We start from the raw sequence: 57,671 nt of genomic DNA, 5'->3' as shown, positions 1-57,671 counted from the left end.
CTCGTCCTCCGGCGCGTCGAGCACCTTCAGGTCCACGAACGAGTACGGGTGCAGCCAGGAGCCGTGCCAGGGGTCGAGCCGGTTGGCGACGACGTCCTGCGGCTCACACGTGCCGAGGCCCGTGTAGACGGCCGAGACCGCCGTCGCGGCGGGCGGGCGCGGGGGGATCCCGGGGCGCCCGGTCGGGGTCTCTCCGCCGGCCGTGTCAAGCCGCACCCAGACCAGCACGCCGTCGTCGTACGCGGGCCGGGGCTCCCAGCCCGCGAAGGGGGTGCCCTCCAGGGCCAGGCCGTGCCAGTGGCAGATCAGGGTGCCGCAGCGCACCACCGCGTCCTTGAGCGGCGCCCCCAGGTGCGGGCAGGCGCCCGGCCCCGCGCGCACCTGCCCTTCCTCGTCGCGCCAGAGCACGAGTTCGAGGCCCGCGACGGTCCGTCCGGTGGGCCGGTCGCGGCGGATGTCGCGGCTCGCGCCGACGACGTACCAGTTGCCCGAGGGCCGGGACATCGCCCGCTCGAGCGAGGCCGCGATCGCCGCGGGGCGTGCCTGCTGCCAGGTGGGCTGCTGGCGTTCCCAGGGCACCGCCCCGGTCCGTACCCTCAAGGGCACGCGGCCTCGCCCCGGCTGTCGGCGGCTTCCTCTCATGGGGCGTCGCCTCTCGTGCGCTCAGGGGCCCGTGCGGCCGCGGTGGGCGCGGAGGTCTCTCCGGGCAGCGGGGGTTCGCCGCCCGGAGCTCGCTTCCGCAAGAGGGTCCGTGTCCTGCTGCGCGCGGCCCACGCCCGCGCGAGACCGGGAAGCGCGACGGCCGCTCGGCGGCGTCCGCCGACGACGGCCCGCCGGTGCACGACGGCGAAGCCCTCCTCCTCGATCACGTCGAGGATGTCCCGGTACAGCACGAAGGCCGTCCGCACGCAGGGCGCGGACACCGGGTCGAGGAGGTCGAGGCCGGGCTCGGCCCGTCGGTACGCGTCGTGGGTGAGTGCCGCGGCCGCTCTCAGCGCGGCGGTGATCCGCCGGTCCCGGCAGCCGGTCAGGCGGCTCCATTGCAGCATGTCCCGGTCCGTCCCGGACTCGGCGAGCAGGTCCGCCGGAAGGTAGACCCGGCCGCGGTCCAGGTCTTCGCCCACATCGCGGAGGAAGTTCGTGAGCTGGAAGGCGATCCCGAGGGCCGCGGCGTACGGTTCCGCCTCCTCGCGCGGTACGACGGTCCCGAGGATCGGCGTCATCTGGAGCCCGATGACGGCGGCCGAGCCGTACATGTAGCCGCACAGGTCGTCGTACGTCGCGTAGTCGCGTACGAAGAGGTCACTGCGCATGGAGGCGAGGAAGTCGTCGAAGTGGCGTGCGGAGATGTCGTACCGGGCCCGGGTGTCGGCGGCGGCGACGACGGCCGGTTCCCGCACCCTTTCGCCGCGTACGGCCCGGTGCCACTGCTCTTCGAGGGCGTCGAGCGTGCTCGACCGTTCGGCCGGGGACGAGGCGGTGGCCATGTCGTCGACGATGTCGTCCGCGTGCCGGGCGAAGCCGTACAGGGCGTGGACCGCGCTGCGCCGGTCGAGGGGAAGGAGCCGGGTCGCGAGGAAGTACGTCTTGCCGTGGCGTGCGTTGAGCAGGCGGCACGCGGTGTAGGCCTGCCGCAGCCGGGGGTCGGTCACGCCCGCGGCGTCGAGCTCGCGGGCCGTCATCGCCCGTCCCGTCGCGCGGAGGCCGGCCGTGCACCGGGGGCGTCCCGGCCGGGGGCACGGCTCCGTGCCGGCGCGGCGCCGCCGGTGACGCGCTGTGCGGCGAGCTTCCCGGAGATCAGCACGGGCGGAACGCCGACGCCCGGGGTGGTGCCGCATCCGGCGAGGACGGCGTTCTCCGTGCCGCGGACGAGGTTGCGCGGGCGGAACGGTCCGGTCTGGAGGAAGGAGTGGGAGACCGAGAACGGGGTGCCGGCGCTGTGGCCCCGCTCGGCCCAGTGGGCCGGGGTCACGAGCATCTCCTTCTCGATCGAGTCCCCGAATCCGTGCAGGCCGCGTGCCTCCAGTTCCCGGACGAGTGCGTCGCGGTAGGCGGGTCCCAGCTCCCCCCACCGGATCGGGTCGGGCCCGATGTCGGTGTTCGGGCAGGGGGCGAGGACGTAGTGGAGGTGTCTGCCGGGCGGAGCGAGCGTGGGATCCGTCGCCGTGGGCCGTGTGATGAGGAGCGACGGATCGGTCATCAGCGTTCCCGTCCGGGTGAGTTCGTCGAAGGTCCGGGACCAGGCGGAGCCGAAGGAGAGGGTGTGGTGGCCGAGCACCGGCCAGGTGCGGTCGGTCCCCGCGTGGAGGATCACCGCGCTCGGGGAGTACCGCCTTCGTACCGGGCGACGGGGTGTGCGTCCCAGCAGCCGGTAGGAGACGGGAAGCTCGGGCGTGAGCACGACCGCGTCGCACGGGATGCGGCCGTGGTCGGTGAGGACGGCGGTGACGCGTGACCCGGTCCGTTCGAGCCGGCGGACCGGTTCCGCGTAGCGCAGCCGTGCTCCGGCCCGTTCGGCGGCGTCGGCCATGGCGGCGGGGACGGAGTGCATGCCGCCCTGAGGGAAGTACACCCCGGCCACGGTGTCCATGTAGGCGATCACCGCGTACGCCGCGAGTGCGCGGGCCGGGGGGACCCCGGCGTACAGGGCCTGGAACGAGAAGACCCGGCGAAGCCTGTCGTCGGACAGGAAGTCGCCGATGGCTCTGTCGAGGCGTCCCAGGCCGCCGAGCGCGGCAAGGCGGGCGAGGTCGGGGTGGACGAGTTGCGCGGGCGAGTCGAAGTTCGCGTCGATGAAGCGCCGTTTCTGCACCGCGTACAGCCTGCTCAGCCAGGCCCGCATGCGCAGGTAGCCGCGCGCTTCGGCGGCTCCGGCGAACCGCTCGACCTCGTCGGCCATCGCCTCGGCGTCGGTGTGCACGTCGATGCGGCTTCCGTCCCAGAACAGCGCCCGGTACGCCGGGTGCAGGGGCACGAGCTCGACCCGGTCGCGCAGGCTGTCCCCGACGGCGGCGAAGGCCTCGTCGAGGATGTCCGGCATCGTGAGGACGGTGGGCCCGGTGTCGAGGCGGTAGTCGGCGAGTTCCGTCCGGCCGGCGCGTCCGCCGGGGCCGGGGTCCCGCTCGACGATCGTCACCTCACGCCCGGCACCGAGCAGGTGCAGGGCGGTCGAGAGCCCGGCGAGGCCCGCTCCCACCACGACGACGTGGTCCGTCCGGCCCGGGATCGTCTTCACCTCGCTCCTCCCGTCGTGGCGACCGCGCGCCGTGGTGCCGGTTCCGCGGACGCGGTACGACCGGTGGCGGACGTGGGCTCGACCCCGGCGGCGTCGGCCAGGAGCCGCGCCATGCGTTCGGTCGGTTCGTCGGCGAGTGCCGCCCCGCGCAGGGTCCTGACCGCGCGGCCCCACAGGCCGTGGATCCGTGCCTCCACCTGGTCCCGCGCTCCGTGCCCCGCGAGCAGATCGGCGACCTCGCGCAGTTGCCGGTCCGTCGCGGCCGCCGAACCGACCACGGACTCGAGCAGTCTCAGGCCCTGGGCGTCGCCCCGGCGGGCGCAGAGCACGCGGCCGACGGCGAGCAGATATGTGGCCTTGCCCTCCCGGAGGTCCTCTCCGGCGGGTTTGCCCGTGGTGGCCGGATCCCCGAAGACCCCTTGCAGGTCGTCCCGGAGCTGGAAGGCGAGCCCGGCGCAGAGTCCGGCCCGGCCGAGGGCCTCGGTGGTCGGTCCGCCCGCGCCTGCCAGTCGCGCGCCCAGCAGGAGGGGATGCAGTACGGAGTACCGTCCCGTCTTGAGCACCGCGGTCCGTACGGCCCGCGCCGCGGAGCCGGCGTCCGTGGCCTGGGACTGAAGGTCGAGGTACTGGCCCGCGACCATCTCGGTGCGCATGGCGCGCCACTGCCGGCCGAGTGCGGCGGGGTGCCGGCTCTTCAGGAGCGCCTCCGTGAACGCGTCGTCCGCCCAGGCCAGGGCCAGATCGCCGGCGAGGACCGCGGCGGAGCGGCCGAAGGTGGCGAAGGGGCGGGGCCGCCCGGCCGTCTCGTACTGGGCGTCGATGGACGCGTGGACGGCGGGTTCGCCTCTGCGGAGGGAGGATCCGTCCATCACGTCGTCGTGGATGAGGGCGCACGTCTGGATCAGCTCGACACCCGCCGCGACGAGAAGGGCCGCCTCCGTCTCCTCCGGTCCGCCGCCGCAGGCGCGCAGGGACCACCACAGAAGCTGTGACCTGCGGCGGCGCCCGCCCGACAGCGTGAAGGACACCACGCGTCCCGCGATGTCCGCGGCGAAGACCGGGTCCACGGCTCGGGCCTCTTCCAGGCGCTGCGCGGCCATGCCTCCGAGCACGACGTCGAGAGCCGCGGTGACATCGCGATCGACGGTCGGCGGATCGAGCGTGTGCATGTCGCTTCCCTTGCTGCCGAGCGTGGGCGGAGCGGTCTTGATGTCAGTTCGGTACCGCTCCGGCCCGTGGATGCAGCCTTCATGGGGCCGTACGAGTGACATAGGTGCGCCAGAAGCACGCGGACGCCGTAGCGTGCGGGCTCGGTCCCCGCCGCGCGCCAGGCACAGCGGACTTCTCACACGGGAGTGGTCATGGAACCGTTGCGTGACGCCGACCTCGCGTCGGCGTTCGACCACGCGTCGCGGACGTACGACGTCATGACGTCCGCCAGTCCGGGGTACGGCGCGCACCTCCGCCGTTCGGCCCGTCGCCTGGGCCTGCCCGACGGGGGTGCCGGGCTGTCCCTGCTCGACCTGGGATGCGGGACGGGAACGTCGACGGCGGCGCTGCTCGCGACGGCTCCGCTCGCGACGGTCACCGGCGTGGACGCCTCGGCCGGGATGCTCGCGCGGGCGCGGAGGAAGTCGTGGCCGGACCGGGTCCGCTTCGTCCAGGCGCCGGTCGAGCACCTCGGCACCATCGAGGCCGACGGCCCGTACGACGCCGTCTTCGCCGCCTACCTGCTGCGCAACGTCGCGGACCCCGACGCCGTGCTGCGGACCGTGCACCGACTGCTGCGGCCGGGCGGCCGGGTGTCCATCCACGAGTACACCCTCAGTGGCCGGCCGGAGAACCGGCTCCTGTGGGCGGCGGTCATGAACGGGCTGGTGCGCCCCTGGGCACGTCTGAACCGGGACGCCGCCCTGTACCGCCATCTCTACCGCAGCGTCCTGGACTTCGACACGGCGGACGTCTTCACGGCCCGTCTGCGGCGGGCCGGATTCACGCGGGTCCGTTGTCTGCCCCAACCCGGGTGGCAGACGGGAATCACCCACACCTTCGTCGCGGCCCGGCCCTGACTCCTCCGACCGCGGGGGATGCCCTCGCGCGGGGACGGGCCCGCGCGCATGACGTCGGGATCCGCGGGTGACGGTGGGCCGGAGGGGACCGGGCCCGCGCATGACGTAGGAATCCGCGAGTGACGGTGAGCCGGAGGGGACCGGGTCTTCGCGAGGCGAGCCCGCGGAGGGCCGGCCTTCCACGAGGTGAGCCGACGGACTGCCGGGTCTCCACGAGATGGGCCGACAGGGGTCCGGGCCTTCACGAGGAGGGGGTCGCGCCGTGGTCGGGGTGGCCGGGCGTTCGGCGGATCGCTTTGAGGCGGGCCTCCAGGAGGTGGTCCCTCCCGCCGCCCACCTCGTCGACGATCTTCCGTTCCAGCGCGGCGAAGGGCTGGTAGTAGGTCGCGTTGTACTCCTCGACGATCTGGAACGTCCAGCGGCCCGGGATGACGTTGCGGCCCACGATGTCGCGCTCCACCCGATCGGCCAGCTCCTCGTGCCCGGCCTCCCGCAGGAGCCGCACCGCGTCGCCGAGCTCGAAGTCGGCGGTGCCGGTCAGCTGGTGGAACTCGTAGAGGTGCCCGCGGGCCCGCTCGGTGGTCTCCAACGCCTTCGAGAGCGCGCCCAGAGCGCGCACCGTCTTCTCGTCGACGCCTTCCGGAACCTGGTGTGCCGGGTCCGTCTCGTGAGTGCTGTCCATGCCGGTTCTTGTGCCCGCTGAACGCTTCGAGGGTCGGTGGTGGGGCCAAGCGGCGTAGGAAACTCTCTCCCCGACCGTTCGGCCTCGCCGGGACGGAAGCCGACGGCTGAGCAGCGCCCACTGCCGCCACGAGCGGTGTGGCGGAGGCGGGCGGCCCGGGTACCGGGGGCTGGGTCGGTCACTCGCTTTCGCGTACGATCTCCAGTGCCAGAGCCTGCAGGATCTGTTCGGTGGGCTCGCCCGACTCCGTCCGGTCGTAGGCGTCGGCCACGGTCTCGAAGGCGAGGATGAACCCGCGAACCAGAGCACTGACCGGCTCCGTGAGCTGGGTCAGGACCGCCGCTCCGACCTCCACGGCGTCGTCGGTGTCCGGCACCAGGAATCGTGTCGGGACCACCTCGCCGAGCAGGTCCGACACGTAGTCCTGGCCCACTCCCCCGCGCAGGGCCGTCAGCGCCGCGATCGCCTTGAGCTGAATCTCCGTCTCGGTCATACGACGAGCGTAGGCATTCCGGTCCGGCATCGACGCGGCCACGCCGAAGCGCGGCTACTCGTACAGGGGTGACGCCGGGTCCCAACGGGTGCGGCGGAACCAGCCGGTCAGCTCGGGGCCGTGGCCCGGGTCGAGTCCCGCGCCGGGGGAACGGCCGAGGAGTTCCAGGAGCTCTCTGTAGTGGACGTCGACCGCGGCCTCCGTGAGGTCCGCCAGGTCGCGGGTGGTACGCCGGGCCCGGAGCTGGGCCGTCGTCGCGATCGCGGCGGCCACCAGGAGCGCCGGGTACCAGGCGAAGGCGAGCAGCCCGTAGAGGACCGCCCAGGCGTAGAGCCGTGCGGCGGCGGCCCAGGCCTCCGACGCGCGGGCGAGGGCCGTCTGAGTGGTCTCGGGCAGCACGAGCCAGAGGCGCGGCCAGGTGACGGTCAGGTCCAGGTGATAGATCCGGAGCGTCCGGACGTGGATGGCGCGGACGCGGTCGCCGATCCAGAACGGCCTGTCGGGTTCGACGACACAGATCCGGTCGGCGCGCGTCGAGTGCTTCGCGATGTCGGCCGCCGTGGCGGAGGGCGCGTCCGCCATCCTGACGTGTGCGGTCCATCTGCGGCGGCGGCTCGACCGCGCGGGCGAGAGCCAGCCACCGCCGGCCCGGTCCCACCACCAGACGACGAACCGGCCGCCCGCGCTCATCGCCTGTCCGACCACGGCCGATCCGAGCAGCACCGCGGCGATCAGCAGCAGGGCGGTTCCGGCGGCCCGGTGCGCGGGATCCTCGACGAACGCGGTGAGCCTGTCCCGCAGTCGACCGACGTCGAAGGCGTGAGCGTGTCCGGCCGTCACGGCCGCCGACGCGGCGGCGAGCCAGAGGAGGCCGGGCAGCGCGAGCAGCGACGCCCAGCGGTCGCCCAGTTTCTTGGTGAACTCGCCCAGGAGGCTGTTCACGCCTCCACCGCCGTGGACACCAGGGGGACGCCGGTTCCCGTGCACAGCGGTGGCTGCTGCCCGGGGCGCACCCGGCCGCGCCCCGCGCACCTGCCGTGCGGGCAGGCCCAGTGGTGGGCGCCGGTGGTGGACCTGGTGCCGGGCGGCGCGGTGTAGGACAGGACCTGCGTGGGGTAGTAGCCCTGGCCGAACTGGGCGCGGGCGAGGGCGTCGAGCGCGTCGAGATCCTCCTCCAGGGTGGGCTCATGCGGGCCTCGCTCCTCCTCCGGGCCTGCGGACGCGTCGTCCTGGAGAGCCAGCAGAGCGCGCTGGAACACGTCCGCCATTCCGGACCCTTCCGCGAGTTCGCGGAGGGTGGGGTCCGCTGTCTCGCGGCAGAAGGCCGCCGTCTTGTCGCGTAAGGACAGCGGCATGAGGAACTCCGTCTCTTCCCGGTGGCACGCGATGGGCTGTGAGGGCCGTCCCCGTCGTGCGTGGACTCAGGTGTAACAGGCTTGATCGCCGGACGGCAGAGGTTTGCCGAAGATACGATGAAGATCGGTTGGTTCGGCGGCTTCGGGGGGCGCACGCGTGGACGACCCGCGTCTCGCCCGCATCCGGGAGAGCCTGATCCGATCCCGTCACCTGCCGGAACTCCTCATGGATCCCCGCCTGTTGACGTGCGCCCGAGGGCTGGAGGCCGCTGCCGGGACGCGAGTTCCGGCCTCCACCGCACGGCTCCTCGTCGAACTGCACCTGTCTCGGGCCAGGTCGTTGAGCCAGGCGGGCGAGGACGGAGGCTACGACCTGTGGAGTGCCGGCCGCCTCGGCCGGAGCGATGACGGCACGCCTCCGGGTACCGGGCCTCGCGAGGGGGCCTTGGAGGGTGCCGACGGACACGCCGTCGGCGAGCTGATCGACCGTGTGCACTCCCTCCTCGACGCGTACGGTTCCGGGGGCGCCCCCGCGCACGTGACGACGGCGGTGGAGCTGCTGCGGCCGCTTCTGGACCAGGAGTCCCCGCCCGTCGTCGTCCTCCTGAGCCTGGCCCACGCAGCTCTGCTCCGGGCCGCGCTCCCGCCGGAACACGGAGGACCTGATGCCCGGCACGTCCTCGGTGAGGTGGAGTCGGCCCTCGACACGGTGGCCGGCGCGGCCCGGCGCATCGGCTCCCACGCGTTCGTGACCTGGGGGGAGGCCTTGCGGACCGCGGCCACGCACCGTCTGTGGGCCGGGGATCCCGACGGTGCCTTCGAGGCGGCCTGGGCCGCGGTCCTGATCGGGATCCGGCTGGTCCGAGGGGGCGGCGCACGCGAGCACGTGGTCGACGATCCCATGGACGTCCTCGTGCGGGCCCGCGAGGCGATCGTCCACCGGGACGGCCCGCGCCGACTCGCCGACGACACCCATCGGACCCTCGTCTCGACGGACCCGGGGTTGCGCGCCCCGCTCGCCCGGGCGCTGACCCGGCATGCCCGGCACCTCGCCGCGAACGGAGAGGCCGGACGGGCCCTCGGCCAGGCCGCGCGGGCGCTCGTCGAGAGTCGAGCGCTGGCCGCGGAGGATCCGGAGAGGTACGGCCCCGACCTGTCGCGGGCCTGGACCCATCTGGCCGAACTGCGCCTCGACGCGGGCGCGTACGCGGCGACCGCGTCCGCGGCGAACCGAGCCGCGGCCTTGTCGGAGGCAGCCGTCGCGGGGACCGCCGCGGCGCGGGACCTCGCCCGTGCGCTGACGGTGCTGGCCGTGTGTCTCGGTGCGCACGGACAGGGGACGGCGGTGGAGGCGCGGGCGAAGGCGGCCCGCGCCGTCCGGCTCCTGACGCCGGAGGAGGGGACGTCGGCCGAGGAGCCTCCTGGGGTGGGAGGTCCCGGGGAGGCGGCGCCGGACCAGGAGCGCGCGGTCGCCCTCGCGGGGGCGCGGGCGGTGCTGGCGCGCTGTGCGGCGGACCTAGGCGACCACGGCACGGCGCTGTCCACCGTACGAGAGGCCGTCCTCGACCTCTCCAGGACAGCCGGTGACCGGGCGGCGGCGCGCCCCCTCGTGGTCGAACTCCTTCTGGCCGAACTCCTGGTGGACCAGGCCGACGCCCACCGGGCGGTGCACGAGCTCGCGGAAGCCGGCGCGTGTGCCCGGGCCGCGCTGGCGGTCGTACGGGAGGTCGGGGCGGAGTCCTTCGTCCGTCCGGGCGCGTTCGCCCTGCTGCTGGCCCGTGTCGCCGCTCACCTCGCTCCCGTGGTGTCGGCGGAGGACGTGGGGCCGCTGGTTGATCTGGCGCGGGCGCGGCGGGAGACCGTGGAGTCGGCTCGGCGCGACCTGCCGGAACCCCGGCTGGTGGCCGCTGCCGAGACCTACCGGCATCTCGCGGACGCTTCGGCGCGGACGGGGGACGTGGAGCGCGCCGCCGTGCTCGCGGAACGCGGTGCGGAGCTCTGCGCCGCGCTCCCCCGCCCCGGCCTGTCCGCCCGCCGGGTCCTCGGCCTCTGCCGGCTGGCGCGCGCGGAGGCCCTCCGGCGGATCGCGGACCGGCCGGTGGCCCCGGGGAGGGGCGCGCCCATGGCCGAGGACGCTGCGGGCCGAGAGACGCAGTGGGGAGAGGGCGGAGTGTCTCCGGGCGTGCGCGGCGCGGAACTCCGTCCGCACGCGCTGCGGAGGCGTGCCGTCCGCGCGGAAGCCGTCCGGACGGCCGACGCCGCCCTCGTCGTCTTCGACGCGTTGGCACGGGACTTCCCGGACCGCTCGGCGCTCTGGCTGCCGCTGCTCGCCCAGGCGCACGAGGAAGCCGCCGGAGGTCTGTGCGACGACGATCCGGACGCTGCGATCGAGCGTCAGACCCGCTGCGTCGAGCTCTACCGCGCGGTAGGAGAGGGTCCCCAGTCGGTCCGGCTGGCGTCGGCGCTGGCGAGCCTCGGCTTCCTGCTGCGGCGGCGCGGCCGCTGGAGCGAGGCCCTGTCACCCGCGCAGGAAGGAGCCGACCTGTTGGAGGACGCGGCCCGGCGAAGTCCCGCCGCCCACGGGGTGAGCCTCGCCCTTGCCCTGCGGAACCTCTCCGACGTCCAGGCCGCGCACTGGAAGCCGGCGGAGGCTCTCGCGACGGCCGAACGAGCCGTCGACGCGTGGCGATCCGCCGAGCGTTCCGGTCAGGCCGGTCCGGCCGGCCTCCACTCCGCCGTCCTGGCGTCCCTCGCCGACCGGCTCCTCCTCATGGAGCGGCCGGCCGAGGCCGTCGTTCCGGCGCTCCGCGTCGTGGAGCTCCGGAGGTCCCGGCCCGGCGCGGCGGACGTCCGCGAGCTGGCCCACGGTCTGTCGCTCCACGCCCGGGCCCTCGTCGAAGCGGACCGGCCGACGGAGGGCGAGTCGTACGCGGCCGAGGGTCTCGCCCTGGTGCGGATCGCCGAGGGCCTTCCCGACGAGCGGAGCCTGCTGGCCTCCGCGCTCGCCCAGCACGCCTGGGCCCTGGGCCACTGCGGTGAGACCGGGGCTGCCGTGGACCGGTTCGAGGAAGCCCTCGAGGTCGCTCCCGGTCTCGAGCTCCGTGCCATGATCCACCAGCGTCTGGGACGGCTCCTGGCCACCGACGGCCGACCCGCGGAGGCCCTGGCGCACCTGACGGAGGCGGTCAGCCTGCTGCCCGTGATCGCGCGGACCCGGGATCAGGACCGCGACAGGGAACTGGGCCTCCAGGCGCTGAACTCCGTCGGCCCCGACGCCGTATCGGCTGCCATCCGCGCGGGGAACCTTCCGGCCGCGCTGCGGCTGCTCGACGAGAGCCGGGGAGTGCTGACCGGTCTGCTGGCGGGGCATGCCGGCGATGCCCTCCCCGCCTCCCCGACCGGCCCCGACCTCCTCTCCGCCGTCGCGGATGCCGTCGGCACCGGTGTGTTCGTCGCCGTCAACGTCTCGCGGGTCGGCAGCGACGCTCTCATCGTCGGCAACCGCCAGGGCCGGCCGCTGGTCACCCGGGTGCCGCTGGACGCGGGGTTCGCCGCGTGCGCCCTTCAGGCCAGCCGGCTCTCCGAGGCGCTCAGGGACGCGTACGACCCGGACGCCACCCTCGGGTCCCTGCGCCGCGCTTGGCGGGCAGTCGAGAACAACCTCGTGTGGCTCTGGGACCGGGTGGCGAAGCCGGTCCTCGATGCCGTGGAGACCGGCTACGGTCCCGCCGTCGGGCCCCGGCGGGTCTGGTGGTGCACCACGGGGCCCATGTCCGTTCTCCCCCTGCACGCCGCAGGGCCGGCCGGGCGCGACGGCGGGGCAGGCGGCCTGCTCGACCTGACCGTCTCCTCGGTCGTCACCGAACCCTCCGACCTCGTCGCCGCACGGAAGGCGGCCGCCCGGCCGCACGCGGCGCCGCGGACCAGCCTCGTGGTCCTGGTCGACGCACCCGCCGGAGCGGTCGCGTTGGAGCACCTCGGGGAACGGACACGGTGCCTGGTGCCCCTGCTGCCCGGGCCCACGGTGCTCACGGACGACGCGTCGCCCGCCACCGTGCTCCACGCGCTCGGCACCCACGACATCGTCCACTTCGCCTGTCACGCGGTCGGCAGTTCCGACGACCCCTCCACCGGTCACCTCGTCCTCGCCGGACCGTCCGGGACGGCGCGGCTGTCGGTGGCGGACGTCCAGCGGCACCCGGTCGTGGGCGAGCTGGCCGTCCTGACGGCGTGCGGCACGGGCCACCCGTACGCGATCGCGCCCGAGGAGTCGACGAACCTGACCACCGCGTTCCACCGGGCCGGGTTCCGTCATGTCGTCGGCACCCTGTGGCCGGTCACCGACCTGGCCGAGAGCCAGATCGCCGAGGACCTCTACCGGAACATGACGGGCCCGGACGGCGTACTCGACCTCTCCAGAGCGGCGTTCGCGCTCCGCGACGCCCTCCTGCGCAAGCGCGGGGCCTACCCGATGAACCCGCTGCTCTGGGCGAACCACGTACATGTGGGCCCCTGAGCCGACCCCGGGAGCCCTCCCCCGGCTCGTGGCGGCGGCGCTGTCCCGGGGCGGTCGGACCGGCAGCGAGGCCGGTCCGACCGCCCGGATCGGCAGCGCGGCCGGCCGTCTCGACGACGGATGTTTACCCGTGCCGATCGGGAGCACGTGAGGGTCACGACCAAATCCGGCAACACACGAGGAGGTCCCCATGTCGGGCACCGAGAAGACCAAGGCGCACCTCGAACAGGCCAAGGGCAAGGCCAAGGAGACCGTCGGACGCGCCGTCGGCAACGAGCGGATGACCGCCGAGGGCCAGGCCGACCAGGCCAAGGGCAACGCTCGTCACGCCAAGGAAGACATCAAGGACACCTTCCGGCACTGATCGGCCGCGGCACCTCCGGGCCCCCGCCCCCGTCCCCCGGGTCGGGGGCCCAGCCATGTCCGGGGCCCAGACGTGTGGACGTGACGCGACCTGAGGCCGCGGGACGCGGCGGCGCCGGGCCCAGGTGGGCCCGGCGCCGCCGCTCACGCTCCTGGTGGGCGTGCCCGCTCATCGGGGTGCGCGGGCTCGTACCTCCTCCGGGGTGAGGTACTGGTCCCCGTACTCGAAGTCGCGCAGCGTCCCCGGCTTGTACGTCTGGAACCCGGTGCGGACGAAGTCGTCGCCCGCCACGGCGTTCAGGAGCCAGTTCGTCATCACCCGGGTCTTCGCGGCCCCCGTACGCAGCGCCGCCCAGTGGTAGCCGCGGGCCACCGCCTGCGCCGGCATTCCGCGGAGGTCGATGCCCAGGGGGCGCGAGACACCGTCGCGGCCGCCGAGGTCCACGACCAGACCCAGGTCCTTGTGGACGTACCGACGCAGTGGCGTCCCGCGTAGCGCGGCGACCACGTTGTCGGCGGCGACCCGGCCCTGGCGCTCCGCGTGCTGTGCCGTCGGAGGACACACCGCACCGGTCCCGTCGGCGGCGAGATCGGGTACGGCTGCCGCGTCGCCGAGCGCGAGCAGACCGTCCGCCCCCGGCACCCTCAGGTCAGGGGACACGACGAGCCGACCGCTCTTCGCCGTCTCGGCGCCCAGCGTGGCGACGAGCGGGCTGGCGGCGACACCGGCCGTCCAGATGAGCGTGCGGCAGGGCAGGACGCGCCCGTCGGTGAGGGTGACCGCCTCGGCGTCCGCCTTCGCCACGGACGTGCCGAGCGAGACCTCGATGCCTCGGCCGCGCAGCACGTCGAGAGCGGCCTGGCCCAGCCGGTCCCCGAGCTCGGGCATCAGTTTCGGAGCCAGGTCCACGAGGTGCCAGCTGATCTCGCGTCGTTCCAGTCGGGGGTAGCGGGTGACGGCGTTGGCGGTGAGCCGTTCCAGGGAGGCAGCGGTCTCGGTTCCCGCGTAGCCGCCGCCCACCACGACGAAACCGAGACGGGAAGTCCGTTCCGGCGAGCCGGGCGCGGCGGCGTCGGCCAGGTCGAGCTGGGCGATCACGTGGTCGCGCAGATGGGCCGCTTCGGCCAGCGTCTTCATCCCCCGGCCGTGCTCCAGCAGGCCGGGAATGTCGAAGGTGCGCGTCACGCTGCCCGGGGCGAGCACCAGGTGGTCGTACGGCTGGTCCACCGTCTCCCCGGTGATCTTCCGGATGACGCAGACCTTGGCCTGGGTGTCGATGCCGATGGCCCCACCGGGCACGATGCGGGTGCGGTGGCGCTGACTGCGGCGCAGGGAGACCGCGACGGACTGGGGGGTGAGCACCCCGGAGGCCACCTGCGGCAGCAGAGGCAGGTAGAGCTGGTAGGAGAACGGCGTGACCAGCAGGATCTCCGCCTCCCCTGGCGACAGGGTCCGTTCCAGCCGGCGTACGCATGCCACTCCGGCGAAGCCCGCGCCCACGACGACGATCTTCGGTCGCACCATGATGTCCGTCCCTTCTCAGGTGTCCGGGTCCCCGTACGCCTTCCCCGACAGACGGCTTCATGCACCGGGAGGAGACGGCCTCGGTGGGCGCCTTCGGTGTGGGACGTCACCGCATCCGGGCGGGAGGGTGATGCTTGTCGTAGGAGCGCGCGTCGGCCCGCTCTGTGCTCGCTGCCGGTCTGCGCGACCGTGCGTGCCGGAGCCCTTCCGCAGCCGAGAACCCGTCCTCCGTGCGCCAGGGCACTGGGACCGCTGAACGGAGGAGCGGGGCGGCTCCCCGCCCTGAGGAGCGGTTTCCCCGCCCCGTCAGAGGGCGCGGACGTCCTCGGTGGTGTCGGCGAGCGCGATGGTCGTGACGATGCGCTTGCCGACCGGTTCGCGGTGGAGGGAGAAGCTCTCGGCGAGCGCCATGACGATCTCCAGCCCGTGGCGGCCGATCCGGGTCGGATCGGGACCGAGGAGCACCGGCAGGGTGGGGCTGCTGTCCCAGACCGTCACCTCGACCGCACCGCCGGCGATCTCCAGGGTCAGCAGGCAGGGTCCGGGCGCGTACTTGCGGGCGTTGGTGACCAGCTCGCTGACCACCAGCTCGACCACGTCGCTCGCCCGCTGCGACACCGGAAGCCCGTGCACGGCCTGCGCGTCGGTGAGGAAGGCGCCTGCCAGACCTCGGGCGGCGGCGATGTCCTCGCTGCCCTCGAAGAGGGCGGACACCGACACGACCTCGGTCGCGGAACGCTCCGCAACCCCTGTCACCAGCTCCATTCGGTCCCTTTCGCCCTGCGCTCGTCCTTGTCCGGGCGGTCGCATACCCCGGTCTCGGGCTCTCACACCTTGGCGTGATTCTGATTTCTTCGACCTGTGGGGCCGTTCGGCAGGACCGAGGGCACGAGGGCACACCGCGTTCATCCCGCGTGTCGTGGAATCACGGCCGCGTCCGAGGGTAGGCGGCGGCTGCTCGGATTGTGGAGGGGCTGTGAAGGCATGGGCTTCGGGGTGGACGCCGGACGCCCTCAGGAAGAGATGGACGTGCCCTCTCAGCAGCGCTTTCGGTGCCGTATTGTCGGCGGAGCTACTTGATGGGTTTTGGTGAGATGGGGAGGGGAGCCGGCATGGACAGCGGGAACGCGAAGCGACTGCTGGATCTGATGTCGTCGCAACGTGCCGAGCTGATCGCTCAGTGGGAGGAGCACGTCGCTCGCTCACTCCACGGGCGTCTGAGCATCGTGGAACTCGGCCGTGAGCTGGGCGAGCTGTACGACGCGATCAGCGAAGCCCTGGCGACCGGGGGGTTCTCCGGTCGGGGCGAGGGCTACACGGTCGTGCGCAGCCTGCTCGTGGAACTTTCGCGCAACCGGGCCCGGCAGGGCTTCACCCCGTCCGAGACCGCGGTGAGCGTGTTCTCCCTGAAGGGGGTCGTGGAGTCCCTGCTCAGCGGTTCCATCGAGGACGTACGGGCGTACCTGGAGTTCGCGCGGCTGCTGGACGATCTGGGCCTCTTCACCATGGAGGAGTACGCGCGGACGCGTGAGGAGATCATCTCCGCGCAGTCGCAGCAGCTGCTGGAGCTGTCCACTCCGGTGGTGAAGCTGTGGGACGGCGTGGTGGGTGTGCCGCTCGTGGGCACCCTGGACTCCGCCCGCACCCAGGTGGTCATGGAGAAGCTGCTCCAGGCCCTGCTGGACTCCAACTCCGCTCACGCGATCATCGACATCACCGGTGTTCCCGCCGTCGACACCCAGGTGGCGCAGCACCTCCTCAAGACCGTCGTGGCCGCTCGCATGATGGGCGCGGAGTGCGTGATCTCGGGGATCCGGCCGCAGATCGCGCAGACGATCGTGGGGCTCGGGATCGAGTTCGGCGACATTCCCACCAAGGCCACGCTGGCGGACGCCCTGCGTCACGCTCTCGTGGAGATCGACAAGGCTGCCGTGGTCCGGGCAGAAGGCCTGCTGTGAGCGACCGGGTACCCGTCCTGAAGATCGGCGACGTCCTCCTCGTCTCGATCCAGATCGATCTCGAGGACCAGATGGTCCTGGATCTGCAGGACGATCTGTCCCAGCAGATCGTCACCCACTCCGCGCGCGGGGTGATCATCGACATCTCGGCCCTGGAGATCGTCGACTCCTTCGTCGGCCGCATGCTGGCCACCACCGCCGCGATCTCCCGCGTGCTGGGGGCGGAGACGGTCGTCGTGGGCATGCGCCCCGCGGTCGCCATGACGCTGGTGGAGCTCGGTCTGTCCCTCAAGGGTGTCCGGACGGCTCTGAACCTGGAGCTGGGCCTGGGCTATCTGCGGCGCAGTCAGGCGTCACGACCGGCGAGCCGGTGAGAGAGTATCCGGCCGACGAGGCCTCCCGGGAAGAAGTGCCGATCCAGGCGAGCGGCGACGTCGTCAAGGCGCGTCAGACCGTGCGCGTGCTGGCGCAGCAGGCCGGTCTGTCGCTCGTCAACCAGACCAAGCTGGTCACCGCGGCCAGTGAGCTCGGCCGCAACACGCTCATCTACGGCGGGGGCGGCCACGCTCACGCGGCAGTCGTCCGTGACATGGCGCGGGTCGGGGTGTGGGTGCGTTTCGTGGACGCCGGTCCCGGTATCGACGACGTGGAGCTGGCCCTCACCGACGGCTGGACCTCGGGCAGCGGTATGGGCCTGGGGCTCAGTGGGGCGCGCCGGCTGGTCGACGAGTTCGATCTCGTGTCGGAGCCGGGTGTCGGTACCACGGTGACGGTTCTGAAGTGGGCGCGGTGAACCCGCCTGACGTCGGTGCCACCGTCGAGGCGGAGGATGTCGTCTGGCTGCGTCTGGACACGGCCCTGGGGCCGGTGGCCCGGCGCGAGGCGGCGCGTCTGGCGCATCGCGTGGGCATGTCCGCGAGTCGTGTCGCGGAGGTGGAGCTTGCGGTGACGGAGGCCGCCACCAATCTGGAGAAGCACGCCCGGGACGGTGCTCTCGCGCTGCGGGTCGTGACCCTGCCGGACCGTGCCGCCGTCGAACTGCTGTCCCTCGACAGCGGTCCGGGCATTCAGGATCTGCGCAGCGCGCTGGTGGACGGCGTGTCGAGCAGCGGCACCCTCGGCGTGGGCATGGGCGCCATCGCGCGCAGCGCCGACACGTTCGACGTGTACTCGGTGCCGGGCAGCGGCACCGCGCTGCTGGCCCGCTTCTGGTCGGGGCGGGGCGACGAGGCGGCGGTGGCCGAACCGGCCGTGGCGGGTCTGACGCGGCCGATCAGCGGGGAGTCGGTGTGCGGGGACGGCTGGTCCGCGCGTACCGAGATGCGCGAGGGTGGGCTCGTCGTCACCGCGATGCTGTGCGACGGTCTCGGGCACGGCCCCTTGGCGGCCTTGGCGAGCGAGCGGGCCAGGGCCGCGTTCCGGGCGAACGCTCACCGTTCGCCGGAGGAGATCCTGCGGGCCCTGCATCTCCAGCTGAAGGGCACCCGCGGGGCGGCGGTCTCGGTGGCCTGTGCCGACTTCTCCCGGGGCATCGTCGAGAGCTGTGGCGTGGGAAACATCAACGTGTGCGTCGTCAGGGGTGACAAGCGGCACGCCCTGCTGTCGCTGCCGGGCATCGTCGGTCACCAGATGCCGAAACTGAGGACGTTCCAAGGGCAGCTGGATCCGAGCTCGGTCCTCGTCCTCCACACCGACGGGCTGAGCGACCGCTGGTCGCCGGCCGACTTCCCCGGTCTGTTCCGAAGACGACCGGCGGTCATCGCCGGGCACCTCCTCGGCCAGGCGGGCGTGCGGCGGGACGACGCCGGTATCGTCGTCGCCCGGGCGGTCGCTTCGTGAGACCGGTGGAGGCGTACGAATTCGGCTCCTGCATGCTGCGCGACGACAAGGATGTGTTTGAACTCCGGCGACAAGGACAGCTGCTGAGCAGGGCCCTGGGACTGGAGGGGCACGAACGGGTCCGTGTGGTGACCGTACTGAGTGAGGTGGCACGTGATCTCCTGGGGTCTCCGGACTTTCGCGTCCGGCTGCGGGCGGCTTCGCCCCACCACGGGGAGGCACCGCACCTCCTGGCCTGCTTCGGGTGGTCCGGCGGACGCCGGCCCGACGCCGCGACGGTACGAGCCGCGGAGCGGCTGCTCGACCACAGCTCGTACACCGCTTCGGGGGAAGGACACACTCTGACGGTGGGACAGCGGCTGCCTTCCTCACAGGACCTCACGCAACAGCGTCTGGACCGGATCCGTGCACAGCTGCACGGTCCGGCCGAGTTCAGCGTGACCGAGGAGCTGCGGTCGCAGAACCGGCAGCTCCTCGACGCCCTGGAGGAAGCCCGGACGCAGAGGGAGGAACTTCAGCGGCTCAACGCGGAGCTGGAGGAGACCAACAAGGGTGTGGTCGCCCTCTACAGCGAGCTGTCCGCCGAGCTGGAGGAGACGAACACGGGCGTCGTCGCGCTCTACGCCGAGCTCGAGGACAAGTCGCGTCAGTTGCGGCTGGCCAGCGAGGCGAAGACGAGGTTCTGGGCCAACGTGAGCCACGAGCTGCGTTCCCCGGTCAATTCCGTCATCGCGCTGGCGCGTCTCCTCCTGGCGCCCGACGCCGATCCCACGACCGAGGAACAGCGTCAGCAGCTCTCGCTCATCGCCGGCTCCGGCAGCACGCTGCTGGCGCTCGTCGAGGAGCTGCTCGACGTCGCCAAGGCCGAGTCGGGACGCCTGGAGCCCTCGGCGACGGACACGGACCTGCGGACCGTGCTGCATCAGCTCCGGGGAACGCTCCGGGGGATGACGCACGAGGACGTACGTCTCGACATCCCCGATCTGGCGGACGCCCCGCACCTGGTCACCGACGAGGTCATGCTCACCCGGGTCCTGCGCAACGTGCTGTCCAACGGCTTGAAGTTCACCACCTCGGGAGAGGTCCGGCTCACCGTGGAGACGGCGGAGCGGGACGGGCGGTCCTGGCTCGTCTTCCTGACGACCGACACCGGAATCGGCATCGCCCCGGATCAGCAGGAGCGGGTCTTCGAGGAGTTCTACCAGGTGCGGGGGACGCATCAGCGGGGCCAGTCGGGAACGGGCCTGGGGCTGCCCTACGCGCGTAAGCTGACCTCGATCCTGGGAGGAACGCTCACCCTCAGCAGCACTCCCGGCGAGGGGACCGCCGTCCGTGTGGAGATTCCGGCTCGGCTCGACGCGCCGGCCGCCGAGGCGGAGGAGCGGGACGGCCCGGACGGGAGGGGCGCTGGGGCGCCCGCGCGTCTGGGTTCGCTGCTCGTCGTGGACGACGACACGACCTTCCTCGACCTGTTGCGCCCGACGCTGACGGGCCTGACCGACGACCTCACCGAGATCACGGTCAGCTCGCGCGTGCTCGATGCCGTGCGCAGCCGTCCCCCGGACGCGATCCTGGTCGACCTCGTGATGCCCGCGCCGGACGGTTACGCGCTGCTGACCGCGCTCGCCCGGGACCCGCTGACCGCCCGTGTCCCCGTCGTCGTACTGACGTCGAGCGATCCGAGCGAGGTGGACCGCACCCGGCTCACCCACGCGCGGTCCGTACTGAGCAAGACGCATCTGACGCGCGAGCGCATCCTGCTGGCCCTGGGCCTCGATCCGTCCTCCGCCGGCCGTACCGCCGTCGCGGACGACGGCGCCCCTGAGAGATGAAAGACCACCGCGTGATCCCCGCCCCGTCCGGTCCGGACAACTCGGACAACTCGGCCGCGACCGTTCTCATCGTGGACGACAACCCGACCAACCGATACGTGCTGAGAACGACCCTCTCCCGCGCGGGTCACGACGTCATCGAGGCCGAGGACGGCACCCAGGCCCTCGCGATGCTCCAGACCTGCGGCGTCCTGCCCGAGGTGACCATCGTCGACGTCCGGCTGCCCGACATGACCGGGTTCGACGTGTGCGAGCGGATCAAGGGGGATCCGGCGACCGCGGCGCTGCCCGTCATCCACGTGTCGGCGTCCGCGATCACCGCCACCGACCGGACCCAGGGCCTCAACCGCGGCGCCGACGCCTACCTGACCGAGCCCATAGCGCCCGACGAACTCCTCGCGACGGTCGGGGCCACCTTGCGCTACGCCCGCGCGCGCCGCCGTGCCGAACGCCTCGCCGACCGTCTGCTCCACCTCAACAAGGCCACCCTGCTGCTCTACAGCGCGGAGGACGCGGCCGACGTCGCCCGGGCGGCGGCGCAGGGCGCCGCGATCGTGCTGGGCACGACCGCCGTGGCGGCTCTCGTGTCCCCGCACGGCGACCCGATCTCGGCCACCGGGAGGGGCGGCGGCTCCTCACGGGATGCCACCGACGCCGAGGGGTCCGCGCACGAGGATCCGGCCTCCGGTGCGCCGATGGACCCCCGCGTGCTCGCGCTGTACAAGGCGTTCGGCGACCGTACCGGCTCGCACGTGTTCACCACGGGCGCCGGCGGCTGGCCCGGCTTCCCCGCCCCTCAGGCAGCGGAAGGCGGGCTCGCCGTGGCGGCGGCGCGCGCGAAGCCGGGACGACCCCCGGTCTGGCTGGTGGTGCCCGCCGGTGCCGTCGCGACGCCTGACGACACCCAGCTCCTCACCCAGCTCGCGCAGGCGTGCGCCCTCGCCCTGGAGGCCCTGCGCAGCTACACCGAGGAGCACGACCTGGCGCTGACGCTCCAGCGGAGTTTCCTGCCCGACACCCTGCCCCGGTCGGACCTGGCCGAACTCGCGGTGCGCTACCTGCCCGCCAGCGAGCACACCGAGATCGGCGGCGACTTCTACGAGGCCCTCCCGACACCCGGCGGGCTGCTGTTGGCCGTCGGTGACGTCGCGGGCCATTCCCTGGACGCGGCGATGCTGATGGGGCAGGTCCGCCACGCCCTGCGTGCCTACGCGATCGAGGGTCACTCACCGCAGGGGATCCTGGAGAGGGTGGAGAACCTGCTCGGCGCGGTGCAGGCGAGCCTCACGCTCACCCTCTGCATCGTCTTCGTCGACGCGGCCACCGGGACGCTGCACGTCTCCAACGCGGGACACCTGCCCCCGCTCCTCCGCTCCCCCGACGGCAGCGTCCGCTTCGTACGCGAACACGGCCCGCTCCTCGGCCTGGGGCTTCCGCAGCCCGCCGCCGTCCAGGTGCCGGGAGAGGCGGGACGCGTGCTCGTCATGACCACGGACGGACTGATCGAGCGTCGTCACGAGGACATCGAGGATTCCCTGGGCCGCATGGCCGACGTCCTGCGCGACCTTCCGAACGACGTCGAGAAGATGTGCGACGGCCTGCTGGCGGCCTTCCCTCCCGACGGTGAGGACGATGTCGCCCTCATGGCGGCGCACCTGACCGGTGCGCAGGGCTGAGTGGCCGGTGGGCCGGGCCGGCGGGCCGGGCTGAGCGGCCGGTGTGCCGGGCCCACGGGCCCCACGGGCCGGTGGGTCGGGCTGAGCGGCCGGTCCGGCTCGGACGGGTCGCGCGTCGTGCTCAGGCGCCGGGCTCGCCGAGCGCCTCCGCCACGGCGGGCGCGAAGGTGAAGACCTGGTCCAGGCCCATGATGCGGAAGACGCGCGCCAGGTCGTCACCCACTCCGGCGAGCTCCAGGCGGCTGCCGGCGGCGCTCGCCCGCTGGTACGCCGTCACCATGACGGTGATGCCGGTGGAATCGCAGTACTTCAACCCGCTGAGATCGATCACGTACCGTGCGCCGGGAGCGAATCCCTGCTCCTCGAGGGCGCCGGAGAGGACAGGAGCCGAGTGGTAGTCGAGATCACCACGCACGACGAGGACGCGGGCGCCCGAGGCGTCATGCTGAGGGCGGACGGTGAGGGCGTGGTCGGTCACCGGATCTCCTGTGCGGCTCAGGGCGTACGGACGGCGCGGGTGGGGCGTCGCCCGCGTGGCGGGCGGGAAACACCCCCTACGCGAAGCGCCTACCCGCACCGGCCTGTGCAATTGCAGACTTATCCTACGGATCAGGCGAAGGTCTCGCGGCACCGAGCCCCCGCAGTGCGCGGAGCGGGGTTCCGGCGGCGCGGCCGGGCGGACCACATGGCGGCCGTGACGACCACGACCTCGGGCACGCGCCGCGCGCCGGCTCGCACAGGAGGTGGCCCCAGGTGAGCGGTGACAGCGCCGACGCGCGTATGCCGAAAGCCGGCGTGCACGAGGTGTTCGCGGCCGACGAGGAGATCGGCCGGGCTCTCACGGCGGTCGACTGGGCGGCCTCTCCCCTGGGTCCGCCGGAGAGCTGGCCGCAGAGTCTGCGGACGGCGGTGGACATCCTGCTGTCGTCACGGTTCGCGATGTGGATGGCCTGGGGCCCCGAGCTGACGTTCTTCTGCAACGCCGCCTACCGTCGCGACACGCTGGGGAGCAAGTACCCCTGGGCCCTGGGCCGCCCGGTGAGCGAGGTGTGGGCCGAGATCTGGCAGGACATCCGGCACCGGGTCGACCACGTGCTCACCGGCGGTGAGGCGACCTGGGACGAGGGGCTGATGCTGTTCCTGGAGCGCTCCGGGTTCCCCGAGGAGAGCTACCACACCTTCTCCTACAGCCCGCTGCGCGACGACGAGGCCCGAGTGGCCGGTGTGTTCTGTGTGGTCAGTGAGGAGACCGACCGGATCATCGCCGAGCGTCGGATGGACACCCTGCGGCACCTCGGCTCGGACCCTCGCGCGCTGCTGACCGAGCGCGAGATGCTCGCCTTCGCCGGGCGGCAGCTGGAGCGCAACGACAAGGACCTGCCCTTCACCCTGACGTACCTCTACGAGGAGGACGGCTCGGCCCGGCTGGCGGCTGCCACCGGCGTCCCGGTCGGGCACGCCGCCGCCCCGTCTCTGCTGGCCGCCGGTGACCCGTCGGCTCCCTGGCCGACGTGGGGGCCGGAGCAGCAGGCGCCGGTCCTGATCGCCCTGGACGGCCCGGCCCACGACGGGCTGCCCTCGGGGCCGTGGTCGGCCCCGCCGACGCAGGCCCTGCTGGTCCCGCTGCTCGGGCACGGGGGCACCGCCCCGTACGGCTTCCTGGTGGCCGGTCTGAACCGCTACCGACCGCTCGACGACGCCTATCACGGCTTCGTCCAGGTCGTCGCCGGTTATCTCGCCGCCGGCATCTCCCATGCCCGGGGCTACCGGGCGGAGCGCCGACGTGCGGAACAGCTCGCCGAGCTCGACCGCGCCAAGACGGCGTTCTTCGCCAACATCAGCCATGAGTTCCGGACCCCGCTGACCCTGATCATGGGCCCCGTCGAGGAACTGCGCGCCTCGGCCCGCGAGGGCGGCACCGCGATGAGCGCGGAGCTCGACATGATCCATCGGAACGGGTTGCGTCTGGGCAGGCTCGTCAACACGCTGCTGGACTTCTCCCGCATCGAGGCGGGACGGATGCGGGCCCGCTACGAGCCGGTGGATCTGGCGGCGGTCACCGCCGACCTCGCCAGCGTGTTCCGCTCGGCCGTCGAGCGCGCGGGCCTCGGCCTCCGCGTCGACTGCCGTCCGCTCGGCGCCCCGGTCCACGTCGACCGGGACCTGTGGGAGAAGGTGATGCTCAACCTGCTCTCCAATGCGTTGAAGTTCACTTTCGAGGGGACGATCGACGTGTCCGTACGGGCGGAGGGCGAGGAGGCGGTGGTCCGCGTGACCGACACCGGCGTGGGCGTTCCCGCCCATGAGCTGCCGCGCCTGTTCGAACGTTTCCACCGCATCGAGAACAGTCGCGCCCGCTCCGGCGAGGGCAGCGGCATCGGCCTCGCGTTCGCACGGGAGCTGGTGACGCTGCACGGCGGTTCGCTGCACGCCGAGTCCGAGGAGGGGCGCGGAACCCGCTTCACGATCCGCCTCCCCTTCGGCACGGCCCACCTGCCGTCCGACGCGATGGTGCTTCCCGGACCACCGGACCCGTCCGGGGCGGGGACGGCAGCGGTCTCCCCGCAGGCGACCAGGAGTGCCTCGGAGCCGTACGTGGAGGAAGCGCTGCGGTGGCTGGAGGAGGATCCGTCGTCTGCGGCCGGGCCGACGAGCATCCAGCCCTGGCCCCGCCCTCTCACGGGGCTCCCGGACGAGGGCGAGAGCGAGGAGGAGTGGAAGGGCGAGAGCGTCATGTCGGCCGGGGTCTCCACCCCTGGTGCCCCGACCGTGCTCGTCGCCGATGACAACGCCGACATGCGCGAGTACCTCGTGCGACTCCTGTCCTCCGGCGGGTACGAGGTCCGGACGACGAACGACGGACTGGCAGCACTCGCGGCGGTCCGCTCCCGAACGCCCGATCTCGTCGTCAGCGACGTCATGATGCCCGGTCTCGACGGCCTGGGCCTCGTCGGCGCCCTGCGCGCCGACCCCCGCACCGCCGCGGTCCCCGTGCTTCTGCTGTCCGCCCGCGCCGGTCAGGAAGCGTCCGTCGAGGGGCTGCGGGCAGGCGCCGACGACTACCTCGTCAAGCCCTTCGCGGCCGGGGAACTGCTGGCACGCGTACACGCCCACGTGGAGCTCGGGCGGCTCCGCAACCACCACGCCCGCTGGCGGACCGCGCTGGTCGACTCCCTCCAGGAGGCCTTCTTCGTCTGCGACGAGGCGGGCGCGGTCGTCGAGATCAACGCCGCCTTCACCGACATCGTCGGCTACGGACCGGAACTCCTGCCGTACGATCCCACTCCCCCGTGGTGGCCCGACGCGGAGACGGCCCCCGGCCCGAGGCGTGACGTCGAGGACACGTTCGCCCGGCTGATGGCGGCGGAGGGCGACTCCTCACCGGGCCCGTCCACCCTCCCCCTCACCCATCGCGACGGACACCGGGTCTGGGTGAGCGTCACGGGCACCCGGGTCCAGGACCCCGATTCCGGACGGCACGTCTTCGTGGGCACGTTCCGCGATGTCACCGCCGACCACCACGCCGGCCGACGTGACAACGCGCTGGCCTCTCTGACCGCCCGCATGTCACAGGCCGTCAGCCCGGCCGAGGTCCTGTCCTGCGCACTGGGCGAACTGCGGGATCTCTGGCAGGCGCGACGTGTCACGGCCACCGTCCTCACCGACGACGGTGCGCCCGGGCTGGTCATGACGGAACCCGTGGGGCCGGTGCCGGGGAGCGCGGGCAGCACGGGACCGGGGAGCGCGGGACCGGGAAGCGCGGGCGGCACGGGACCGGGGGGCGAGGATGAGCAGCTCGCCGTCGAGGCGCGGCGGCTGCTGCTCGACCTGCGCGAGCGCCGCCCCCTCACTCCGCTCGTGACGGACACCGGGGCCGGCATCCTGCTCGAACATCCCGAGGGCGCCCTGATCCTCCGGGTCACGTTCGGGCCGGAGCACCCTTTCACCGAAGAGGACGAGCTCACCCTGTCCCTCATGGGCGGACACCTCGCCCAGGGACTGACACGCGCCCACCAGATCGACCAGGAGCGCAAGGCCGCGATCGCGCTGCAGCAGGCCATCCTGGGCCCCTCACGCGTACCCGAGGGCTTCGCGGTCCGGTACGAACCGGCCAGCCGGCCGCTCAAGGTCGGCGGCGACTGGTACGACACGGTCCCGCTGCGGGACGGCCGTACCGGCATCGTCGTCGGGGACTGCGTGGGACGGGGTCTGGAGGCCGCGACGGTCATGGGGCAGCTGCGCGGCGCGTGCCGGGCCCTGCTCATGCAGAGCGAGGATCCCGCGCAGACCCTGATGGCCCTGGACCAGTTCGCCGCCGATGTCCCCGGCGCCTTCTGCACGACGGTGTTCTGCGGGGTCCTGGACCGTACCGGCCACCTGACCTACGCCAGCGCCGGGCACCCTCCCGGCCTGGTGACCCGGCCCGACGGGAGCACGCACCTCCTGGAGGAAGGTCGTTCGCGCCCGATCGGCGTCAGCGTGGGCCGGGAACGACCCACGGCGGTGTACGTGATGGCCGCCCGCTCCACGTTGTTGCTGTACACCGACGGCCTCGTCGAACGACGGGGCGCGCCCCTCACGCGCGGCATCGAGAGGGCGGCGCAGGCGCTCCGGGAGGGCAGGGGCGACCCCCTCGACCTTCTGGCCGACGGCCTGATGGAGGAGCTGGCGCCGGAAGGGGGCTTTCGTGACGACGTCGCCCTGCTGCTCCATCGCCATCCCGGTCCGCTGGACATGACGTTCCCAGCCGAGTCCGGGCAGCTCGCGCCCGTACGGCAGGCTCTGCGGAGCTGGCTGGAGGGGTGCGATCTCCCTCCTGACGCCACGCAGAACCTCCTGGTGGCGGCGGGCGAGGCATGCGCCAACGCGATCGAGCACGGACACCGCGACGCGCCCGGTGACGCGGTGACCCTGCACGTGGAGGCCACGGCCGACGCGCTGCGGCTGACCGTCACCGACACGGGCCGGTGGAAGCCTCCGGCTCCGGATGCGCATCCTCACCGGGGCCGGGGCGTGCCGCTCATGCGCGCCCTGATGCAACAGGTCTCCATCGTTCCAGGACCGGCCGGGACCACCGTCGACATGTATACGAGGATCACCCCATGACCACGTCCCTCATCCTCACGTCGAGGCGCCGGCCGGACGCCGCTCCTGTCCTGAAGGCGGTCGGCGAGATCGACATGAGCAATTCCGGCGCGTTGGCCACCGCTCTGGAGGACTGCCCGGACCAGGTCGTGGTCGACCTCACCGAAGTGGAGTACCTCGACAGCGCGGCCTTGAGCGTTCTCTTCTCTCACGCCGGTCATGTCGAAGTCCTGGCGACCGCACTCCTGTTGCCCGTCCTGGAGGTCTCCGGACTCACGGGGGTCGTCAGGGTCAGCGAGGTTCCGTCGACAGCGGAGCAGGGCCGGCGGGACGGGCTCCATGGGCGTGACGAGCGGCCCGAGCAGCGCGATGGGGGCGACATCTGATCCAGGGCTCCAGCGTCGCATCGGGGCTGAGGCATAGATCTTCTTTATGACGGGATAGATCAGTACGGGGTATTGCGATGAAGATGCCCCGGCAAGAGTGCTCTTGTCCGAGTGATCGATCTACGGAACAGAGAGCACCGTGCCACTTCGCAGAACACTCCTCGCCGCCGTCGTCGGCATGACGGCACCGACGGCGGTGCTGGTCGCCCCCGCCCTGGCGACTGACGGCCCACCGGTGAGCGTCGCCGTCCCTGACCAGTCGCCAGACAGGGGCCATGAGAAATCGGCACCCTCCGTCAAGAAGACGACCCCCGACGAGGGCGTCACCGTCTCCGTACACGGAGTCCCGGACACCTTCACAGCAGGCGGACCGTGGCAGGCCCTGACTCTCGTGGTCAATGCCGAACCTACGGACTCCGACCGTGAAGTGACACTCATCGTCGAGGACAACGAGACCCTGCGACTGAGACCCGACCACACCGACGTGCAGGTGCGTGGGACCAGCGGGTGGCAGGAGGTGGACGCGGACCGGTGGTCGCAAGCCAACCCCACGGCGCACTACGACCTGGTCGTTCCCGCCGGGGCGACCCAGTTGTCCCTGCGCATGCGTTTTCACCGTGACGCGCCCCTCGTGCACTTCTACCTGGCTGCGTCCGACGGCATCAGCCTCGACTCCCCCGAGTACGAGTCACAGCTCGTCCTCCCGGCGGATCCGGGTGCCCCGGGGGGCGGCGAGCCGACTGATCCGGCGGATCCCGGCACCGGCGACCCGGCCGGCCCGGCCGACCCCGGCACGGGCGACCCCACCGACCCCACCGACCCGGCCGACCCCGGCACCCCCACCGATCCGGCCGGCCCAGGCAACGGCGAGCCGACCCGGCCCGGGACCGAGGCAGGGGCCGGGGACCCAGCCGGATCGGCCGGGAGCGGTGCCGGGGAATCCGGACCGAGCGACCCACCGGCGGCGGCGGGACCCGATCCGGCGGCAGGCGAGGAGGCGGCCCCTGATCACCCGGCCGGCGCCCCCTCGGGCACGTTGGCGGAAACCGGAGCCACTCCCGGTGCACGCTGGCTGATCGGTACGGGAGGAACGGCGATCGCGCTGGGAGCCGCTGCCTTGCACCGGTTCCGCAGGCGTCCAGCGTCCTGACCGCTGATGATCCACCACCGCGGTACCGCAGCGGAGCAGGACCGGTCTGGACAGACACGGCCCGCACAAGGCCCGCCCCCCCGTGGAACGGGAACGGACGGCGGAGGCATGAAGGGCTCTCGCCGTACTCGTAGACTTGCGGCGTGGCATTCATGAGCACCCCGCACTGCTGCTTCCTGTGATCGGAAGGCGCTGAGGGCGACGCCGGACGGCGTCGCCCTCCTTCGCGTGCCTGATGCATCAACCAAGTCCCCTCTGCACGTACCTTCCTGAGGCAGTGAGGCCCTGAGCGCGCAGGCACGATCCCTTCCCTTCCCCCTGTGCCAGGAGTGCCTCGTGCCCGTGCCGTTTCCCCCTGCTCTCGATTTGTCCCTCGACCTGCTGCGTTGCCCGGCGTGCCGCACGTGTCGCCTGCACCTCGACCACGCTGCGCTCCGTTGCCCGAGGGGCCATACCTTCGACATCGCCCGTCACGGCTATGCCGGCTTGCTGACGGGCACCCGCGCCACCAGCGGGGACGACGCGGCCATGGTCCTGGCCCGGGACCGCTTCCTGTCCACCGGTTCCTACGCGCCCATCCGCGAAGTCGGGGCCCGCCTGGCGGCCGAGGGCCTGCCCGAGCGGGCCACGGCGGTGGATGTGGGGTGTGGCACGGGCTACTACCTGGCCGGCGTCCTCGACCAGTTGTCCGGCGCCCGTGGCCTGGGGCTGGACACCTCGGTGCGCGCACTGCGCTTGGCAGCCCGTGCCCACGACCGGGCCGCCGCAGTCGCCTGGGACGTCTTCCGTCCCTTTCCCCTGGCCGACCGGACGGCCGATGTCGTGCTGGACGTGTTCGCCCCACGCAACCCCGCCGAGTTCCACCGCGTACTGCGACCGAGCGGCCGGCTCATCGTGGTCCGACCCACGGGTCGGCACTTGACCGAGCTGCGTGACCAGGTGGCTGCGATGGTCGCGATCGACCCGAACAAGGAACAACGCCTGCATCGCGCGCTCAGCCCCTTCTTCGAGGCAGTCGTCACCGAACAGGTGGAGTACACCGCGACGCTGTCCAGGCCGGAGGTGCTGGACCTGGTGGCGATGACGCCGAGTGCACGCCACGTGAGTCGTGCAGACCTGAACGACGGCGGCTCCCTGCCCGATCGGGTCACTGTCTCCGTACTGGCCACGGCCTACCGGACTCGGTGACGACGAGTGGGCGTGCCTGTTCGTCTGCTGACGGATGAGCAGCGGGCACGCCTGGCGCCCTGCCTTCCCCTACGCCTGCGCGGGGAAGGCAGGGCGTCCGTTCGCCGACCCGGTACCCGATCTCCACGAGCACGTATGCCGCAACCGCCCACGCCGCCCACACGGCGTCGGTGTACGCCCACAGCACCGGGACGAACAGACCGGCGCAGCCGGCCGTCACCGCCGTGCGCCGCAGTCGTGGAACGAACGCCGTCCCCTTGTCCACCGCGTCCCAGAGCAGGTCCTCGCCGTTGGCCATTCCCCCATCTTCGGTTCCGTACGGCGTCTCTGAGAAGCCTTACGCACCAGTCCGGAGGCCAGGCGGGAGCGGGCCGCCCCCGTTGTACGGCTCCGAAGACCGCCGACCGAACGGGTCCTAGCCGACGAGGGCCGCGGTGATCTGGCGGGTCGTCTGTGCCGTGACGCGCGGGTCGGCGCCGGCGTTGTGGGTGTAGGCGTTGAGGCCCGTCGCCAGCGCCCAGCCGCGTCCTCGGAGCCACGTCGCGTCGTCCACGCCGAGCGCGGCGCGGAACACGGCACGGCTCTCGGCCGACATCAAGGTGAAGGCGATCATCAGGTCGCAGGCGGGATCGCCGATGCCCAGCCCGCCGAAGTCGATGACCGCGCTGAGTCGGCCGTCGACGGTCAGCAGGTTGCCGGTGTGGAAGTCACCGTGGACCCAGACCGGAGGGCCGTCCCAGCCCGGAGCACCGATCGCCGCGTCCCACAGCTCGGTCATCGGCGCGGCGTCGAACACCCCGTCGGCGCCCGCGATGGCCTTCCGCGTCGCACTGTCGCGTGCGACCAGCGGAGGCGCGGCGAGATCTTCACGGGCACGCAGAGCCGGAGTCTCGCCGTACTGGAACTGCTGAAGCGCGTCGAGGAACCCGGCCAGTTCGACGGCCGCCTCGGCGGAATCGGCCAGTGCCTCGACGGTGGCGACCTTCCCCTCCAGCCAACGGGACACCGCCCAGGGCCACGGATAGCCGAAGCCGGGCTCCCCCACCCCCACCAGCACCGGAACGGCCAGGGGCAGGTGCGGGGCGAGGCGGGGCAGCCATTCCGACTCCTTGCGGGCCTGGCCGATCGCGCCGGCATACCGGGGCAGTCGCACGGACAGCTCCCCACCCAACCGGTAGATCACGTGATCCGAACCAGCGGGGTGCAGCAGTTCCAGAGGCAGGCCCGCCCACTGCGGAAACTGCGTATCGACCAGGCGCCTGACCAGCGCCGCATCGATCACGACGGTGGCCTCCTCGGTGGTCCTCTGTACAGCCAAGAACAACTCCCCTGTTCGGTCCGCCCCCCTACCGCCAGGGGAGAGATCATCACACCGCGCCGTACACAGGCCGGTCGACCGATTTACCCCGCCCAGGAGCCGAACGCGGCGGTCAGGACGACTCGCCCTTGCTGTCGGTCACCCAGGTCCAGGGCTTCGGTGTGGGCGCCGGGCCGTCGAGGACGCTGCGGAACTTGTCCTTCAGGCTCTTCGCCGGTGCTTCCTTCTCCTCCCGCGCGTGCACGAGCCGCGCCGTGGTCACGCGCATGTGGCAGGCGCGGTGACGCTGCTTCACCAGCACGGTCCATGCACCGTCCTGCCCGAGCAGCGCATGACGGCCGGGCTCGTCACCCGGGCGGGCATGCCGGGCGATGATCTCCGGTACGTGGTGGAGCGCCGCGTCCTCGGCGGCCGCGACCGCCTCTGCCTGGTTCGGGCCGATGAGGTGCGTGCCGGTGAGCATCCACCGATGGAGCTTGAGCTCCGTGCCGTCGGCCCGCTCGGTGGTGCGGGTGTCCTCCTCTATGAGGACGTACCAGTCGTCGGTCATAGCCGGACCCTACCTCTGGCAGGTGGCCGATCTTCCGTCGAGACGATCATGGAACTGAGCCATACGGTTTCCTCCGTAAGCCGTACCGGAACCGCACACGGTCGCGGGTCGCTCTGCGAGGACCCCATCCCCGAAGACGTGCGGGACCGTGAAGGAACAGGAAGGAACAGCGGAGTGAACGGGGGCGTGTTCCGCCACCCGCTCTGCGGCATGTCAGCGGCGCCCCGTAGGCTCCCGCCCATGAACGACGGGGACCCCGGCAGACGGGTGATCGACGGCCGCTTCGAGCTCCAGGGGCGGCTCGGTGGCGGCGGCATGGGCACGGTATGGCGTGCGAGGGACATCGTGCTGAACCGGGCCGTGGCGCTGAAGGAAGTGCGCCCGCCCGATCCGGGGCTCGCCGAGTACGACCCGCAGGCTGCCCGTATGCTGCGCGACCGGGTCCTGCGCGAGGCACAGGCGCTCGCTCGGGTCGAGCACCCCGGTGTCGTGACCATCCACCACATCGTGGACGCCGGCGCCGACACGTACCCCTGGCTCGTCATGGAGCTGGTGACCGGCGGTTCGCTCGCGGACCAGTTGGCACTCGGCCCCATGGAACCCGTCGCCGCGGCCAGGCTCGGACGCGACCTGCTCGCCGCGCTCCGCGCCGCGCACGACGTCGGCATCCAGCACCGGGACGTGAAGCCGGCCAACGTGCTGCTGCGGCCCGACGGCCGTCCCGTACTCACCGACTTCGGCATCGCCGCCATCCGTGAGTCGACCGCGCTGACCGCGACCGGCTCCATCATCGGAACCCCCGACTACATGGCGCCCGAGCGCATCTCCGGCGACGAGGGCGGTCCCGCGTCCGACCTGTGGTCGCTCGCGATGCTGCTGTACGTCGCCGTGGAGGGCACGCACCCGCTGCGCAGGGGATCCACGCTCGCGACCCTGGCCGCGGTCCTCAGCGAACCGCTGCCGCCGCCGCGCCGGGCTGGAGTGCTCACGGCGGCGCTGTCCGCCGTCCTCGTCAAGGACCCGACGGCGCGGCCCGACGCCGCCGGTCTGCACGCCCTCCTCGCCGCGGCCGCGGACGGGACTCCCTCCGGACCGGTCCCGGGCGCCACGTCGTCCACCTCGTACCACCTCGCCCCGCCGACGACGGCCACCGCGCCCTCATCCGTGACCCCGCCCACGCCGGGCTTCGGCCCGGCGACACCCTGGCCGTCCGACGGAACACCCCATCCCGCCGTCGCACCCACGCCGTATCCGGTCGGTCCGACGGCCCACCGCACGCCTGGCGGGGGTCCGTGGGACAGCGTGCCGCAGGTCCCTTCGCACGGGTCGCGCGAGCGAGGGCACGTCGAACGGACCCGGAGTCGTGTCCGCGGGATCGGCATCGGCTCCTCCGTCGCCGCGACGGTGCTGGCCGGAGTCCTCGCCTGGAATCTCGTCCCCGGGCTCGGCGGCACCGAGGACCAGGGTGCCCACTCCCCCGGCCCGACCACGTCCGGCTCCCGTACCGGCGCACCCAGCGTCACGAAATCGGCGGATGCTCCGGCGGACACGAGTGGCGACAGCGGGAAGCCGGCGACGCAGAACCTGCTGACCCCGGACGGCATCCGTACGGCGCTGAAGGCGCTGAAAGAGGCCACGGGCACCGACCAGGTGTGCGACCTGACGGTCTATCCGGAGCACGTCTCGGCCCAGGTCATGGTCAAGGGCAGCAAGAGCCGCTACGACAGCTGGACCTACCGTCCCGGCGAGGGCGCCGAGAAGGGGATCATCAGCGGTAGCGTCGGCCCCATGGACAGCCCTTTCAGCGTGGACGCGTTCGACTGGGACGTCCTTCCCGCCCTCCTGAAGCGCGCGGAGAAGGAACTGAACGTCAAGGACATCTCCTCGCGGTATCTGCTGGTCACGGGCGACGACCCGACCTTCGGCGACCCGAAGCACATGTCGGTCTACGTCTCGAACGCGTACAGCCAGAGCGGCCGGATCGAGGCCGACCCGGCGGGCAAGGTCACCAAGGTGATGCCCAACGAGGCGAAGGACTGAGCTGGTGCTCGGGGAACGGCCGGTGCGGCCGCTCCCCGAGCGAGTGTCAGCAGGGGGAGTTTTCGTTCAGAGGCCGTCGGTGAACAGCAGCCGGTACAAGGGTGCCGGTCAGTCCACAGGCGGAAGCGGCGGGAGCCGGGCCGCGAGGAACTTCGGAGCCATGCCGCGATAGCTGTCGGTGATCAGTTCGGCGAGCTCGGTCCAGTCGGTGTGATCTCCGAGGACGGCGACGACCGCATTGCGGCCCCAGGCGGCACGGAAGAACGGGAACCCCGGTGCGATCAGGCCGAGCAGGTCGTCCGCGTCGACCCGGAACGTCATCACGACCGGGTCCTGGCCCTCGGTCGCGTACGGGGCGTAGAGCGGAGATCGGTCCACATCCGGCGCGTAGACGTGAGCGAACGTCCGCGCACGGATCCGCCAGCGCATCCCGATCCAGGCCGGTTCCTCATAGGACTCGGGCAAGTGCTGACAGACCGACCGGATCCTGCTCAGGATCTCCGGCGGGACGTCTCCGGGACTGGACATGAAGCGACACTACCGTCCCCCGTCGCCGCGCCATGAGGCAGGGAGGCGACATGATCATGCCCGGCCGCACGAGCCGGCCCAGCCTCGCTCGGCACCGCCGAAGCGTCCGCTCTGCAAGCGTCACCATGCCCGCTGACGTCGGGGAGGTCCTGCCCGAGGGGTCGTCCCCCTGGTCTGGGAGGATCGGAGGCCAAGACCGATCAGGAGGTTCCAGTTGCCGGACACCGTGTGGCTGCCGTACGACGCCGGCTCTCTCACGCGCCAGGATGTCGGCGGCGAGGTTCTCTCCGGGCTGGTCGAGCGAGGGCTGCCCGCCGACTGTTGTCGCATGTTCGTGCGGGACTCGGGTCGGGAGCTGGAGGTCCGGTCCCTCCCGCAGGGCCGAGCGGCGTTCCTCGGGGCCTTCGAGGACGGCGTCAACACGTACTGGCTGATGATCGACAGCGGGGCCGTGTGGATGGTCCGCGGCTACGACGGCGACGAGGACCAGCAGTACGCGCTGGTCAACTCTTCGGTCGCGGGCTTGCAGAGCGTCCTGGAGGTCTGGGAGGCGTTCTGCGGCTCTGAACGGAGCGACGAAGACGCCGACTACGAGGAGTACGTCGAGGACGTCCTCGAGCAGGCGCGGCGGAGCGACCCGGGGGCCTTCGCGGATGACGAATCCTGGTGGTCCCGGGTTTTCGAGGAAGTCGAGCTCGGCGTGCTGGTTCCGGAGGACGCGTAGCGGAGGGCACCAGGTGCCTGGTAGAAGCCGGCAGCGGGCCGCCCTTGCTGCCAGCGCCGGAGTCGCGGATCCACCGGCGCCGTGAGGCCTGCCCGTTCAGTTGCGGTTCAGTGTGCGCGTCACGCCCGCGACCACCGCTGTCGTGAGGATCCATCCTGCGGCGATAAGGGCGTACGCGAACCAGGCGACCGTGCCCGGCGGCCAGTACCAGGCGACACGCTGGCCGAAGCCTCCGATGGGGATGAGGAGGTCCAGGGTGTAGACCAGGGCGTTGAACGGGGGCACCTTGTCGGCTTCCGTCGCGCGTGGTGTGTGCGTACTGAAGACGGCGAAGCCGACCAGTGTCAGGACCGCGAGCCACAGGCCCGCGAGCCAAGGGCGGTAGCCGTAGCCGACCGTCCAGTCGAGGAGATGGCCCCACAGTCGTGAGGGGGGCGCAAGGGTTCTCCTGCGGTGACGTTGCTTGGTCAGGAGTACGCGTCGCGCATCGTTGTCGTGGCCGATCTGCCGGTACCAGAGCGCAAGCTGCTCGTACGGCTGAGCGGTGTAGCCGGGATTGAGCTCCAGCCAGGCCAGGCGTGACGGGAGGGAAGGGGCTTGGGCCTCGTCGCTCTCGTGGAGGGAGCCGTACGTCAAGCCCTGGAGGAACACGGTGGGCGGCCATCGGTCCGGCCGGTCGTGGAGCACGCCCACTTTCGCGTCGCGCAAGTCGATCCGGCCCGACGGAGGCTCGGCGGGCGTGAACACGAGCGCCCCGGCTTGTACGCGGGTGCAGTCGAGCGCCGTCACGGGGGCCCTCAGGGTGGCGCCGTCGAGGGTGAGCAGGTCCGCTATCTGCGCGCCTCGCAGGCTGACCATGCCGTCCGCGCTGAACCCGTCGGACAGCCAGACGCCGCTCGCCACGACGTGGTCCGCGAGGAGGGCGGTGCCCTCGGCGTTCCGGAGCCGCGCGCGTCTCATGTGCAGACCGCCGGCGAGCTGCGCGCCCGGCATGCGCAGGCCGCCGTCGATGACGGCTCCGGTGCAGAAGAGGCCGCCTTCCATGACCAGCCCGCCGGCGAGGACGGCCCAGGACTCCTCGTCCGAGGTGGACACGGCCGCCCCGTTGAGGATGAGCTCTCCCGCGATGTGCGCGCGCTGAACGTTCAGCGTGCCGTCGACCACCGCCTGCCGCAACAGCACCTTGCCGTCGGCCCGGGTCATGGCGAGGTCGAGCCCAGGAACCCGGCTGGCCGTGAAGTCGAGCGTGCGGATCGTGGAGCCGGAGATGCGGATGGGCTGCTCGAACCAGCATCCCTCGAACGAGATGCCGTGTCGGACGTCGGCACCGTCGAGGTCGAGCACTCCGGTGACGCGGGCACCGGCCACTCGCAGGGCCGGAACGCGCGCCGATGGTCCCGGGCCGTCGCCGAGGAGCAGTGCGCAGACGACCTCGGCCCTGACGGACCGCTCCTCGCCCCATCCGTCTCCGCGGACGCTCTCGTCCAGCGGGCCTCCCGCGCGAAAGTCGACCGCGCGACCCGCGAGATAGGCGTCGCGCAACTGCCTCTCCGCCGAGGTAAGTTCGTGATCCGATTGCACTCGATCAGGTTAACGGGCATCGACAGCGACGCCGATCACACCTCCGGCACGACCTGGCGCACCGAAGCCCTGCGCCACACGGCCGCCACAGCCTAGAGTGACCTTCCGGTCACGGAACCAGCAGCTCGGGAGGGTGTGTCCAGTGTCCGCGAGCGTCACGAGTCGGCTGGATCCCTATGCGCGTTCTCCGCGGTCTCCGCTGGCGGTGGGCGATCGGGTGGACGGAGAGACGGTCGTCGGATTCACCTTCGACCACGCTCCCGGAACGGGCGAGCCGGGCGACCGGCTGCTGGTCGACGGGGACGAGGCACTGGCCGGGCCACCCGCACGGACCGTTCCCGAGCGAGCCGATCCGGCGGTCACCGTCGATCCCACCGGGCCCACGCCGGTCCACGATCTCAGCGAAGACGCGCTGCGGTCTCCGCCGGCCGGGCTCCGCGACGGATACGAGCGCGCCGTGCACTCCATGGGAGAGGGCGGCGTACTGGTGGCCGGCGTGCTCGACGAGCTGGCGCGGCGGGAGCACGCGGCCTGGCTGGTCGGTGGCGCGGTCCGGGACCTGCTGGCAGGCGGGCCGGAGGCCCCGGTCCGGGATCTCGACTTCACCGGCACCGCGGGTCCCGGCGAATTGAACGGACTGCCGTTGTGGAGACGACGTCGCCGGGACGGTCTCGGCGATTACGACTGCCGGGTCTCGCCCCGGTTGGTGTGGTCGGCCTCTCCGCAGGAGTTCCCGCAGAATCGGGTCATGGAGTACCGGCCGCTCAATCTCGGCGGATTCGGCTTCCCGACGTACGGCGGGGGCCTGACCGTCGACGCGCGTACGAGGGATCTCACCTTCAACTGCCTCTACTACGACCATCACCGGAATCTTCTGGCCGATCCCCTCGGCACCGCGCGGGCCCACGCTCGGGCCGCTCCTCCGGTCATGGCGGTCGCGTTCGGGCAGGGTGACCCCGTGGGCCGGGCGCGAGTGATCCTGCGTTGCCTCAAGTTCCGGCTGCGCATGCCGGAGGCCGAGTTCGACCACGTGGTCCACTGGGTCGGCGAGTTACCGAACGATCTCGTCCTGCGGATACCGGACGAGAGCTGGCCACTGCTGGATGCCGACTGGCGCGCCTACGTACCACCCGCGCACCGCGGGCCCCGCGCCGCCGAGCTCGCCGCTTCCCTCGGTCCCGTCGCCAAAGACCTCGTCACGGCCCTCCTGAAGCGGGCTGCCCCATGACAGAACACCCGACCGAGCATCCCGCACCGGTCCACCGTCCGCTGAGCGTCTGGGTCGCGGGCGTGCCGACGTCCGTGTCGTCGACGCCCCTCCGGCCGGAGGCTCTGGTCGTGAACGACGGCGACGAACGGGCGGACGCCCGGCGCCTGCCGAAGTTCACCCACGGGTGGCTGCGCACCGCGATCCGCATCGCGGAAGACCGTCTGGCCCTGGGCCTGGTGCACGCGGAGACCGGCGAGCGGGTGATCGAGCTCGGCAGTACGGCAGCCCCGGTGCTGATTTCCGAGGCAGGCCTCTCGGTGCTCTCACACATCGAAGACCACTGGCCGGACACCTTCTTGGAAGAGGCCCAACTGCGCGTCCTCAGGCACGAATCCGTGGAGGTGCGCCGACTGCTCCTGGCACGCCTGGCCGATGAAGGCCACCCGCCCGCCGAACTGTTCCACCTGCTGCCGTGGCACCTGGTCGACCGTCTGGCCGGAGATCTCGCCACGGGAATTCCGCACCCCGACGACACGGACCCCGGGCCGGTCATCAACCTGAGGAATTCGTTCGCGCCGGCCGGTTCGCGCTTCACCGCCGCGCTGGAGCAACTGGACGAGGGCGTACGCGATCACGACCGTGGTCTGATCCGGGTCGCTGCCGCCAGTCTGTGCACGCGGCTCGGCACGATAGAGGCCGATCGGCTTCCGGGGGCCACACGGGACGCGCTGGTCGAGCTGCTCGACGTACTGGCTCGGGACAACCGTTTCCTCGGACATGCGGCAGCCGTCGCCGAGGCACGGCTGCGCGGCGGACCGGGTCAGTCCCGCGATCCGGCGACTCGTATGGCCACGCGCCTGGCCGACGCCGCCGACGGCTCCTCGGGCATCCGGCGCGAGCGGACGGAGTTCGAACGTCTGCCCTTCACCGTGCGGTTGACCGTTTCGGCCACCGGACGGTTCACGGTCAGCGCTCGCGCCACGCTCTCGTCGGACGAGCGGGACCGTCTCGGGCACGAGTACGACACCGTTCTTCTGCCCGTGAGGGTCGGCCATCAGGACGGCGCCGAGCGATACTGGCTCGCCCTCCAGGTCACCGGTCCTGTGGACAACGGCCTCTGGCTCCTTTCCGGAGCGATCAGCCTGCGCCTGCCGGAAGGCGACTTCGTCGAGGCCGACGTCGACGGTGCTCCGGTCGGTCTAGCAGAGGCAGGGCTTCTCGACGTCGAAGAGGTGGAGCGCTCGGTGCGGGCCGTCATGACGAACAGCGGCCAGGAACGGTGGGAGCACGTCGCCGAGAGCCTGCCGGGGGCCCACCCTCTGCGCGGCATCATCGGCCGGGCGGCGCAATGACCTTCAGCGGTGGCCCGGCGGAGCGCTACACCGGGCTCTTGGAGCACGAGCCGATGCCGGAGGACGCGGACGAGATCCGGGAAGACCTCCTCGGGCCCGCACAGCCGCTCGTCGCCCTGGTGACCGGATGGGTGGCGGACCGCGATGTCGCCGCGCTGCGCCGACTGGTGGGCGACGTGACGCCGCTGCACCGTCTGCTCGCCGATGACCGGTTCACCAGACGGCTCCCGCCGGAGCTGGCTGCCCGGGGAGCGCCGTTCCGGGCCGGCGAAGGTCCTGTGGTGAACGCGGCCCGGTGCCTGGGGGCACTCGGTCTGGCGCTCGTCGATCCCGACGCGACGTCCGTCGCGCTGGACGCGGCCGTGCGGCACATCCGCGCCGCGGGTCTCGCCGCGCCCGCCTCCTCCTGGAGCACGGCGGCCGAGGCATCGACGGACGAGGACCTCGCGCGCTGCCTCGGCGTGCTGGCTTCCCTGTCCGGTGCCGAGAAACCTTCGTCGGGCGACCAGCCTCCCGACGCCCGCCTCACCGCCCTCGTGATGCTGCAGCACCTGGCCGGTCTCGCACCGCGACGCGGCCGTCCGGAGCGTGTGCACGTGCTGCTGTCGCGCGGAGCCGCGGGACGCCGGGCCACGCTCGTCGCCTGCCGTCAGCCCGGTACACCGGCGGGGCTCGTGCCCGACCCGCGGCGGATGAGCCTGTTCAGTGCCGACGCCCGCTTCCTCGCATCCGCCGAGCGCGCCTGGCGGCACGCCGCCGCCGGCCGTGTGGACTGCGGGGTGGTGTGGTGGCTGGAGAACGAGGAAGGCCCCGTGCAGCACGTCGGCGACGCCTCCCTCGGCGCCGCGTTCCACCTCGTCCTGGACGAGATCCGGCGCAAGACCCCATGGACCTCCGCCGTCTGGCCGCCGACCCGGCTCGTCGACGACATCGCCGTGGTCGGAGACGTCGACACTCGTGGCAACCTGCGCGAAGTCGGTGGCTACAGGGAGAAGCTGGCGGCGGCGGGGAAGGAGATCACGCGCGTGTTGGTGCCTGTCTCCGACGAGGAAGAGGCCTACCGGGTCTCACCGTCCCGGCTGACCATCGAATCCGCCGCCACATGGCCGCAGGCGGCACGACGCGCACGGAGCCGGGACACGCGGACCATCGTGCGCGACGTCCTCCTCGTCCTGCTGGTGGCGGCCCTCGGGGCCGGCTCGTACGCACTGCTCGGCCTCCATCAGGAACGCGGCCGCAGCGAGGAGAGACAGCTGACCGCACGCTCGCGGCAGCTGGTGGAGGAAGCGGGCGGCCTGGAACGCAGCGACCCCGGTCTGGCCCGCCAACTCCTGCTGCTCGCCTACGACATGGCACCGACCGTGCAGGCCAGGGGCGCGCTGCTGCGCAGTCTCACCCTCGCCGGCTCCTTCCGCCATGACGTGCTCACGCGCGGCGTGGGTTCCAAAGTCGCCTTCGCCCCGTCGGGCGACATCATCGCGGTCGGCGCCGTCGAGGGCGTCGCCCTCCAGGACATCAGGAACGGACGGCCGCTCGCCACATTGGACGATGTGGGGACCGGGCACACCACTGTGCTCGCCTTCAGTCCGAACGGCCGCGTCCTGGCTGTGGGCAGCGGCCTGGGCGACGAAGGCATCACTCTCCCCGACGGACAGATCCAGCTCTGGGACGTCGCCGACGCTCGTCACCCGAAACGGCTTTCGACCCTCGCCTACCCGAACTCCGTGACCACGCTGGCCTTCAGCCCCCGTGGCGATCTCCTCGCCACGGGGGGAAACAGCGGGCCGCTGCGCCTGTGGGACGTGACACGACCGGACCACCCCGCGCCGAAGAAGACCCTCGTCGAGACCGCCGACTCCGACGACGTCGCCTTCGCCCCACACGGGCGCCAGCTCGCATGGCTGGCCGACGGAAAGCTCAGCCTCTGGGACTACGAAGGCCGACGGCTGTCGAGCGTCACAGCCAGCCCGGACAGTTACGGCTCCCTGGCCTACGCGCCCACCGGTACGAGGCTCGCGACGCTGAACTTGGGCAAGCGGGAGGTCACCGTCTGGGACGTCACCGATCCCCGGCGGCCCCGTGCGTCGGCGGTCGTCTCGGACTGCGACGACCTCGTCGGCTTCGCCGGCAACGACCGGCACCTGGTCGTGACGTCCGGGGACAACGTGGCGCTACGACGCCTCGTCAGAGACGACGGCGGTCCGCTCGCCGACGACACCGAATTCCGCGTGGAGTTGGACCGGTCGACTCCCGACGGGGGTTTGACCGCCTACAACATGGACGTCACACGGGACGGCCGCACAGTGGCATCGGCCCAGTCCGACGGCACGGTCCGGCTCTGGGACATCTCCGTCTTCTCGGAGCCCGGGGCACTCTCCGTGGCCGAAGACGGCTACGGAGCACCGGTCTTCTCCCAGGACAGCACACGCATGGCCGCGGAGTGCGACGGCACCGTCTGCCTCTGGGACGTACGCTCGCCCCACGGGCCTCGACGCCTTGGTGCCCTTCCCTACCAGGACAGGTTGCACGGTCCGACCGATCCGCACCTCAGCGCGGACGGCAAGACACTGTTCACCAAGGATATGCGGACCCTGACCGCCTGGGACATCACCAGCCCCTCGGCACCGACGGTGATCGGGGTCCTCAAGGCGGGCAGCCCCGACTCGTACCAGTTCAGTCCGGACAGCACGGTGATGATCTCGGCAGAACCGGTCTCCGGGGGGAAGTACGGCGAGGAGGCACTAGTTCTCTGGGATCTCCGCTCTCCCGGGCGTATGGAGCGCCTGGCGACCCTCCCGGGAGTCTCCACGAGGATCTCGCTGTCCGAGATCGTGATCAGCCCGGACACCAGAACCGTAGCCGGCCTCGGATTCACCAAAGGCGGACTGAGCCTGTGGAACATCACCGATCGGCACCGGCCCGTTCGGCTGCCGACGCGGAAGGCGGAGGGCGGCGCCATCATAGGGCTCTCCTTCTCTGCGGACAGCCAGTGGCTCATCCAGTCGGGCGACACCAGCCGGCTGTGGAATCTGGGCGACACCTTCGACTTCGTGGGCTCCACCTACCTCCCCGGATCTCTTTCCCGGGGCACCCGGCTCACCTTCTCCCCCGCCGGAGGCCTGATGTCCTCCGAAGTGATCAGAAGTGAGACGGCTCGGATCTGGAGCGTCGATCGTCTCAGCATGCCGGAAGACCTGACGGTCATCCGTCCGTCCACGTCGTTCAACTCAGGCTGGACGTTCAGCCCCGATGCGAGGTTCGTCACCTCCAGCCCCCGCGTGGGCTCCATCAGTTTCTGGGCGCTGGACGTGGCTGACATCAAACAACGGCTGTGCACGCGCCTGGGGGCACACATCAGCACAGAGCAGTGGAAACACTTTCTTCCCGAACGGCGCTACGCTCCCCCGTGCGAGCACGGATGAGCATTCGATTCAGTTCCCGGGGCCGACACGCCCGGTGCCATTCCCGTAGGTCGAGTGGGCGTGACTGCTCCGGTGCTGAGACCCCCACCCGTAGCCCCCGCCCGCGCTCACCGAGGGGTGCAGGCCGCTGGGCCCCGGCTGAAGGTGTGCAGCAGGTTCTCGGTGACCGTTCTGACGAACGCACCCGTCCGTCCGTCCATGCCGTGGTTGCTCTTGTCGGGGCCGCCGGTGGCGTTCAGGGCCTCCACCCAGCGCATGGTGCCGGTCGCGAAGACGCCCGCGCCCGACGGCATCGTGAAGTAGACGGTATCGGCCTGGGTGCGCTGGTTGTCGCGGATCACGGGTGAGCGGGCGATGACCTCGACCGGGGCCGGCGGCGGGTAGGCGGGGTTCACCCGGTCGTACTCGACGCCGACCAGATGCGCGAACGCGTCGCCGGTGCGTGCGCCGGTCCCGGCCAGCAGCCAGTGGGACGGGTCGGCGACCACGTACGGGGCGTCCACGGGAAAGCCGTCGTACATCAGCCCGTGGAGCTCGCTCTCCGGCTGCGGGAGCGGGGGCCGACGGAAGTCCGTGGTGGGTGGCAGGCCCGCTCGGTAGCCCGGATCGGCCTCGTAGTCCGCCTTGAAACAGACCATCGTCCGGTCCGCGCCCAGCGCGGACGGCTCGAAACGGACGCGCCGGTAGCAGCAGTTCGCGCCCAGCACGGCCAGGTTCGCGCCATGGTCGCGGGCCCGCAGGACGTGCAGGCGCTGCTCGGGGCTCCAGTACTCGTCGTGCCCCAGCGAGACGATGCCCGACGCCCCGCGCAGGAGGCCCGGTTCGCGGGCCACGTCGATGCCGGTCACGTAGGCCAGCGGAAGTCCCATGCGTTCCGCGAGGGCGACGAGGGGTGCTTCGAACATGAAGAACTGGCCGGCACCGTTGCGTGCCGCGTACGGGCGGTCGAAGGAGACGGCGAGGGAGCGGGCGTCCTTCTTCCCCGTCGCGCCCCGGTACAGGTCGGGGCCGCCCCACCTGTTGTACGCCTGCCAGGTGGCGACGGCGTTGACGATGACCAGGCGCCCGGCCGTACTTCGGGACCGTACCGTCACGGGGACGAACCGTTGGGCCTGCCCGTCGGTGGTGTCCAGCCGCAGCAGATAGCAGCCCTCGGGCCAGCCCGTGGTGTCCACGCGCAACGTCGGTCGCCAGTCGGTGCGCGCCGTGCGTGTCGAGGCATCGAAGACGGCGGCGGGTTGACGGAAGCCTGCCTGCGGGGTCGAGCGCCACACCAGCCGGGCCCGTGCGCCGCCGTACCAGCCGATCCGGTACGCCGACACGGTGTACGCGGCGGACCGCGTGGACACGTGCAGGTCGAACGGGTCTCCGGGGAGCACGCTCGTCCGGCTCGCGAAGCCCTCGACGGCCGAGGGAGCGCCCGGGCGCACCACTCGCCATCCGTCGTCCCCCGGCCGGGTGTTCTCCTGTGCGACGTCCAGGCCGGCATCGGGTGGCGTGGGCCGTCCCGGCAGCTCGGATGCCCGTGCGACGCCGTGTCCGGCGACGGCCGGCAGGGGCAGGGCGAGTCCCGCGGCCATGCCCAGTACGGCGCGACGGCCCGGACGCTGGGGCTTCGCAGCGGTGTCGCGCGGTGGCCGTTGCTCTTCCGGATCCACCGTTTCCTCCTTCACGTCGCTGCGCGACGGCTTACGATCCGGCGGGCGGGATCGGTGGTGTCGTCGACGTCCGAGCTGCTGACGGGCTGTTTGTCACGCGGCAGAGTGGCGGTCGGCCGTGCATCCGCGATGAGGCGTTACTGCGGGTCGGCGGTCGCGGGTGCGGACGTCAGGGACGGGTGGTGGCCGTCGCCGACGCAGCCGAGGTGGTTGCCGGTGACGGGTGCGCCTTCGGCGAGGTTGCGGTCGTAGGCGACCGTGCGGACGGTGACGGGGCTGGTGCCCACGAGAACGGCGGGGGTGCCGGCGTGGCCGGTGACGCGCTCCTTGCGGGCGCCGGGAAGGGCGGCCGCAAGCGTGGTCGCGTCGTCCTCCTGGCCGGGGGCGTAGCGGATGACGGGCGGTCCCGCGTGGCGTACCGGCGGAGCGGTCTGCGTGGTGTCCGTGACGACGAACCCGGCCGCGGCGAGCTCACCGGCCACGGCGGCGTCATCGACGCCGGCCTTCACGCGAGCCGGGTTGCTGGGGGCGAGGTTCGCGGGGCGCGGCTGGATCCGGGTGTCGTCGGCGAGGGGCCGATCCGCGGCGAGCGCGGCCCACAGGGCGCTGGAGCGGGACGCGTGCCAGATGAGGGTGGAGCCGACGCCGTCGACCCGGTGGTCGAAGTCGCTGATGGGCACTGTGGCGAACTCGGTGCGCGCCGGGTCCAGGCGGCCGAGGGCGGTGGCGATACGGACCAGGTCCCACACGTCGGTCCGGTCGTCGGTGCGGATGCTCTTCAGCAGGGTGCCGGCCGTTCTGAAGGCGGCCTCGGGGCCGCTGAGCGCACCGTCGGCCCGCAGCTTGGTGAGCAGGTCGGAGACCAGCCGCTGCTGGCGGCGGACCCGTCCGAGGTCGCCCGGCTGGTTGATGTGGCGGGCGCGTACGTACTGGAGGGTGACGCGTCCGTCCGTACGGTGGACGCCCGCGGAGACGTCGAGGCCGGAGTTCTCGTCCTTGAGGGGCTTGTTCGTGCACATGACGGCACCGCCGAGCCCGTCGACCGCCTTCTCGAAGCCGGTGAACCCGGTCTCCAGGTAGTGGTCGATGTGGAGTCCGGTGGCCTGTTCCACGGTGGCGACGGTCTGGGGTCCGCGGCCGAGGGCGTAGGCGCCGTTGATCTTTCCCTTGCGGACGGGATCGGTCTGCGCGTAGGGGACGTAGGAGTCGCGCGGAAGGGAGACGATGCTGGCGCGCCGCTGGTCGGCGGAGAGGTGCACGAGCATCATCACGTCCGTGCAGTTGCAGCCCTTGCCGCCGACGTGGAGGCGACGCTTCTCCGCGGCGGAGAGGCCCTCTCGGCTGTCCACGCCGACGACGAGGATGTTCATGCCGCGGTGGTGGGGCGCCGGAGCGGCGCCCGGAGCCTGCCAGGAGCCGACGGCGAAGGTGGTGACGAGGGCCAGGGCTGTGGTCAGCCGACGCATGCCGAACTCCTGTGGGGTTCAGAGGGGTGGAGGGGTGAGGTGGGGCTTCCGCGGGCCGGGGATGTCGATCCACCTCTTGTATCCGAGCAGCACCCCTTGCCGGTCTCCGGCCACGCGTGCGACGTCCTGAAAAGGGGCCGTACAGGTGGTGTCGCCAGGCCCGTACAGGTGGCGACGGGGATGCGGGTCATGCGGAGCTGGGTGTGCGCGGCGATCAACCGGCCAGGTCCAACGGTCGCTCGCAGCTCAGCCACGCAGACGGGGGCGGGGGCGGGCCGAAGATCTGCTTGGGCAGGCGGGAGGTGCGCTCCAGGTCGAGGCGACGGTCGGCGTCCTCGGCGCCGCACGGGTACGTGACCACCACAGCCGGGACCGGCCGGTCGCAGATCCGGTGGTGTGGTCGGCTGTCAACTCCGCTCTGGTGTGGGGACGAGGGGATGGGAATGCGGCGGGGGCGATGGGAGCATGTGCCGATGGAGATGATCGACAGCGATGACGTGGCCGCCCCCTATGTGAGGTTTCAGGCTCCACATCGGAACAGCAGAGGCCACTTCACCGGTGTTTTCGGGCTCGTCAACAATCTCGCAAGGGATGGCCGGCTCTCGGACGAACAGGAGTCGTTCCGCCGTAGCAACAACAGCTGGTACGACGCGGCGTACACCGACCCGTCGACTGTCGATCCTCAGGTCTACGACGGCAAGGTCAACCCCGGTGCGGCGGCTTGGTTCAAGTCGTCCGCCACTCATCTCATCGCCCGCGTCTCCGGTTACCTGGAGATACTCTCCGCTCACGGCGTCGACTGCCAGACCGTGCGTTCCGCGGACCCGGGGCGGATCGTCTACGAGGATGACGTACAAATCGTGGTCGTCCCCTATGCGCTCGACGCAGTGACCATCCAAAGCACCGACACCCCTTGATCATGTGACCGAGTCGAAGATCTTTGCGGGACAAGATTTCGGGAGGGCTCCCGCCAATCCGTTCGCGCGGCACGCCCTCCGCCGCGTACGTTCCGCCTATGACCAGGACGACACCGGCCAAGCCGGTCGCCGTGGAGGCTGTGTTTCCGGAGCTGGCCGCATTCCGGGGTCGGACGACTCGCCTGCACCCTCGGCCGGGGCGGCCCGGGTGCCGCGACAGTCATGTCGGCGGGCCGCTGCTGTGGCCGAGCGACGAGCCGTGGCCGTTCTGCGACGAGCCGCACCAGCCCGAGACCGAGGGGTACGCACCGGAGGCGATCCGCGCCGCCCGGGCCGCGGGTGTGTGGCCTCGGAGTCGCCCGTGGCGCGAGGCGGGCGGCCCGGAGGCGGACGAGCCGACGCCCTTCGTGGGACTTGCCCAGTTCTTCGCGCGGGACGTCCCCGGCCTTGCCGCAGGTCCCGGCGGGGCCGACCTGGTGCAACTCTTCCGCTGCCCGCGTACCCATGGCCCCCGCCTGGAGCGCCGGTACCTGTTGAAGTGGCGGTCGGCCGCTCGGACCGAGCGTGGGGGACGCTTCCTCGCTGTGCCGCCTGAGCCACTGTCGGTCCGGTGGGAGCACGAGCTCCCCGAGCCCTGCGTCCTGCACCCGGAGGAGGTGGACAGCTACCCGTGGGCGGAGGACGACACGCTTCCCGCTGCCCTGATCGCCCGCATCGACGCCTGGGACGACGCCCAGATCGAGGAGGGCGGACGCCACGCGCCGAGCTACCAGGGTGCGCTGTCGATACCGCCCGGCTGGCGGGTCGGCGGTTTCCCCAGCTGGGCGTCCACGGGGCCGATGGACATCGCCTGCGAGTGCTGTGGGGAACCGATGCGGCTCCTGCTGACGGCCGGGGGTGACGAGATGGACGCCGACTCACACAGCTGGATGCCGTGGGAGGACCGCGACCCGGCTCTCCAGGGGATGGATGCGATCCGGAGGGGGCAGTCCGTCGCCATGCCCACGCGGCTGCGCTTCGGCCGTGACCGGGACCTGCATGTGTTCCTCTGCCGTGCCGACCAGGGACACCCGCCCCGGTGGGTGCTCTCTTGATCCTTTCCAGGGCGTAGGAGATCGGTCCGCGCCCTGCTGCGAGCAGGTGGGGTGGGTCCGGGTCTCGTCAGTCTCTGGTGCTTCTACTCCTCCGCTGCGACGAGCGATGGCTGCTTGAGCGGGGCAGGGGGCTGGCTCTACCGCTCCTGCCGAGCCGGATTCACGGTGCTACTGGACTACGAGCCGGTTCACGCCGATCTGTTTCGGATAGAAGGTGAGGAGCGTCTTGTCGACCGCGGACTCGGCGTAGGTGTTGACGACGGACTCGGCCATGATGAGCCTCGCTCCCTCGTTCAGCTCCTCCGCGAGGAAGGAGTGCCCCGCTGGGGGCTCCTTCTGGCCTTGGTGCTTCTGATACCAGCCGGCCCACGCAACCAGAGGGTCGTACCCCGGTGTCTTCGAGTGCCATGTCGGGCAGACCTCGTTGAGGCCCCAGGCGAACTGCCGGTAGGCGCTTGCGGCACCTCGGTCGTACACCTGGAACACCACACCGGGACTGCCTGCCGTGTACCCGAAGTAGACCTTGAGCGATTCCTCGCGCTGCTCCTCAGGAGGCAGTACGTCCGACAAGGTGTTCTCGTTCAGGACCACCCTGCCCTTTCGGGCGCCGCCATAGAAGAACTCGGGGCGGAAAGCGGGATCACATGTCGTCACCGCATATGTCATGGCGGCGTTGTTCTTGTCGGAGATCACCTCGACCCAGTACTGCTCCCTCGGACGGTAGACGTTCCTCACGAACGGGCCGCCACCGCCTTCGAGTGCCGTACGGAACACGGGCGGGCCCAGCTCCTGCTGGAACTTCTCCAGCGTGTAGCCCGCTCGGAGCTGGCTGAGTTTGCGGTACTCCGCCGCATGCCAGTCCGTTCGAGACTCGCGCAGGACGGTGACAGCCGTGACGAGAGTGCTGACCGCGGTCAGCAGGTTCGACAGGAAGAAGACGGAGACCAGCAGGATGTTCCGCTTGGTGAACGTGCTGAACCGTTCACCCGCCGTCTCGCCTCCGACCGCCCCTTCGGGCCCTTCCGAGTCCTCCACAGCCACTCCACGAGCGTGCGCGCCACGATCTGCTCCCCACACAGGACCCTAGGTCCGGAACCTCACCCGCGCACGAGTTCCTCATCCGGTCGGCTGACCTGGCGAACCCTGAACGTCACGCGGTAGTCCCTCGGCCGTCGGCCCGTGTGCTTCGTGAAGAGAGCGGCGAAGGTTCCGGGGTCCTTGTACCCGACCGCGGTGGAGATGCTCGCGACGGTGCGGTCCGTGGTCTCGAGGAGGTGGCGGGCGCGGCGGACGCGCGCCGTCTGGAGGTACTGGAGTGGACTCCGGCCGGTCGATGCCGCGAAGCGCCTCAGCAGGGTCCGGGTGCTGACCCTGAACGTGTCCGCCAGCGCGGCGAGGTCGTATCGGGCGGACAGGTTCTGGTCGAGGTGCCGCATGACCCTGCGGGAGAACTCGTTCCCCGGCCGCGGAAGCAGTCGCGCGTCGACGTACGGCGTCTGGGACGAGCGCGCGTCGTCGAGGAGCGCCACCCGTGCCGTCGTACGCGACACGTCGGCGCCACTGTGCCGGCGGATGAGTTCCAGCGCGAAGTCGTACATGGCGCTGAAGGCCGCCGTCGTCGTCACGCCGCTGTCGGTGACGACGAGGTGTTCGGGTCGGACATCGGCCTCGGGGCAGCGTCGGGCCAGTTCGTCGGCGAGGAACCATGCCGTCGTCGCCCGGCGTCGGTCGAGGAGCCCCGCCTCGGCGAGCAGGAAGGCTCCGACGCAGATCGAGACGACGACACGGCCCGCCGCGGCGTGCGAGCGGATCGCCGCGACCTCGGGGGCGAGGGCTCCCAGCTTCGCGTCCACGTCCAGGCCCGGCACGAAGTCGAAGCCCGGCACGACGAGGACGTCGACCTCGCGCAGCGGGGAGACCGCCAACGCCGTACCGCCTGACGCGGTGACGCGACGACGAGGCGAGACGATCGTCACCGCGTAGCCGGCCCGGTCCGGACCGGCGACGTGCGTGGCCATCGTCAACAGATCGGGCACGCCGAACACCTCGGACGCGAAGCAGTCCGGATAGGCCAGGACACCGACCCGCAGTGCGCTCACGCTCGCCTCCTGAGCGGTGGGCCGGTGGCGAGATCGCCCTTCTTCATGGCGATCGAGCCTATCGCCCTGTCCGGGTGTGTCAGTTCAGGCTGTCGCCATGCATGCTCCCCGTGAACCTCTTGACGATGCCATCGCCGACTTCTCCCACCGACGCGTGGACGTGGACGGGGTGGTGAAGACGGTGCGTGTCGCGGGTTCCGGGCCGGCCGTCGTACTCATGCCTGAGATGCCCGGCATCAGTCCGGACGTCCTCCGGCTGGCGCGGTGGGTACGGGACGCCGGGTTCACCGTCTACCTCCCCTCGCTCTTCGGCGTCGACGGCGCCCGTCCCACGGTCGAGGGCGGTGAGCGGGTGGTCCGTCGCGCCTGCGTCAGCGCCGAGTTCCGTGCCTTCGCGGGAGGCGGGACCAGCCCCGTCGTGGTGTGGCTGCGCGGGCTGGCGCGGCAGGCGCACGCCGAGTGCGGGGGTCCGGGAGTCGGTGCCGTCGGACTGTGCTTCACCGGCAACTTCGCGCTCACCATGGCGATCGAGCCGGCTGTCATCGCGCCGGTGGTCAACCACCCGTCACTGCCTCTGGACGATCCCGCCGGACTCGAGATGAGCGACGAGGACGCGCGCGCGGTCCAGGAGCGCGTCGCGCGCGACGGGCTGAAGGTCCTCGCGTACCGCTTCGACGACGACCGCTGGTGCACCGGGCAGCGCTTCGCCGCCTACCGGGCTCTCCTCGGCGACGCCTTCGACGGCCGTGTCCTGCCCGGCAGTTCCGCGCGTACGGACCCGAACCCGTTCTTCCGTGACGTGGTCCGGACTCCCCACAGCGTCGTCACCGCCCACCTCGTCGACGAGGCCGGGCATCCCACGGTGCGGGCCAGGGACGAGATCCTGGCCTTTCTGGCGAACCGCTTGAGGCGGCCTGGGTCCTCGGAGGGCGACCGTCTCGGCGAGTAGATCGGCGGAGGGCCGGGGGTGCCCCCTGACGCTCGGCAGGTCTGGCCGGTCGGTCGCGCTCGGAGCGTTGGCCGGTCCGACCCGTGGGCGTCAGACCAGCGCTGGTGTGGGCAGGTAGGGGGAGATGGCGCGCCAGGCACGCTCGACGTACTCCTCCTTCTCGCCGACCGGGGCGACGTAGTGCATCGCGCCCTCCGCGGCCTCCTTGCCCTCGAGACGGGCGATGATCCACGCGGCCAGGTACTGCGAGGCCAGGCAGCCGCCCGCCGTGGCGATGTTGCCCTTGGCGTAGAAGGGCTGGTGGAGCACCTCGACGCCGGCCGCGACGACCCAGGGCCTGGTCGTCAGGTCGGTGCAGGCGGGGATGCCGTCGAGCAGTCCGAGCCTGGCCAGGACGAGCGCGCCGGAGCACTGAGCGGCGATGAGCTGACGCGAGGGGTCCAGGCCGCGCAGGACCTTCATGATCTCCGGATCCTCGACGACCTCGCGGGTGGCGATGCCGCTGCCGATGATGACGGCGTCGGCGGCGCACGCGTCCTCGAGGGTCGACATCTGCTCGATGACGACGCCGTTCATCGACGTGACCTTGGGGCTGGGGGTGGCGATGGTGACACGCCGGCCCTCGGCCTCGACGCGGTTGAGCACACCGAGCGCGATCAGGGAGTCGAGCTCGTTGTAGCCCTCGAAGGTGACGATGGCGATGTGCACGGCGGCTGCCTTTCGGCCGGGTGGCTGGTGGATCTCGACGGTAGGAAGCCGTGACCAGGACGGTCAAAGAATTGTCATGGATACAATCCCGCGCATGGCGGCTCCGCGGTACAAACAGCTGGTCGACGCGCTCGCGGCGGACATCCGGTCGGGACGGCTCGCCGCGGGTGCGCGGTTGCCGACGCACCGCGGGCTCGCCGCCCGTGAGGGCATCGCCGTGGTGACCGCGACCCGGGTGTACGCCGAGCTGGAGGCAATGGGCCTGGTGAGCCGGGAGCAGGGCCGGGGCACCTTCGTACGCGACATCACGGTTCCCGCCGGACACGGCATCGACCAGCGGGCGGTCGCCGCGGACGCGGTCGACCTGAGCTTCAACTACCCCGCGCTGCCCGGCCAGGCCGATCTCCTCCGGCACGCTCTGCGCGAGGTGGCCGGCTCCGGTGACCTCGACTCCCTGCTGCGCTACCAACCGCACCGGGGGCGCCCCCAGGACAGGGCCTCGATCGCGCGGCACCTGAGAAGCCGGGGCATCGTCACGGACGCGGAGCGGATCCTCGTCGCGGGTGGCGCGCAGCACGGCCTGGCCATCGCCGTCATGGCCCTGCTCGACGCGGGCGACGTCGTCGCGGTCGACGCGCTGACCTATCCGGGTTTCAAGGTGCTCGCGCACGCCTTTCGACTCGACCTCGCCCCGGTGCCCGTCACCGCCGACGGGCCGGATCTCGACGCCCTGGAACGGCTGTGCGCGACCCGGCCCGTGCGGGCGATCTACACCATGCCCACCCTCCACAACCCGCTGGGCTGGGTCATGCCGGCCGCCGACCGCACCCGGCTGATCGAGATCGCCCGGCGGTACGGGCCGCTCGTCATCGAGGACGCCTCGTACGCCTACCTCGTCGAGGACCCTCCTCCGCCGCTGGTCGCCACCGCTCCGGACATCACCCTCTACGTCTCGGGCCTCTCCAAGAACATCGCGACCGGCCTCCGCGTCGGGTTCGTGGTGGCCCCGCCGTCCGTGGTGCCGTCGCTCGAACGCGCGATCCGGGCCACCACGTGGAACACCCCCGCCCTCACCACCGCGATCGCCTGCCGCTGGCTCGACGACGGCACGGTGGACGACCTGGAAGCGCGGAAGCGGGACGACGCCAGGGCTCGCCAGGCCGTGGCCCGGGAGGAGCTGGCGGGGCTGGGTCTCGTCGGCCATCCGTCGTCCTACTTCGTCTGGCTGCCGCTGCCCGAGGACGCACGCGCCGACCGCCTGACCGCCGCCCTCGCGCGTCAGCACATCTCGGTGTCCACCGCTGAGCCGTACACCACCACGACCCACACACCGCAGGCCCTCCGTCTCGCTCTGGGCTCGACCGATCTGGACCGTCTGCGCTCGACGCTGCGGACCGTGCGGCGCATCGCCGTCCAGGACGCCCATGCCTGAGCTGTGCCCGCGCGTGCACGGTTTCTGGGCAGCATCGGCAGGAGCTTGCCAAGGCGTGTCGGCGTCCTGACGAGGCGTGCGGGGAGGGGCGGCCCTGGTCTCGGGGCCGCCCCTCCCCTGCCGGGTGCTCGCTACGGCTTGCGCCCGCACCAGGCCACGAGGCGGTCGATGGCCGGAGCGTCCGGGTCGACATCCACGGCGGCCTCGAACGGCGCACCGTCACGCGGACCGGCGGGCAGTCCGCGCTGCATGGCGGCGTAGGAGATCGCCACGAGCTCGGGATCCCAGGCGGGGAGTTGGCCCGTCGCGGTGGCGATGTCCCACGTGTGCACGGTGAATTCGGAGGTCCAGACGGCCGCTGCGGCGGCGCCCGGCAGGCTGCCGAAGGGCAGGGTCAGCGTGCGGCGCAGGATCGCGGGGTCCGCCCACGCCGCCTCGACCTCTCGTACGGCGGTGTCCCACGCCTCCTGCCACGCGGTGTCCGCGAGGTCGTCGATGGTCGTGGGGAGGCTCATCACGTCGCCGCCGCGCCCGGCGACGGCGATCCGGCGCAGGACGGCGACGAGGTGCCCCGCGAGTCCGCGGACGGTGAACTCGGTACAGGGCGTGGGCCCGTCGAACTGCTCGGGCCGGACCGCCGCCACGGTGTGCCGGGCCAGCGCGACGGCCTTCAGCAGTGCCTGGCGGGGGTCGGTGGCGCCATCGGAGGGGCCAACGGAATCAGGGGTGTTCGGGGTGTTCGTCATGGCGTCATCCTGGACGCCGAGTAGGTCAGATCCTGGCCTACTCGCTGGAGAAGTCGTCACCGCGCGAGAACGGCGTCACCCGGTCGTCACCCGGGACCCGGCGGAAGCGGCGTGCCGGATCGTTCAGTCGCCGCTGTAGCCGTACGCGGTCCAGTTGTCGAGCACGTGCTGCTGGAGGGCCGGCGGGAAGGAGCCGCGGAAGGAGGCGGTGGTACCGCGGAAGTCGTCGGGAAGGAGGCAGTCGGTGATCGACTTGCCGCCCTTGGCCGCGCGGACCTCCGCCGGGGTGAGGTAGGGGACCATCGGTATGCCCGGGGCGTCGGGGAAGTAGTGCTCGCCCGTCCCCGGGTGGCAGCGGGTGGCCATCGCCCACACCACCTGGTCGATGTCGGTGATGTCGATGTCGTCGTCGACCAGGATCACCTTGGGGACCAGCCATCCGGCGTGGGAGCCGAACAGCACCGTGGCGATCCGGTCGATCAGCTCACGGCGCGTCAGCGCGAGCCGCCTGCGCCGCTCCCGGTCGACGCTGAGGACGATCCAGCAGGTGGCAGCCTCGTACGAGCACCAGGCCAGGTCGATGGGCAGGCCGGCGGTGCGCAGCACGTCGAGGGCCGCCGCGGAGATCATCGTGCCCCAGATGGTGTGGTTCTCCTCCGGAGGGAGTCCGGCGACGCAGACGGGCAGGACCGGTTCGTCGCGCCAGGTGACCGCCTCGACGCGGAAGACGGGCTGCTGCTTCCCGTCCGGGAACGCGTATCCGTGGTACTCCCCCATCGGCCCCTCGGGCGCCGTGGCCTCGTTGTCGATGTACCCCTCCAGGACGATCTCGGAGTGGGCCGGTACGAACAGGTCGTTGGTACGGGCCCGCACGACCTCGACGGGTGTGCCGGTGAGCGCACCCACGTAGCCGTCCTCGCTGACGCCTTCGGGCAGCGGCATCCCGGCCGCCGCCAAGGCGGCCGGCGGGGCGCCCAGCACCATCGCCCACGGGGTGCGTTCGCCGCGGCTCCGCCACATGTCCCGGATCATGCCGATGTGCTGCTGGGGCATCACGGGGCCGACCAGGGTGGTGCGGTCGTGCAGCATGGTGCGGGCGACCGACCAGCTGGTCCAGGCGCCGTCGGGGCTCCGCACGATGTGGAACCCGTACGTGCCGAGGTACCGTCCGCCGTCCTCCTGGTGCAGGAGCGGCACCGGAAGCATCTCCAGGTCGACGGCGTCTCCGGTGCGGACGTTCTGCCGACAGGGACCGTCGGGCACGACGACCGGTGCCACGGGAGGTGCGGCCATGGCGGTGACCAGGTGCTCCAGGATCGTGCGCGGGGTGGCGGTACGGGGCAGCCCCAGGTGCGCGGCGAGCCGGCCGTACCGCGTGCGGGGGTCGCGGTTCAGTCCGGCGGGTGCCCCGAGGACACGGAATCCCGGGGTGGTTCCGGTGAGGGACGTGAAGAGCGGTGCGGACGCCCGCGTCTCGTAGGCCCGCCGCGTGACCGCGCCGACTTCCAGATGGGGGTCGACGGTCTGCGCGATGGCGACGGCGTCCTGGTCGGCGAGGAGCCGGGCGAGGAAGGCGCGGAAGTCCAGGGCGGGTTCGGTGTTCCGGCTCATGGTGTGGGGTCGCTTTCTCGGGCCGCCGGCGGGCGGGCCGGGTGGGGTGGTGTGGGGTGGGGTGAGGTGAGGTGGTGAGGTGAGGTGAGGTGCAGGGGTGTGGATGTCGCGGGGCATACGCGGGAGGGCTGCGCTGATCGGTCACGCGGTCCGTCTCCCGCCGTCGGCGCTGATCGGTCACGCGGTGCGCGCAGCCCTCATGCCGTTCCAGCGGCGGGCGGCAGGGTCCGGAAGGCCCAGCTGGTCGAGAACGCGCGTGACGATGTGGTCCACGACGTCGTCGACCTCGCGCGGACGGTGGTAGAAGGCCGGCATCGGCGGCACGATCCGGACGCCCATGCGGGCCAGGTCGAGCATGTTCTCCAGGTGGACGGGGCTGAGCGGGGTCTCCCTGGGGACCAGCACCAGGGGCCGGTTCTCCTTCAGGGCGACGTCGGCCGCGCGCTGTACGAGGCCGCTGGCGTAGCCGGCGCGGATCCCGGCCAGGGTCTTCATGCTGCAGGGGACGACGACCATGGCGTCCGCGCGGAAGGAGCCGGACGAGATCGAGGCTCCCTGGTCCTCGGGGTGGTGGACGACGTCGGCGAGCGCGGCGAGGTCTCGGGCCGTCCGGCCGGTCTCCAGCTCGATGGTGGCGCGGGCCCACGGGGTGAGGACCAGGTGCGTCTCCACCTCCGGGTCGGCTGCGAGGCGTTCGAGCAGGCGCAGTCCCAGCGGGGCGCCCGTCGCCCCCGTCATCCCCACGACGATGCGCCTGCGGGGGACCTCGGGGGCGCCGGATCCCTCCGGACAGGCATGGCTTTTTTCGGTCACATCAGGGGTCCTGACCGTGCGATCGGTCCCCGCGACTCGGGGGCCTGTGTACTGGTCAGGCTAGGTACGGCCCGGCGGTCGTCCGGGGTACTCTCGGGCAGATCATGAGCAGAATCGGACAACTCCACGACATCGCGGACTTCCCCTTCCCGGTGACGCCGGGCGGCCCTCCGGGCGTCGAGGTGACCGACCTCGTCGGGTGGCGGGCACGCGTCGAACGGCTGGGCCGACGAGCCGGGGCGGCGGTGCGTCCCGGCTTCCATCTCCTGGTCACGGTCCGGTCGGGCACCCTGGACTGCGACGTGGATCTGACCGGGTGCCGCATGGACGCGGGCTCCTGGCTCTGGCTGCGTCCGGGCCAGGTCGTGCGGCTGCGGGGCGACGCGGTGGAGGAGAGCCGCGAAGCCCGTGTGTCGGTGATTCTCTTCCAGCCCAGCTTCCTGGACACCGCTACCGTCGCCTCGGCCCGGCTGGACCGCCGTGCGTGGCGCCTGCCGCTCACTCCCCCGTCCGGCCCGCGCGAGCCGATCACACAGACGCTCGACCTGCTGGAGGACGAGTACCACCAGCTGCGGAACCTGCCCCTGGAAGTCCACGTCGAAGTGGTCCGTCACCTGCTCGCGGTGCTCGTGCTCCGGCTCTCCCACCTCCCGGGCGGCCACCGCCGGCAGACGGCCGGGGACGAGACCTTCCGCCGCTTCCAGCAGGCGGTGGAGCGCGACTTCACCCGTCTGCATCAGGCCGAGGAGTACGCCGCCGGGCTCGGCTACAGCGTCAGGACGCTGACGCGCGCCAGCAACGCGGCCGTCGGGCGCGGGGCGAAGGCGTTCATCGACGACCGGCTCGTCCTGGAGGCCAAACGGCTGCTGCTCCACACCGACCTGCTCACCGCGACCGTCGGTGAACGCCTCGGCTTCCCGTCGGCGACCGTGTTCACCCGCTTCTTCCGCAAGCGCACCGGCGAGACCCCGGCCGGATTCCGCACCCGGGCCAAGGCGCTGGACGCTGGAGGGGAACGGTGAGCGGCGCGCGTGGCCGGGGAACGTGGCTCTAGGGTGACGGGAGGACAGGGGGAATTCCGTGGTGATGAGTGTGCTGCTGCAATCGGACGATCTGACGCTGCGTCCGTGGGAGCCGGGTGACGCCGATGCGCTGGCGGGACTGACCGGCGACGAGGAACTGCGCCGCTGGACCTCGCATCGGGTCGACGGACCGGAGGACGCGGCGCGGTGGATCGCGGTGCAGGAGGCCGGCTGGACGTCCGGTGAGCGCCTCGGTTTCGCCGCCCTGGCGGCTGGTCAGGTCGCGGGGCACGTCGTTCTGAGGCCGTCCGGGGACCGGACGTCCGGCGAGATCGGCTACTGGACGGGCGCTCCGGCACGGGGCCTCGGCGTGGCCTCGCGGGCCGTGGAACTGTTGACCGACTGGGCCTTCGACACGGAGACGGGACCCGGTCTGAGCCGCCTGGAATTGATCCACAACGCCGGTAACCCCGCCTCCTGTCGGGTCGCGCAGAAGACGGGGTACGCCTTCGAGGGCATCCTGCCGCCACGTGGGGCGCACGAGGCGGAGGGGCATCTCCACGCGCGCGAACGCGGGGCCGTGCCCCGGTCGTGACGGCGCGGCGCGGTCGGCCGAGCGGGGCCGGCTTGGCCGGAAAGGGTAGGTGGCCCCTGAGCCCGGCCCGAGGGCCCTCGTACACTGCGGAACATGATGAAATCGAGTAAATCTGGGCATGACGACGCCTGGGAGGGCGTGGTCGTGGGCAAGTCCCGAGGCATGCTGGACGGCTCGAACATGTACCACTTCGTGGAAGTTCGCCTCACCGACGGGGACGTCACGAAGGTGAGAATCGACCGTCGGCTCTGGAAGTCGATCGAGATCGACGACCGGATCGTCAAGGAGCCGGGGAGCGAGCCCGTCAAGGGATAGCGTGCGGCGGTCCCGTCTTCAGGGACGACTTCGACCGGCCTTCGGACCGAGGCCCGCCCGGTATTCCACGACCTCGACCGGCCCTTCGAGCCGAGCCCGGCAGCGCGTCGCGCCGGGCTCGGCTCGGCGATGTCGTGGAGTTCGGGGCGGGCCTCGGCCCGCATTCGGC

Annotated in this window: 49 protein-coding genes (1 of these 49 running past the window's edge); 25 read left to right on the top strand and 24 right to left on the bottom strand. The window is 71.8% G+C overall.

From position 1 onward, the window contains the following. The 4 genes in view from ACFYXU_RS17765 to ACFYXU_RS17750 are tightly spaced (each overlapping or abutting the next) and all read right to left on the bottom strand, a layout consistent with a single transcriptional unit that may run on beyond the window. Positions 1–642, bottom strand: partial view of a DUF5914 domain-containing protein gene (locus tag ACFYXU_RS17765; RefSeq protein ID WP_389458383.1) — the 5' portion only. It extends 375 nt beyond the left edge of the window; 642 of the gene's 1,017 nt are visible here — the first part of the coding sequence; its start codon is at positions 640–642; its stop codon lies off the left edge, out of view. After that, positions 639–1,682: a phytoene/squalene synthase family protein gene (locus tag ACFYXU_RS17760; protein ID WP_389458381.1), complete on the bottom strand. Its 1,044-nt coding sequence runs from the start codon at positions 1,680–1,682 to the stop codon at positions 639–641. The genes ACFYXU_RS17765 and ACFYXU_RS17760 overlap by 4 nt, the downstream gene beginning before the upstream one ends. Then, positions 1,679–3,235 carry a phytoene desaturase family protein gene (gene crtI, locus ACFYXU_RS17755; RefSeq protein ID WP_389458379.1) on the bottom strand — a complete coding sequence of 519 codons (1,557 nt, stop codon included), beginning with the start codon at positions 3,233–3,235 and terminating at the stop codon, positions 1,679–1,681. The genes ACFYXU_RS17760 and crtI overlap by 4 nt, the downstream gene beginning before the upstream one ends. Further along, positions 3,232–4,404, bottom strand: a complete 1,173-nt coding sequence (locus tag ACFYXU_RS17750) for a polyprenyl synthetase family protein (RefSeq protein WP_389458377.1) — start codon at positions 4,402–4,404, stop codon at positions 3,232–3,234. Before ACFYXU_RS17750 ends, crtI begins: the two co-directional genes overlap by 4 nt. Before the next feature lie 192 nt (positions 4,405–4,596). Here ACFYXU_RS17750 and ACFYXU_RS17745 point away from each other — a divergent pair, with 192 nt between their 5' ends. Beyond that, positions 4,597–5,304: a methyltransferase domain-containing protein gene (locus ACFYXU_RS17745; protein WP_389458375.1), complete on the top strand. Its 708-nt coding sequence runs from the start codon at positions 4,597–4,599 to the stop codon at positions 5,302–5,304. Between the two features lie 241 nt (positions 5,305–5,545). On the opposite strand, the gene ACFYXU_RS17740 is transcribed toward ACFYXU_RS17745, so the two are convergent. The 4 genes from ACFYXU_RS17740 to ACFYXU_RS17725 all read right to left on the bottom strand — a co-directional run bounded on the left by ACFYXU_RS17740 (position 5,546) and on the right by ACFYXU_RS17725 (position 7,834). Further along, on the bottom strand, positions 5,546–5,986 hold the full coding sequence (locus ACFYXU_RS17740; protein ID WP_389458373.1) for a hypothetical protein: 441 nt from the start codon (positions 5,984–5,986) through the stop codon (positions 5,546–5,548). Between the two features lie 178 nt (positions 5,987–6,164). Beyond that, positions 6,165–6,479, bottom strand: a complete 315-nt coding sequence (locus tag ACFYXU_RS17735) for a hypothetical protein (protein WP_389458370.1) — start codon at positions 6,477–6,479, stop codon at positions 6,165–6,167. Between the two features lie 54 nt (positions 6,480–6,533). Continuing rightward, positions 6,534–7,421, bottom strand: coding sequence for a hypothetical protein (locus ACFYXU_RS17730; protein WP_389458368.1), 888 nt, complete (start codon positions 7,419–7,421; stop codon positions 6,534–6,536). Further along, positions 7,418–7,834: a hypothetical protein gene (locus ACFYXU_RS17725; protein ID WP_389405607.1), complete on the bottom strand. Its 417-nt coding sequence runs from the start codon at positions 7,832–7,834 to the stop codon at positions 7,418–7,420. Before ACFYXU_RS17725 ends, ACFYXU_RS17730 begins: the two co-directional genes overlap by 4 nt. A gap of 445 nt (positions 7,835–8,279) precedes the next feature. Between ACFYXU_RS17725 and ACFYXU_RS17720 the strand changes: the two genes are divergently transcribed. After that, positions 8,280–12,350, top strand: a complete 4,071-nt coding sequence (locus tag ACFYXU_RS17720) for a CHAT domain-containing protein (RefSeq protein ID WP_389458366.1) — start codon at positions 8,280–8,282, stop codon at positions 12,348–12,350. A gap of 190 nt (positions 12,351–12,540) precedes the next feature. Then, entirely contained in the window at positions 12,541–12,714 is a 174-nt protein-coding gene (locus tag ACFYXU_RS17715) for a CsbD family protein (RefSeq protein WP_389405609.1), read from the top strand. Between the two features lie 168 nt (positions 12,715–12,882). Here the strand turns inward: ACFYXU_RS17715 and ACFYXU_RS17710 are convergent, their stop codons facing one another. Both ACFYXU_RS17710 and ACFYXU_RS17705 read right to left on the bottom strand, forming a co-directional pair. After that, the gene (locus ACFYXU_RS17710; protein ID WP_389458364.1) at positions 12,883–14,238 is read right to left on the bottom strand and encodes an NAD(P)/FAD-dependent oxidoreductase; all 1,356 of its coding nucleotides are present in this window, start codon (positions 14,236–14,238) and stop codon (positions 12,883–12,885) included. A gap of 306 nt (positions 14,239–14,544) precedes the next feature. Then, positions 14,545–15,003 carry an ATP-binding protein gene (locus tag ACFYXU_RS17705; protein ID WP_389405610.1) on the bottom strand — a complete coding sequence of 153 codons (459 nt, stop codon included), beginning with the start codon at positions 15,001–15,003 and terminating at the stop codon, positions 14,545–14,547. A gap of 347 nt (positions 15,004–15,350) precedes the next feature. On the opposite strand from ACFYXU_RS17705, the gene ACFYXU_RS17700 reads away from it, so the two are divergent. From ACFYXU_RS17700 to ACFYXU_RS17675, 6 genes are all read left to right on the top strand, one after another. Further along, on the top strand, positions 15,351–16,196 hold the full coding sequence (locus ACFYXU_RS17700) for an STAS domain-containing protein (protein ID WP_376510729.1): 846 nt from the start codon (positions 15,351–15,353) through the stop codon (positions 16,194–16,196). Continuing rightward, complete coding sequence (locus ACFYXU_RS17695) at positions 16,193–16,570, top strand: STAS domain-containing protein (RefSeq protein ID WP_329857429.1); 378 nt, start codon at positions 16,193–16,195, stop codon at positions 16,568–16,570. Before ACFYXU_RS17700 ends, ACFYXU_RS17695 begins: the two co-directional genes overlap by 4 nt. Next, positions 16,567–16,989: an ATP-binding protein gene (locus ACFYXU_RS17690; protein ID WP_329857430.1), complete on the top strand. Its 423-nt coding sequence runs from the start codon at positions 16,567–16,569 to the stop codon at positions 16,987–16,989. The genes ACFYXU_RS17695 and ACFYXU_RS17690 overlap by 4 nt, the downstream gene beginning before the upstream one ends. Continuing rightward, positions 16,986–18,035, top strand: a complete 1,050-nt coding sequence (locus ACFYXU_RS17685; RefSeq protein WP_389458362.1) for an ATP-binding SpoIIE family protein phosphatase — start codon at positions 16,986–16,988, stop codon at positions 18,033–18,035. The genes ACFYXU_RS17690 and ACFYXU_RS17685 overlap by 4 nt, the downstream gene beginning before the upstream one ends. A gap of 347 nt (positions 18,036–18,382) precedes the next feature. Next, positions 18,383–19,867 (top strand): ATP-binding protein, encoded by a 1,485-nt coding sequence (locus tag ACFYXU_RS17680; RefSeq protein ID WP_389458360.1) that lies wholly within the window; start codon positions 18,383–18,385, stop codon positions 19,865–19,867. A gap of 11 nt (positions 19,868–19,878) precedes the next feature. Continuing rightward, complete coding sequence (locus tag ACFYXU_RS17675) at positions 19,879–21,543, top strand: SpoIIE family protein phosphatase (protein ID WP_389405613.1); 1,665 nt, start codon at positions 19,879–19,881, stop codon at positions 21,541–21,543. Between the two features lie 121 nt (positions 21,544–21,664). Here ACFYXU_RS17675 and ACFYXU_RS17670 read toward each other — a convergent pair whose 3' ends face one another. After that, entirely contained in the window at positions 21,665–22,021 is a 357-nt protein-coding gene (locus ACFYXU_RS17670) for an STAS domain-containing protein (RefSeq protein ID WP_389458358.1), read from the bottom strand. Positions 22,022–22,323: 302 nt separating this feature from the next. On the opposite strand from ACFYXU_RS17670, the gene ACFYXU_RS17665 reads away from it, so the two are divergent. From ACFYXU_RS17665 to ACFYXU_RS17650, 4 genes are all read left to right on the top strand, one after another. Beyond that, positions 22,324–26,649: a SpoIIE family protein phosphatase gene (locus tag ACFYXU_RS17665; RefSeq protein WP_389458513.1), complete on the top strand. Its 4,326-nt coding sequence runs from the start codon at positions 22,324–22,326 to the stop codon at positions 26,647–26,649. Next, positions 26,646–27,014, top strand: coding sequence for an STAS domain-containing protein (locus ACFYXU_RS17660; RefSeq protein WP_376510738.1), 369 nt, complete (start codon positions 26,646–26,648; stop codon positions 27,012–27,014). Before ACFYXU_RS17665 ends, ACFYXU_RS17660 begins: the two co-directional genes overlap by 4 nt. 427 nt (positions 27,015–27,441) lie before the next feature. After that, on the top strand, positions 27,442–28,164 hold the full coding sequence (locus ACFYXU_RS17655) for a hypothetical protein (protein ID WP_389458356.1): 723 nt from the start codon (positions 27,442–27,444) through the stop codon (positions 28,162–28,164). A 336-nt stretch (positions 28,165–28,500) separates the two neighbouring features. After that, entirely contained in the window at positions 28,501–29,352 is an 852-nt protein-coding gene (locus ACFYXU_RS17650; RefSeq protein ID WP_389458354.1) for a methyltransferase domain-containing protein, read from the top strand. 415 nt (positions 29,353–29,767) lie between these two features. On the opposite strand, the gene ACFYXU_RS17645 is transcribed toward ACFYXU_RS17650, so the two are convergent. Together ACFYXU_RS17645 and ACFYXU_RS17640 are read right to left on the bottom strand one after the other, a co-directional pair. Further along, positions 29,768–30,634: an aminoglycoside phosphotransferase family protein gene (locus ACFYXU_RS17645; protein WP_389458352.1), complete on the bottom strand. Its 867-nt coding sequence runs from the start codon at positions 30,632–30,634 to the stop codon at positions 29,768–29,770. Positions 30,635–30,782: 148 nt separating this feature from the next. Continuing rightward, positions 30,783–31,220, bottom strand: a complete 438-nt coding sequence (locus tag ACFYXU_RS17640; protein WP_389458350.1) for a hypothetical protein — start codon at positions 31,218–31,220, stop codon at positions 30,783–30,785. 240 nt (positions 31,221–31,460) lie between these two features. Here ACFYXU_RS17640 and ACFYXU_RS17635 point away from each other — a divergent pair, with 240 nt between their 5' ends. Continuing rightward, positions 31,461–33,260: a protein kinase gene (locus tag ACFYXU_RS17635; RefSeq protein ID WP_389458348.1), complete on the top strand. Its 1,800-nt coding sequence runs from the start codon at positions 31,461–31,463 to the stop codon at positions 33,258–33,260. Between the two features lie 108 nt (positions 33,261–33,368). Here ACFYXU_RS17635 and ACFYXU_RS17630 read toward each other — a convergent pair whose 3' ends face one another. Then, on the bottom strand, positions 33,369–33,788 hold the full coding sequence (locus tag ACFYXU_RS17630; protein WP_389458346.1) for an MmcQ/YjbR family DNA-binding protein: 420 nt from the start codon (positions 33,786–33,788) through the stop codon (positions 33,369–33,371). A gap of 214 nt (positions 33,789–34,002) precedes the next feature. On the opposite strand from ACFYXU_RS17630, the gene ACFYXU_RS17625 reads away from it, so the two are divergent. Beyond that, positions 34,003–34,512, top strand: coding sequence for an SUKH-4 family immunity protein (locus tag ACFYXU_RS17625; protein ID WP_389458344.1), 510 nt, complete (start codon positions 34,003–34,005; stop codon positions 34,510–34,512). 96 nt (positions 34,513–34,608) lie between these two features. Here the strand turns inward: ACFYXU_RS17625 and ACFYXU_RS17620 are convergent, their stop codons facing one another. Next, positions 34,609–36,054 (bottom strand): oxidoreductase, encoded by a 1,446-nt coding sequence (locus ACFYXU_RS17620; protein ID WP_389458342.1) that lies wholly within the window; start codon positions 36,052–36,054, stop codon positions 34,609–34,611. Between the two features lie 181 nt (positions 36,055–36,235). Here ACFYXU_RS17620 and ACFYXU_RS17615 point away from each other — a divergent pair, with 181 nt between their 5' ends. The 3 genes from ACFYXU_RS17615 to ACFYXU_RS17605 all read left to right on the top strand — a co-directional run bounded on the left by ACFYXU_RS17615 (position 36,236) and on the right by ACFYXU_RS17605 (position 42,077). Continuing rightward, the gene (locus ACFYXU_RS17615; RefSeq protein ID WP_389458340.1) at positions 36,236–37,321 is read left to right on the top strand and encodes a hypothetical protein; all 1,086 of its coding nucleotides are present in this window, start codon (positions 36,236–36,238) and stop codon (positions 37,319–37,321) included. Positions 37,322–37,431: 110 nt separating this feature from the next. Further along, positions 37,432–38,655, top strand: a complete 1,224-nt coding sequence (locus ACFYXU_RS17610) for a hypothetical protein (protein WP_389458338.1) — start codon at positions 37,432–37,434, stop codon at positions 38,653–38,655. After that, positions 38,652–42,077, top strand: coding sequence for a hypothetical protein (locus tag ACFYXU_RS17605; RefSeq protein WP_389458336.1), 3,426 nt, complete (start codon positions 38,652–38,654; stop codon positions 42,075–42,077). Before ACFYXU_RS17610 ends, ACFYXU_RS17605 begins: the two co-directional genes overlap by 4 nt. Before the next feature lie 107 nt (positions 42,078–42,184). Here ACFYXU_RS17605 and ACFYXU_RS17600 read toward each other — a convergent pair whose 3' ends face one another. The 3 genes from ACFYXU_RS17600 to ACFYXU_RS17590 form a co-directional block, all read right to left on the bottom strand. Continuing rightward, positions 42,185–43,657 (bottom strand): N,N-dimethylformamidase beta subunit family domain-containing protein, encoded by a 1,473-nt coding sequence (locus ACFYXU_RS17600; RefSeq protein WP_389458334.1) that lies wholly within the window; start codon positions 43,655–43,657, stop codon positions 42,185–42,187. A gap of 215 nt (positions 43,658–43,872) precedes the next feature. Beyond that, complete coding sequence (locus ACFYXU_RS17595; RefSeq protein ID WP_389458332.1) at positions 43,873–45,201, bottom strand: LCP family protein; 1,329 nt, start codon at positions 45,199–45,201, stop codon at positions 43,873–43,875. A gap of 214 nt (positions 45,202–45,415) precedes the next feature. Continuing rightward, complete coding sequence (locus ACFYXU_RS17590) at positions 45,416–45,565, bottom strand: hypothetical protein (RefSeq protein ID WP_389458330.1); 150 nt, start codon at positions 45,563–45,565, stop codon at positions 45,416–45,418. A 109-nt stretch (positions 45,566–45,674) separates the two neighbouring features. Here ACFYXU_RS17590 and ACFYXU_RS17585 point away from each other — a divergent pair, with 109 nt between their 5' ends. Continuing rightward, positions 45,675–46,118 carry a hypothetical protein gene (locus ACFYXU_RS17585; RefSeq protein ID WP_389458327.1) on the top strand — a complete coding sequence of 148 codons (444 nt, stop codon included), beginning with the start codon at positions 45,675–45,677 and terminating at the stop codon, positions 46,116–46,118. Between the two features lie 584 nt (positions 46,119–46,702). Beyond that, positions 46,703–47,212 (top strand): hypothetical protein, encoded by a 510-nt coding sequence (locus ACFYXU_RS17580; protein ID WP_389458325.1) that lies wholly within the window; start codon positions 46,703–46,705, stop codon positions 47,210–47,212. 168 nt (positions 47,213–47,380) lie between these two features. Here ACFYXU_RS17580 and ACFYXU_RS17575 read toward each other — a convergent pair whose 3' ends face one another. After that, entirely contained in the window at positions 47,381–48,253 is an 873-nt protein-coding gene (locus ACFYXU_RS17575; RefSeq protein WP_389458323.1) for an ETEC_3214 domain-containing protein, read from the bottom strand. A gap of 56 nt (positions 48,254–48,309) precedes the next feature. Further along, a complete protein-coding gene (locus tag ACFYXU_RS17570) occupies positions 48,310–49,311 on the bottom strand; it encodes a GlxA family transcriptional regulator (RefSeq protein ID WP_389458321.1) in 1,002 nt (333 codons plus the stop codon). A 97-nt stretch (positions 49,312–49,408) separates the two neighbouring features. Between ACFYXU_RS17570 and ACFYXU_RS17565 the strand changes: the two genes are divergently transcribed. Then, a complete protein-coding gene (locus tag ACFYXU_RS17565) occupies positions 49,409–50,260 on the top strand; it encodes a dienelactone hydrolase family protein (RefSeq protein WP_389458319.1) in 852 nt (283 codons plus the stop codon). A gap of 90 nt (positions 50,261–50,350) precedes the next feature. Here ACFYXU_RS17565 and ACFYXU_RS17560 read toward each other — a convergent pair whose 3' ends face one another. Beyond that, the gene (locus tag ACFYXU_RS17560; protein WP_389458317.1) at positions 50,351–50,968 is read right to left on the bottom strand and encodes a DJ-1/PfpI family protein; all 618 of its coding nucleotides are present in this window, start codon (positions 50,966–50,968) and stop codon (positions 50,351–50,353) included. Positions 50,969–51,062: 94 nt separating this feature from the next. Between ACFYXU_RS17560 and ACFYXU_RS17555 the strand changes: the two genes are divergently transcribed. Further along, a complete protein-coding gene (locus ACFYXU_RS17555; protein WP_389458315.1) occupies positions 51,063–52,400 on the top strand; it encodes a PLP-dependent aminotransferase family protein in 1,338 nt (445 codons plus the stop codon). 131 nt (positions 52,401–52,531) lie between these two features. Here the strand turns inward: ACFYXU_RS17555 and ACFYXU_RS17550 are convergent, their stop codons facing one another. The 3 genes from ACFYXU_RS17550 to ACFYXU_RS17540 all read right to left on the bottom strand — a co-directional run bounded on the left by ACFYXU_RS17550 (position 52,532) and on the right by ACFYXU_RS17540 (position 55,570). Next, positions 52,532–53,146, bottom strand: coding sequence for a TIGR03086 family metal-binding protein (locus ACFYXU_RS17550; protein ID WP_389458313.1), 615 nt, complete (start codon positions 53,144–53,146; stop codon positions 52,532–52,534). Positions 53,147–53,269: 123 nt separating this feature from the next. After that, positions 53,270–54,757, bottom strand: a complete 1,488-nt coding sequence (locus tag ACFYXU_RS17545) for a UbiD family decarboxylase (protein WP_389458311.1) — start codon at positions 54,755–54,757, stop codon at positions 53,270–53,272. Positions 54,758–54,934: 177 nt separating this feature from the next. Next, on the bottom strand, positions 54,935–55,570 hold the full coding sequence (locus tag ACFYXU_RS17540) for a UbiX family flavin prenyltransferase (RefSeq protein ID WP_389458309.1): 636 nt from the start codon (positions 55,568–55,570) through the stop codon (positions 54,935–54,937). Between the two features lie 104 nt (positions 55,571–55,674). Here ACFYXU_RS17540 and ACFYXU_RS17535 point away from each other — a divergent pair, with 104 nt between their 5' ends. The 3 genes from ACFYXU_RS17535 (at position 55,675) to ACFYXU_RS17525 (ending at position 57,502) form a co-directional block, all read left to right on the top strand. Further along, positions 55,675–56,592, top strand: coding sequence for a helix-turn-helix transcriptional regulator (locus tag ACFYXU_RS17535; RefSeq protein ID WP_389405630.1), 918 nt, complete (start codon positions 55,675–55,677; stop codon positions 56,590–56,592). A 64-nt stretch (positions 56,593–56,656) separates the two neighbouring features. Next, entirely contained in the window at positions 56,657–57,187 is a 531-nt protein-coding gene (locus ACFYXU_RS17530; protein WP_389406427.1) for a GNAT family N-acetyltransferase, read from the top strand. A 144-nt stretch (positions 57,188–57,331) separates the two neighbouring features. Beyond that, on the top strand, positions 57,332–57,502 hold the full coding sequence (locus tag ACFYXU_RS17525; protein ID WP_389458307.1) for a hypothetical protein: 171 nt from the start codon (positions 57,332–57,334) through the stop codon (positions 57,500–57,502). Positions 57,503–57,671 lie beyond the last annotated feature (169 nt).

This window comes from Streptomyces sp. NPDC002232 (assembly GCF_042890295.1).
Taxonomy (GTDB): Bacteria; Actinomycetota; Actinomycetes; order Streptomycetales; family Streptomycetaceae; genus Streptomyces.
The sequence above is the reverse complement of the archived record's forward strand: the minus strand, read 5'-3'. Positions and strand labels throughout refer to the sequence as shown.

Excerpts from the sequence above, each read along its gene's own strand:
- ACFYXU_RS17630 (WP_389458346.1), bottom strand. The coding sequence starts at position 33,788 with ATGTCCAGTCCCGGAGACGTCCCGCCGGAGATCCTGAGCAGGATCCGG.
- ACFYXU_RS17745 (WP_389458375.1), top strand. The coding sequence starts at position 4,597 with ATGGAACCGTTGCGTGACGCCGACCTCGCGTCGGCGTTCGACCACGCG.
- ACFYXU_RS17715 (WP_389405609.1), top strand. The coding sequence starts at position 12,541 with ATGTCGGGCACCGAGAAGACCAAGGCGCACCTCGAACAGGCCAAGGGC.
- ACFYXU_RS17725 (WP_389405607.1), bottom strand. The coding sequence starts at position 7,834 with ATGCCGCTGTCCTTACGCGACAAGACGGCGGCCTTCTGCCGCGAGACA.
- ACFYXU_RS17700 (WP_376510729.1), top strand. The coding sequence starts at position 15,351 with ATGGACAGCGGGAACGCGAAGCGACTGCTGGATCTGATGTCGTCGCAA.
- ACFYXU_RS17740 (WP_389458373.1), bottom strand. The coding sequence starts at position 5,986 with ATGGACAGCACTCACGAGACGGACCCGGCACACCAGGTTCCGGAAGGC.
- ACFYXU_RS17600 (WP_389458334.1), bottom strand. The coding sequence starts at position 43,657 with ATGGCCGCGGGACTCGCCCTGCCCCTGCCGGCCGTCGCCGGACACGGC.
- ACFYXU_RS17760 (WP_389458381.1), bottom strand. The coding sequence starts at position 1,682 with ATGACGGCCCGCGAGCTCGACGCCGCGGGCGTGACCGACCCCCGGCTG.
- ACFYXU_RS17635 (WP_389458348.1), top strand. The coding sequence starts at position 31,461 with ATGAACGACGGGGACCCCGGCAGACGGGTGATCGACGGCCGCTTCGAG.
- ACFYXU_RS17535 (WP_389405630.1), top strand. The coding sequence starts at position 55,675 with ATGAGCAGAATCGGACAACTCCACGACATCGCGGACTTCCCCTTCCCG.
- ACFYXU_RS17705 (WP_389405610.1), bottom strand. The coding sequence starts at position 15,003 with ATGGAGCTGGTGACAGGGGTTGCGGAGCGTTCCGCGACCGAGGTCGTG.
- ACFYXU_RS17735 (WP_389458370.1), bottom strand. The coding sequence starts at position 6,479 with ATGACCGAGACGGAGATTCAGCTCAAGGCGATCGCGGCGCTGACGGCC.
- ACFYXU_RS17530 (WP_389406427.1), top strand. The coding sequence starts at position 56,657 with ATGAGTGTGCTGCTGCAATCGGACGATCTGACGCTGCGTCCGTGGGAG.
- ACFYXU_RS17585 (WP_389458327.1), top strand. The coding sequence starts at position 45,675 with ATGGAGATGATCGACAGCGATGACGTGGCCGCCCCCTATGTGAGGTTT.
- ACFYXU_RS17665 (WP_389458513.1), top strand. The coding sequence starts at position 22,324 with ATGCCGAAAGCCGGCGTGCACGAGGTGTTCGCGGCCGACGAGGAGATC.
- ACFYXU_RS17545 (WP_389458311.1), bottom strand. The coding sequence starts at position 54,757 with ATGAGCCGGAACACCGAACCCGCCCTGGACTTCCGCGCCTTCCTCGCC.
- ACFYXU_RS17640 (WP_389458350.1), bottom strand. The coding sequence starts at position 31,220 with ATGACCGACGACTGGTACGTCCTCATAGAGGAGGACACCCGCACCACC.
- ACFYXU_RS17595 (WP_389458332.1), bottom strand. The coding sequence starts at position 45,201 with ATGCGTCGGCTGACCACAGCCCTGGCCCTCGTCACCACCTTCGCCGTC.
- ACFYXU_RS17660 (WP_376510738.1), top strand. The coding sequence starts at position 26,646 with ATGACCACGTCCCTCATCCTCACGTCGAGGCGCCGGCCGGACGCCGCT.
- ACFYXU_RS17565 (WP_389458319.1), top strand. The coding sequence starts at position 49,409 with ATGCATGCTCCCCGTGAACCTCTTGACGATGCCATCGCCGACTTCTCC.
- ACFYXU_RS17550 (WP_389458313.1), bottom strand. The coding sequence starts at position 53,146 with ATGACGAACACCCCGAACACCCCTGATTCCGTTGGCCCCTCCGATGGC.
- ACFYXU_RS17750 (WP_389458377.1), bottom strand. The coding sequence starts at position 4,404 with ATGCACACGCTCGATCCGCCGACCGTCGATCGCGATGTCACCGCGGCT.
- ACFYXU_RS17555 (WP_389458315.1), top strand. The coding sequence starts at position 51,063 with ATGGCGGCTCCGCGGTACAAACAGCTGGTCGACGCGCTCGCGGCGGAC.
- ACFYXU_RS17605 (WP_389458336.1), top strand. The coding sequence starts at position 38,652 with ATGACCTTCAGCGGTGGCCCGGCGGAGCGCTACACCGGGCTCTTGGAG.
- ACFYXU_RS17710 (WP_389458364.1), bottom strand. The coding sequence starts at position 14,238 with ATGGTGCGACCGAAGATCGTCGTCGTGGGCGCGGGCTTCGCCGGAGTG.